We start from the raw sequence: 44,781 nt of genomic DNA, 5'->3' as shown, positions 1-44,781 counted from the left end.
ATCTCTCCCACGGGCTCATAGGCACTAGGGTTAGGGGGAGCTCACCGGCTATCTCCCGATGATCAGTCGGGGATCTTCTCCGCTAAGGCGGAGAAGATCAAGACATAAGGGTTAGGGTGAGGGGCCAACACCGAGTCACCTGTTATTCACTCTGCTTTTAATATCGCCACCATAACGTTACCCCCTTCATCATTAGCCAATAAAAAAACCATACCCTCGGCCAATGAAATAGATCACCACATAGGCAGAGAGCATGGTTTTTTATCAATCGGAGTTACTGTCAGTAACCGATATTCTATTGGATATTATTTATTAACCAGTTTCGCCGGAACGCTATAGGTCAGAATAGCCCCCAGTATCATCATGCTGGATAGCACACACATCGCGACCAGATTACTCTCTGTGGTATTTTTAAAATAACCAATAATATAGGGGGAGATAAAGCCACCTATATTGGCAATCGAGTTAATTAGCGCTATCCCAGCGGCAGCGCAGGTACCGGTAAAGATAGCATTTGGCAAACTCCAGAACAGAGGCGAAGGCACTAGGCTGGAGGCGACTGCAATACATAATGCCATCATTACGATGACTTTATTATCTGGGAACAGGCCGATAAAAATCAGCGAAACCGCGGCAATACAGAAAGGAACAATAATATGCCAACGCCTTTCTCGATGTTTGTCAGAGCTGCGCGCAGCCATCAGCATAGCGACAACGGCCAGCATATACGGCAGCATGGTCAGCAAGCCAATATCCATTACCGAGCTGACCCCCGTATCACGGATCATGGTCGGCACCCAGAAGGCCAATCCCCCTTGCCCCATCACCGTACAGAAACAGATCAGCCACATTTTAGTGAAGGCGGAAGACTTCAGCATAGTCTTCATTGTCCACTCCTGCGCAGTACCATCCGCACCCACTTTTTTCGATGCTCCCTGCGCCATATCTTGGGTGATCATCTCTTTTTCTTGTGGACTGAGCCATTTAGCACTCTGATAGGTATTATCCAGGAAGAAGAAAATGACGACCGCAATCAATACCGCACGCGGGCCACTGATAAAGAATAGCCATTGCCAGCCGGACAGCTCAAACATGCCATTCATGTTTTCAATAATCCAACCGCAAAGTGGCCCACCAATGATGTTACTTACCGGTATCCCGCAAACAAACAACGCCGTCATTTTTGCCCGCTGGCTGGAAGGGAACCACAGTGTCAGATAGAGGATCACCCCCGGATAAAAGCCGGCTTCGGCTAACCCCAGCAGGAATCGCGCCAGATAAAACTGTGTGGAATTGGTAATGAAAATACTCAGCATTGAAATTGTACCCCATACCAACATCAACAGGGCAATGACCTTTCGCGCACCATACTTACTCAGTAAGATATTACTTGGCACACCGGCTATAATATAACCAATAAAGAATACACCGGCGCCGAGGCCATAAACCGCCTCCGCCATTGACACATTACCTTGCAGAATATCCGGCATCATCTGGAATTTTGAAAATGATATCCCAACACGATCAAGATAACCGACGATATAGCTAATCAGTAATATCGGCATTATTCGCCAGGCTATTTTACGGTAGAGTTTAGCCTTGTCGGGACTAGCCAGAATAGCTTGATCAATCGCAGCATTATTGGTCGCCATATCGGATCTCCTTGGTTGGCATCCTGCTATTTCAGATTTTATTTCAGTGTAATTGGATTAACTCGCCCTGATTATCAAAGACAGGGCGGTGGGAATTTAAACAATATTGATTAATTGCTGAATTATAAATGCTAGCGTGGTTTCACCTTATCCCACGGAATACTATTCTCAACCAACACCGCCAGCAGCACGCCAATCAACAGGCCATTGCTAAATAGCGGCCTGATGGTGATCGGCACCCCCTGCCAAAAGGAGGACGGCATACTCATCAGGAACACGCCCAAAAACAGCGGTAGCGCCAGCCGATAAATGTTGCGGCTATTCAGTTCGATCTTGTTGATAAACAGCACCGAGGAGAACAGCAGAGGCAGATAAGAGGCCAGCATGACGGCACTGCTGACCGTGAGCGGAATACTGCAGAAAAATTGCGCTAGCGGCGTCAACATCCCCACCAGCAGGAATACCACGCTGCCAATAATAAACGAGCGCTGGCTGCTGTCTTGTGTCTGAGTCAGCAGGCCAATGGAAGAGACAAAAGGCGAGAAAGGCACCACGCCCAGTGGAGCAGCCAGACAGGTCAGCCCGCCCGAGACCATAAAGCTACGCCGGAACAGGCTTCTGCCCGCCGGGCCATCCGCATAAAAAATATCGGTGCCACGAATGGCGGCAAAATTATTCGACACATTGACCAAACCGGTCAGTATGGCGCTAATCACAATCCCCCAATGCAATTCCTGCGGCCACCCAAGTGGGAACAGCACCCAATCGCTACCCGCAATCGGCGCACCGGTGGGTGCAAACCACCAGTTGTAAACGCCCCAGCCAACCAGAGTGCCGATTAACAGCGCATATTTGCCGATCGCCCGCGGTAAAAAGGCAATAATGGCGATAATCAGCAGCAACACCGTCAACGCCCAGTAAAAGGCCGGGTAGTTAATGGTCACGACGCCGGTATAAACGCCAAAAGGTAACCCCAGCATCCCTTTCATGAAGATGCTGATTAACTGCGCCCCCAGCAAAAACATAAACGTGGCCATTACCGCAGGACGGAACAGCCGTGCCAGGTGGAACCCCAAGCCGCTAACCCCAATCAGGATGGTCAAAATGCCAGAGATCAGGATCCCCACCGCAAGGCTGCCACCAATTTCTGGCAGCGGCGTGCCGTTGGCCGCTTCCGCCAGGGTCAAGGTTAAGATGGTCACCCACCACAGGCCCGTTGGCCCTTCCATAATGGCTCGCCGATGGCCTAAAAACACTTGTGCCAGGCAGGCCAGCGCCGTGGAGATAAAGGTGTATTGGGTGATACAGAAGGTCACACCAGGAGAGAGGTTAAATGCCGATTGCAGGGTCGGCGGGATCACCACCGTATTGCAGAAAATGAAAAAGAACCACTGCAGGCCCGATAACCAACTGCTACGACTGGCACTTAACCCGTTCATGGGGGCTTCCTTCATATCCAATATCTCATCATCCATGCGCCCGCGCGGTGACGGGCGCTGATTAACTGACGTTATTGCTGATGTTTAAGCACAAATTTACCTATCGGACGAACGCCAAAACCCGCCTTGAGATCGTAAATCACTTCGCCACGCAGGATGGTTTTGGCCACCCGCGCGTTGATTTTCCGCCCCACATAAGGGCTGACCTTATGGCGATACTCGAGATCGCCGGTTGCCAGTACGTAGCTGCTGTTGGGCTGAATGAACACCAGGTCAGCATCTTTCCCCACAGCAATGCGCCCCTTGTGCTTCAAACCAAAAATATCGGCGGCGTTGGTCGCCATCAATTTGGCAAACACCGGCAGTGACATGCCCCTTTTCTGCACCGCTTCATCGAACATGATATCGACGCAGTTTTGTATCCCGGCGATCCCGCCCCAGGCCTGCATGATATTGCCCGCTTTCATATCCGGTGGGCATGGCGAGTGGTCGGACACCAGGCAGTCGATCTCACCGTTAAACAGCTTATCCCACAGCCCTTTTTGGTTTTGCGCATCGCGGATCGGCGGTGAACACTTGGCCAGGGTGCCAATTTCCTCAAACTGGTCGGTATCCAGTACGAAGTAGTGCGGACAGGACTCACAGGTGACCTGTTGCCCTTCCAGACGAGCGCGAGTCACTTCCGCCACCCCTTCCGGGCTACTGACGTGGCATATGTGCAAGCGGCAACCCGCGACCTTGGCCAGATACAGCACCCGGCGGATCGCTTCAACCTCGGTAAATACCGGGCGAGAGGCGACATAATCGTGCGCCGTTACGCGCCCTTCCGCCTTGGCCTCCTCCCCTAACGCATCGCAAATCAGGGCGTTTTCCGCATGTACCGCCACCAACTGATCCAGCTTGGCCAAGGTCTGCAAGCCTTTGAAGTATTCGAAGTCGTTCACGTCGCGGAAGTCATTGCTGACGCTGCGATCGCCACAGGTCGCGACGAAGCATTTATAGGCCACCACGCCAATCTCATCGAGCTCATGCAGCCGATCCAGGTTGTAGGAAACCAGGCCACCAAACTGGGCCGCATCGATGGTGAGCTTGCCTTCTGCCGCTGAGAACTTCATTTCTATCGAGGCTCTGTCCACCGTGGCTGGCAGCTGGTTCAGCGGCATTTCGACCATGGTGGTGATACCGCCCTTGGCCGCAGCACGCGTACCGGTTTCATACCCTTCCCAATGGGTACGGCCCGGCTCGGACATATGCGCATGGGCATCGATCATGCCCGGTGCCACCACCATTCCGCTGGCATCAATCTCCGTTTTAGCGCCGGTAAGACCATTGCCGATGGCGGCAATCTTGCCCTCTTTAACCGCAATATCGGTAATGATGGCATCATGTTCTAAAACAACCTTACCATTCTTGATAATTAAATCGTATGACATGGTCATGCTCCTTCGTGAAATTAAAGTATCATATTATTACGCTTAGGGTTATTTACTTCTTTATCATATTCACTTCAGGTATATTCTTGCCGATTAACTACTGTTCTACTTTTGATTAGCGCATATAAACAGAATGCGCTGATAACGCCAACAAACCAGGAAACCCGCGATAACGGTTCGAGTATCTCAATGAACTTACCGCCCAACGACAGCAACACGGCAAACAGCGTTACAATAAACGCTACGCTGTTAAAGCCGTTATCGTAGTATTTATAATTACCGGGTTCGATATATAAGGTGTCTAGGTCGATCTCGCTGCGCATCACGATGAAATAATGCGCCATCATCACGCCGATCACCGGTCCTAAAATTCCGCCGATCACATCCAGGAACAGGTAGATGCTTTCCTGATTCTCCATCAGTTTCCACGGGCAGATAATCAGGCTGATGATGCTGGCAATCACTACGCCATTTTTATAGGTGAGTTTTTTCGGTGCTATGGCAGCAATCTGGTAGCCCGCAGGGATGATGTTACCGGTCGCATTGGTGGAGATGGTAGTCATCAGGATCACCAGCACCGCAAACACCGAGGCGAAAATACTGTCCCATTTCTGCACGATATCCAGCACGTTCCAGGTATCTACGCCGTAATGTATACTGGCCCCGGCCAGAATACAGACGCTGGCGACGGCAAACAGCAGATAGCCAACCACCAATCCCAGCGTTTGCCCCCAGGCCTGCTGGCGGAAGCTGCTGGCATTCTGGGTAAAGTCCGAGGCGCTGACCGCCGGAGCGGCCCATACCGCCACCACCGCATTGATCACCACCAGGAACATAAAGCCGCCATTGTTAGTCGTTATAGCATTGGCGGGTACATAGGCAATGATGTTGTCCAGGCCCGCGATAGAGATAGCCCAAATGGCCATGCCGCCAAACACCACGTAGATGCAAGGGTTGAGGATCGCGGTAAACTTGTTGAGGATGCTGCCCCCTCCCAGGCCGATGGCCACGTTCACCGCCCAGAAGATCAGGAAGGCAATCAGCCCAGGCAGGCCGATCCCCAACAGGTTGAAATCCCCGCCCAAGGTCAGAAACTGTGGCCACAGTTTGCCAATCAGGATCAGGAAGGCCAGCGAGCCTGCGTAACACTGCAAGCCAAACCACATGATGGCGGCCACGCAGCCTCTAAGGATCCCTGGAAACAACGCGCCACGCACGCCATAGGAGGCACGTAGGATCATGGCAAAAGGAATACCGTATTTCGAACCGGCAGCGCCGTTCATCACCATCACAAAGGCAATAATAAAGGCACTGAGAATAATGGCGGCCATAATGCTTAAGGTGGAAAGCCCCAGAATAAAGAACCCCCCGACGGCGACATAGTTGGGAACGTTATGTACCGATCCCATCCACAAGGTAAAATAGTTAATTCCCTTCCAGGTTTTCTTATCTGCTTCTTTGGGTAATAGATCCTCATGATAGCCGCGCCGTTGGTAAATCTCTCTCTGTTTATTGCTAATAGATTCCATGACAGGTCCTTCTTATATTAAATAAGAAAATAGCGTAGAGTGTTTTTGCTTATTATCATTACAACAAACTGATGTGCTAATCTTTCTATTAGTCAAATACCAATACGGCCAAGACAGACAGGAATATAACCATTAAACAACTATACGATAACCAGAATTCAAGTTGCAGGCGGAAAGCACCTGCAACTTGTTAAGCCTTACTCTTTAGCCAGCCACTTTATGGTTAGCCATAATTTCCAACGCCTGTACCAACGCGGAATGGTCGAGATCTTTGGCCCCATTGGCGGCACAGAGGTTGAACAGCTCTTGGCAAGTAGCAGTATTAGGTAAACTAAGCGCCAACGACTTCGCCCCCTGCAGCGCCAGATTAAGATCCTTTTGATGCAGGGAGATACGGAATCCCGGCTCAAACGTCCGTTTGATCATCCGCTCGCCGTGCACTTCCAGAATGCGCGATGAGGCAAAACCCCCCATCAGCGCTTCACGGACCCGTGCCGGATCGGCACCCGCTTTGGAAGCAAATATCAGCGCTTCGGAAACCGCTTCAATCGTCAGGGCCACAATAATCTGGTTGGCAACCTTGCACGTCTGGCCGTCGCCATTGCCGCCGACCAGCGTAATGTTTTTCCCCATCAGGGACAGCAACGGTTTTACCCGCCCAAAGACGCCTTCGTCACCGCCGACCATAATGGTCAAGCTGCCCTGCTTGGCCCCCACTTCACCACCGGATACCGGCGCATCCAGATAATCGGCACCCAGTTGGTTGATGCGTTTGGCAAACTCCTTGGTCTCCAGCGGCGAAATTGAACTCATATCCACCAGGATCTTGTTTTTGAGCGGTGCTTCGGCACAGCCATTGGCCGCAAATAACACCTCTTCCACCTGAGGCGTATCAGGCACCATGATAAAAATAACGTCAGCCTGCTCGGCCACCTGCTTGGGAGTAGCACAGGCGATGGCCCCTTTTTCCACCAGCTCCGGCGGAACCTTATTCAAGGTGTTGGCATACAGTTGATGGCCGCCTGCGATCAGCTTTTCAGCCATTGGCGTGCCCATAATCCCTAAACCAATAAAGCCTACTTTCATGATATGTCCCTCAATGTTGATATTGCTTAATCCATGACAGGCCGGCAGCCGTCGTTGTCGCAGGTTTGTATTCACAGCCGATCCAACCGCGATAGCCCATCTTGTCCAGCGCGTGGAACAGATAGTCGTAATTGATTTCCCCGGTGCCTGGCTCATGGCGCCCCGGATTATCGGCAACCTGGATATGCGCGATTTTCTGCAACAGCGTTTCCATGGTTTGGGCCAGTTCGCCCTCCATGCGCTGCATGTGATAGATATCGTATTGAATAAACAGGTTAGGGCTCGCGACCCAATCCATCAGTTCCAACGCCTGACGAGTGGTTTGCAGATAGAAGGCGGGCATATCGTATTTATTGATCGGTTCAACCAACAGACGGATATTAGCCTTGGCCAACTCCCTTGCCGCATAGCTAAGGTTAGCGACCACGATCTCATCGGTCTTATGTTGGGCAACGGATTTATCCGGGTTACCGATCAGGCAGTTGATCTGCGCACAGCCCAGCGCACGGGCATATTCCACCGCCAGACCTACGCCATCACGAAACTCAGACTCGCGCCCAGGCAAGCAAGCGATGCCACGCTCACCCGCGGCCCAATCCCCGGCAGGCAGGTTTTGTAATACCTGCGTGAGTTGATTCTCTTCCAGAGCGCCCCTCAAGGCCTGCACGGAATAATCGTAGGGAAACATATATTCAATCGCCGTGAATCCCTGCTCTTTGGCACAGCGAAACCGCTGCATAAAATCGACTTCATTAAACAACATCGATAAGTTGGCTGAAAACTTCGGCATGAGCCTGCTCCTTACTGATAGTTGAAGTAGCTGACCGAGGTCGGCGCATCTTCTGGCGACTCGGCAACGGGTTCGAATTCAGTGACGTTATCCAACTCAGTCCCCATCGAGATATTGGTGACCCGCTCGAGGATAATCTCCACCACCACCGGAACCTGATGCAGACGCATCAACTCTTGTGCCTGTTGGAAGGCCGGAGCGATATCCTCAGGCTTGACTACACGGATCGCTTTACATCCCATCCCTTCGACCACCTTGACGTGATCGACACCGTATTCGCCCCCTTCCGGGTTGTTGATGTTTTCATAGGACAGTTGGACGCAGTAATCCATATCGAAACCGCGCTGCGACTGACGGATCAGCCCCAGGTAGGCGTTGTTGACCACCACGTGGATATACGGCAGCTTGAACTGCGCGCCAACGGCCAACTCTTCGATCATGAACTGGAAGTCGTAGTCACCCGACAGCGCGATCACTTTGCGCTGCGGATCGGCGGCACAGACCCCCAAGGCCGAAGGAAGAGTCCAACCTAACGGGCCCGCCTGCCCGGCATTAATCCAATGGCGCGGTTTGAACACGTGCAGCATCTGCGCCGCCGCGATCTGCGAAAGCCCGATAGTGGTGACGTAGCAAGCATCACGCCCGAACGCCCGGTTCATCTCTTCGTAAACGCGCTGAGGTTTGATTGGCACGTTATCGAAATGCGTTTTACGCAGCAGAGTTTGTTTGCGCTGGAGGCAGGTTTCCACCCACTGTGAGCGATCTGGCAGCGTCCCTTGATCCGCACGTTCACGAGCTCTTGCCACTAACATTTGCAGGGCGATTTTGGCATCGGAAACAATGCCCAGATCCGGGCAGATCACGCGGCCAAGCTGGGTTGGTTCGATATCGATGTGGATCACCTTACGCCCGGCGGTGTATTTATCTACCGAACCGGTGTGACGGTTAGCCCAGCGGTTGCCGATGCCAAACACCAGATCCGAATCCAGCAGGTTGGCGTTACCGTAACGGTGTGAGGTTTGTAACCCCGCCATCCCTGCCATCAACGGGTGATCGTCCGGGATACAGCCCCAGCCCATCAGCGTTGGGATCACCGGTACGTTGCAGGTCTCCGCCAGCTCTTGCAGCAGGTCGGCCGCGTCCGCGTTGAAGATCCCGCCACCGGCGATGAACAACGGTTTGCTTGCGGCACACAGCATGTCCAGGGCTTTGTCGATCTGCGCTTCAGTGGCCGCCGGTTTGTAAGCCCCCAGCGAGGAATAGGTGTCCGGATCAAACTCAATCTCGGCCATCTGCACGTCATAAGGCAAATCGATCAGCACCGGGCCAGGGCGGCCAGAGCGCATCAAGTGGAATGCCTGCTGCAACACGCGGGGCACCAGCGCCGGTTCCATGACCGTCACCGCCATTTTGGTAACCGGCTTGGCGATCGATTCAATATCTACCGCCTGAAAATCTTCCTTATGCAAACGCGCCCGAGGAGCCTGGCCGGTGATGCACAAAATGGGAATGGAATCGGCAGAGGCGGAGTAAAGCGCGGTGATCATGTCCGTTCCCGCAGGCCCCGAAGTCCCGAGACACACCCCGATATTGCCGGGTTTGGCTCTGGTGTAACCTTCCGCCATATGGGAAGCGCCTTCAACATGACGCGCCAGATAGTGTTTGATGCCGCCGTGTTGACGCATCGCGTTATAGAAAGGGTTGATCGCCGCGCCAGGCACGCCGAATGCGGTATTCACGCCTTCCTTTTCCAACACGTGCATTGCCGCATCTACTGCTCGCATAATTGCCATCTAAACGTTCTCCTAAATTTTGGAAAAATTTTCCAAACTTAAAATGAGTTCAAAAAAACCCGTTCAGGTAATAAACGGGGAGGTAACCTCATCCTGCAGCCGTGATCGCGGCTACAGGTTTTGCTTTAAACGTGCTATTTCTTGCTGCGCGACTCGCCTAGCGCGGTACTGATGTCGTTGGCTACGTCACGCACCAACTCCCCCAGTTCCTTGAAACGATCGCTGCTAACGCGCGAACTAGGCCCTGAAATAGAGATGGCCGCAATGACGTTGTTGCTACGGTCAAAGATCGCCGAAGCCAGGCAATTCAGGCCAAGAGCGTGCTCTTCAGCATCAACGGTATAGCCCTGTGCCTGCGATTGCGCTAAATCCTTACGTAATAGATTTACGCTGGTCAGGGTTTTCGGGGTAAACGAGTGCAGCCCCGAACGTACGAACAAATCCAGCATCTCCTCTTCCGCCAGCGGATACAGCAGCGCTTTCCCTGCCCCAGATGCGTGAAGTGGTAAGCGGCTGCCAAGTGGCGCGCACATCCGCACCATCGCCTGGCACTCACATTGACGGATCAGCACGGCGTCAAAGTTATTCCTGATGGCCAGATTGGCGGTTTCGCCTGATAGCAACATCAGCCGCCGCATATAAGGGCCCGCCACCGAGACCACGTCCCTGTCATTCATATAGGCCGCACCGACAGTAAACGACTGGATGCCGATATGCCACCAGCCAAGCTGCGGATCCTGAAAAACGAATTCCGATTTTTCTAATACTTTCAATAATCTGAAAGTCGTTGATAGCGGTAACTCCAACTTCTCGGATAGCACGGAAACGGACGAGCTTCCTCCGGCATTGGCCAGAAATTGCAGGATCTCCAACCCACGATCCAACGCCTGCGCGCCTTTCGTCGCCCCTGCTTCTGTCGTTGGTCTTCCCTTTCTGCGTACTTCGTTCATTCAGGCTTTCCTTATTTAGCTCAAGGTTTCTCCGCTATAATAAACAGCCTATGCGCTTGGGGACAGCGCTATCCAAGCACAACCCGGTAAGTCTCCGGCAATGTTTTGACGATACAGTTGTCGGCACCACCACGATCGACCGTGAAAAAGTCGGTGATCGCGCCATAAGCAAACAGTGGGTGGTGCCAAACATTGCGGTGGTAGTTCACCCCTTGCTTACCGTTGGTGATAAAGGCGCGCAAAGTATGTAACGGAATTTCGTCCCCTTCCCCGGGTTCAGCAACAATCACCACGAAGCGTTCCCCCTTCATTGGCATAAAAGCCTGCGAGGACAACGGATGTTTCTCCAACACGGAGAACTCCAACGGCAGATCGCAAGGCTCAGATCGGTTGATGCTGACCAGCACCCGATGATCATCGGCCACTTCTACATTGGCAAGATCATGATATCGTTCTGTTTTACCACCATTAATATGGAAAAAGGGCGCCCCCTCGATCTGCAATACATTCCCATAGGGTGCAAAGGCTTCAGGCGTTAACTCAACGGCAATCAGGTCCATCAGTTTCTCCAGGATCGTTTCAAAAAGGAACATTACCGAATGGGTTCACTCTAGACAGGTCGCCTGAAATTTAAAAGTTAATATTGGAAAAATTTTCCACAACACGATCTACTGCACATTTTTTGTGCCGAGTTGAAAATATTTAATTAATAATCAAGGCATTAAAAAACACACCACAGCGATACAGTTCGTTAACAGAGTTGTCACTTTCAGCAGTATTCTGCAGAGGAAGGGCAATAAAACGTGAGCGAGATCACGGGAAGCGGCTTTATGACTAACCCAAGGCAACTAAGGTAAGTAAATTCTTTTGCAACACTAGGAGAACGATGGCCGCACCGGTTAAGGAATCGATATGCTGGATCACGAAACAATTCGATCGTTTATCAAAGTCGCGGAATGCCAGAGCTTTTCCCGCGCCGCCGAATTACTGCACAAGACCACTGCTACCATCAGTTACCGCATCAAAACGTTGGAAGAAAGCATCGGCACCCAGCTGTTTATCCGCACCACCCGCAGCGTAAACCTGACCCCCGCGGGTGAATACCTGCTGGAACGTTGCCGCCAATGGCACAACTGGCTCGACTCCATGCCCGATGAGCTACGCCAGATCAACGACGGCGTGGAGCATCAAGTCAATATCGTGATCAACAACCTGCTGTACAACCCGCTAAGCGTCGCCCGGCTGTTGGCCTACCTGCAACAGCGTTATCCCTTCACGCAGTTTCATATCTCGCGTCAGGTGTATATGGGAGTATGGGATTCGTTGTTGCACGGGGATTTTCAGCTGGCCATTGGCACCACCGGCTCTGAATCACTGGCTAATGACGTCAGCGTCTTGAAATTGGGGGGGATCAGTTGGGCTTTTGTGGTCACGCCAGATCATCCGCTCGCGGCCTGCCAGGACACGGCACTGCATGAAGATCGGCTGCGCAGCTACCCGGCGATCAACGTGGAAGATACTTCGCGCAACCTGACCAAACGCGTTGCCTGGCTGCTGCCCGGCCAAAAAGAGATCAAGGTGCCAGACCTGCGCAGTAAACTCGAATGTCACCTGCAGGGGCTGGGCGTAGGGTTCTTGCCGAAAAATCTGTGCCAGCCCTATCTGGATAGCGGCCAGTTGATCACCCGTGACGTCGTCAATCAGCGGCAACCGTCACCGCTCTCCCTGGCCTGGCGTAACGACTGCGGTAAAGCCGTGGAAGAAATTGTCACGCTGTTCCAACGGCGCGATGAACGCATCACCGGCTTTCTGCAAAGTATTGATTTACCGGTTTAACACGCGATTTTATCGCTTCTGGGCCGCCACCTGGGCCCGGAGTTTCTTAATCGGCGGTGACGGCTCCCGCTTCAGGACGTGCAGGAATTCATACGCCTTGTCATTGGTCGCGTACTCTGCTGGCACGCCAAAGTCCTGGATCATCATCCAGCGCTGGAACAGCTGCGGATCGGACTCTTTGATAAACCACAGCATTTTGACCGCGGTCGTGGCGATGGCCGGAATTGCGGTTACCGTGCCATTCACCCATTTATTCAGGGTGCTGCGCTGCACCCCCAAGAGTATGCACAGTGCAGGCTGCTCAATGCCTAATCGTTCCAGATAGCTTTTAAACTCTGCTTGATTATCCACCCTGCGATTTCCTCTTACTCTCTACAGACATGCCGCAGTTTAGCACATAAATTCCGTCCCCCACAGCTACGCAAATTCCGACACAGAGTTAATTTAACTCAAATTAAGGAGCTAATAGCTACATGTAAATGGTTTTTGAGATCTGTTCTCAGTAGCTGACAAAAATTGACATTGGTCAACAGAATGGTTAAAACGTGATGCTTGTCTAAGAATATTCTGTAGCATCAGTTCGGTAAATCAACAAACCAGGCTAAACATCGCTTTATTTAGTAGCTAATAGCTTCTAAAAAAATGCATAAATAAACACAGGAACACTCCGGTGCCATCCTGACTAACTCGAAGAACTAAAAATGATAATTAGGACACTGTCTACCGTGGTGATTGCCATCTTGCTGGCTGGCTGCACTTCTACGGCGTCGCGCATGGCTGAATGTGAAGCACAGGGCGTTTCCAAAGATACCTGCTATCTGGCCGAACAAAACCGCCAGACCGCCATTTACGCTGCGGCAGAGAAGCAGGCGTTGGAAAATGCGGCAAAACAGTACGCGCAGTCGGCAAAGAGCAAGACACTGCAGGCACGCATTGCCGGGATAGACATCAAGATCTCGCCGGATATCAAGCAGGGCTACATTGAGCAAACGGCAGCCGCGTTGACCGAAGAAAACCAGTATGCGCAGGTTTATCAGAAAGGTGTTTACACCGCCATCTGGTACCGGCAGAAACACAAGATTGTGTTGCTGCGTGATGGCCAAATCGTCGGCAGCGCCAAAGGATAGCCCTCTTGAAAAAATCACAAACCGACAGATTCAAACATTTGCCCGAGATGCAGCAATTCGTTTGTCTTAAAGCGCTTCAGCACATCGAGCAGGCCGATCTGCAGTCCGGCGTGATCGGCATGGCGGTTAGCGTGTTGCTGACCGACGGCCACACGGTGACGCTGAGCAAATTCGATGCGGATCCTGAAGAAGTCTCTATTATCACTTCATGGCAGCGTTAAGCCAACTCTTGGCAAACCCGGTTAAAACGGCCCATTCGCGGTGAGATGCTGGCGTTTTCTGCAAAAAATGGCCTTATCCTGGTGATACATTAGGCATTCCCCCTGTCGCTGGCGTAATATCTAGCAATATGTCTGACAGGAGGTTGTGCCATGTTTACCATTATTCCGATCGTGATCGTTGTCGCGCTGATTATCGTCTTCTCGAGCATCAAAATTGTCCCGCAGGGCTTCCAATGGACGGTAGAGCGCTTCGGCCGTTATACCAAAACGCTGATGCCGGGTTTAAACCTGGTAGTGCCTTTTATGGATCGTATTGGCCGCAAGATCAATATGATGGAGCAGGTGCTGGATATCCCTTCCCAGGAAATTATCTCGCGCGATAACGCCAACGTGTCAATCGATGCCGTTTGCTTTATCCAGGTGGTCGATCCGGCTCGTGCCGCCTATGAGGTCAGTAACCTCGAGCAGGCGATCGTTAACCTGACCATGACCAACTTCCGTACCGTGCTCGGTTCCATGGAGCTCGACGAAATGCTGTCACAGCGCGATAGTATCAACAGCCGCCTGCTGCATATCGTCGATGAGGCCACCAACCCTTGGGGCGTCAAAATTACCCGTATCGAAATCCGTGACGTTCGTCCACCGGCCGAACTGATTGTGGCGATGAACGCCCAGATGAAGGCCGAACGAACCAAACGTGCCGACATTCTGGAAGCGGAAGGGGTACGCCAAGCCGCGATCTTGCGCGCCGAAGGGGATAAGCAATCACAGATCCTGAAAGCCGAAGGCGAGCGCCAGTCGGCGTTCTTGCAGGCAGAAGCGCGTGAACGTGCCGCCGAAGCAGAAGCACGGGCAACCCAACTGGTATCTGACGCCATCGCCACCGGTAATATCCAGGCGATTAACTACTTCGTAGCCCAGAAATACACCGACGCATTGCAGAAGATTGGCTCGGCCAATAACAGCAAAGTGATCATGATGCCGCTGGATGCCAGCAGCCTGCTGGGCTCTATCGGCGGTATTACTGAATTGCTGAAAGACAGCAAAGGTAAGTAATTATGCTGGAACAGATCGCAGCAAACCCTCAATGGTTCTGGGTCTCGCTAGGCGGGCTGCTGTTGGCCGCGGAAATGCTTGGTGCCAGCGGCTATCTGCTGTGGAGCGGTGTTTCTGCGGTGATTGTCGGGGTGATTATCTGGCTGCTGCCGGAGTTGAGCTGGGAGTGGCAGGGGGGCCTGTTTGCCGTGATGACCATTGCCGTGGCCTACCTTTGGTGGTACTGGCTGCGTAAGCGGCCAGCGGCAACCAGCGGTTCGCCGGTACTCAACCAGCGCAACCGTCAACTGATCGGCACCCGCGCCACGCTGACCGAAGCGATGCATAACGGCCATGGCCGCATCAATATCGCCGACAGCAGTTGGCGCGCGCAAGCCAACGAGGATCTGCCGATCGGCACCGAAGTTGAAGTGGTGGCGGTCGAAGGCACCACCTTGGTGATCCGCGCCATTACGCGCTAGCCTTTGTGGCAGCAGCCTGCCAGATTATTAATGATCGGGCAGTCTGCGCCTTCATCACCAGGGCATTGTTCCGCCAGCGCCAACAGGCGTTGGCGCATTTCCCCCAGTTCGCTGATGTGCTTTTCGATATCGGCGACTTTCTGCAACGTGCGAGCTTTGACATCCGCACTGTGCCGCGCCGGATCGTTGAACAACGCGACCAGTTCACGGCACTCATCGAGGTTGAAACCCACCTGACGAGCCTGGCGCAATAACGTCAGTTCTTCAATATGCCTGGCGCTGTAGCTGCGGTAGCCGTTGTCCGTACGGATCGGGGCGGTCACCAATCCTTTCTCTTCATAAAAACGGATGGCTTTGCTGGTCAAACCGGTTTTTTTGGCAACGTCGCTGATATTCACTTTATCCCCCTTGACCTTACCTTTGCTCACGGCCAGTCAGGTGACCGTGTGAAATCGATAAATCATAACCTCTTTATCCCACAATTACCGCTTTAGAGCTGCAACACAAAAATCATGCGAACGAGGACAAGAACAAAATAGTGGGTTCTATACCCATAAAACATTGACCACTCGATTAAAGATGGGCATTATACCCACAAAAGGAGAGACGCAGGGGAAAGGGATGGAAAGTGGAGAACTAATCAAACGATTGCAGGCTGACGGATGGATTATCAGGAAGTCGAGAGGCAAGAAGGCAACAGGAAGCCACGTAACAATGACAAAACCGGGGGTAGCAAAAATCATCACCATCCCCCACCCCAAAAAAGATTCTTCAAAGGGCATATTGAGGCAAGTACAACAGATATCCGGCCTCAAACTGATTTAACGCAAAACGCCTCAGCAGCTTTACTGGAGAAGTAACAATGATTTATCCAATATTCATCTTTAAGACGTCAGAAGGCTTTGATGGCTACTTTCCCGATGTAGAAGGCTGTTTTTTTGCCGGTGAGAAAATGTCAGATATCCCAAAAAATGCAGAAGAGGCCTTTGGGGTACATATGGAAGCACTCATCGAAGAGGGGTTCCCTGTTCCAGCCGCCCCCCAAGATCCACAATCCTATCTCAATGATAGTCGGCTGCGAGAAGACGGCGGCATTTTGGGATTTGTTGAGATAGATCCGGCCAAGTATGAGGATAAATCGATTAAGTTTAATCTGACGATGCCACGTAACTTACTAACGGCAATCGATAAGTACATCGAAACCACACGCGGCTACAAAAACCGCAGCCAGTTTCTAGCAGAATTAGCCCGCGAAAAAATATCCCATTAAAGGGTGCAGCATGTACGCATGCTGGCAGAGGAATGTCTGCAGTCTACAGCCAGCCTTCGGGCTGGTTTTTTTATAGCCAAAGAAAACCCTGCAAAATTCGGGCCTTATGTCGAAGCGTGGCTGCGTTGTGGACCGCGTTAATAAAAATCCTTTTCTATCAATGTAATATTCTATTGACCTTACCCTTGCTGGAAGGTTTAAGATCATTCTCAATAAAAAGAACCTAGGCGGTCAACCGCCATTATTTTGCGAGGAAAACCATCATGTCACAAACTACCGTGCTGGCGTTGCAGGGACTCTCCTGCATGAACTGCGCGCAAAAGGTGAAAAAAGCCTTGGAAAGTCGCGCGGATGTCGAACAGGCCAACGTCAACGTTCACTACGCTAAAATCACCGGTGCAGCCCCGGCGGCCGAGCTGATTGACAGCGTCGTTGCCGCAGGCTTCCAGGCAGAAATCGCCCATCAGGCAGACACCGAGTTACAACTTTCCGGCCTCTCCTGCATGCATTGCGTGGGCAGCACCCGCAAAGCGCTGGAAGCGGTGCCGGGCGTGATCGCCGCCGACGTTACCCTTGAGGGCGCCAAAGTCTATGGCGATGCCACTCCAGAGCAGCTCATCGCTGCGGTCGAGGATGCGGGCTATCACGCCAGCCAGGCGGGTGCCAATAGCCACCCAAAAACTGAGCCGCTGACTGAATCTGCCCCAACCTTGCCGGAAACCCTGGCAGCGGCCCCGTCTTCCCTTCCGGCAAACGAGACTGACGACAGCATCCAGCTGTTGCTCAACGGTATGACCTGCGCCAGCTGTGTCAATAAAGTCCAGACGGCGTTACAGAACGTCCCGGGCGTTGAGTTGGCGCGGGTAAACCTGGCGGAGCGCAGCGCACTGATCACCGGTAAGGCCACACCGGAGGCGTTGGTCGCTGCGGTAGAAAAAGCTGGTTATGGCGCCGAGATGATCCAGGACGAAACCAAGCGTCGTGAACGCCAACAGCAAACCGCACAGGCTAATATGAAACGCTTTCGCTGGCAGGCCGCATTAGGCTTGGCTGTGGGCGTGCCGTTGATGGCCTGGGGCGTGTTTGGCGGCAGTATGTCGCTGACGCCAGAAACCCAGCGGCCGTGGCTGATGGTTGGTATCATTACCCTGGCGGTGATGGTGTTTGCCGGTGGCCACTTCTACCGCAATGCCTGGCGATCGTTGATGAACGGCAGCGCCACTATGGATACGCTGGTCGCCTTGGGGACAGGTGCCGCCTGGTTGTACTCCATCAGCGTCAACCTGTGGCCAGACTTCTTCCCCATGGAGGCACGGCATCTGTATTACGAAGCCAGTGCGATGATCATCGGCCTGATCAACCTTGGCCATGCCATGGAGCAGCGCGCGCGGCAGCGTTCTTCCCAGGCGCTGGAACGGCTACTGGATCTCACTCCGCCAACCGCCAGGCTGGTCACAGAACAGGGGGAGCAAAGTATCCCGCTGTCAGACGTGCAATTGGGCATGACGTTACGTCTGACGACTGGCGATCGCATCCCGGTTGACGGTGAAATCGTGCAGGGCGAAGTGTGGATCGATGAAGCCATGCTGACCGGCGAAGCGTTGCCGCAGCAAAAAGGCGTCGGCGATACGGTGCATGCTGGTACGGTGGTAGACGACGGCAGCGTGCTGTTTCGCGCGGCCGCCATTGGCACCCAAACCACGCTGGCACGTATTATCAAGCTGGTGCGCCAGGCGCAAAGCAGCAAACCGGAAATCGGTAAGCTGGCAGACCGCATCTCGGCAGTATTTGTGCCCACCGTGGTCGCCATCGCCCTGTTCAGCGCCGCCATCTGGTATTTCTTTGGCCCACAACCGCAGTTGGTCTACACCCTGGTGATCGCCACCACGGTGCTAATCATCGCCTGCCCTTGCGCTTTGGGGCTGGCCACGCCGATGTCAATTATCTCTGGCGTTGGCCGGGCCGCGGAGTTTGGTGTGCTGGTGCGTGACGCCGATGCGCTGCAGCAGGCCAGTAATCTCGATACGCTGGTGTTCGATAAAACCGGTACGCTGACGGAAGGCCAGCCGCGCGTGGTGGAAATCATCACCTTTAACCAGGTGGATGAACAGCAGGCCTTACGTTGGGCCGCCGCGCTGGAACAAGGGGCTAACCACCCGCTGGCACGTGCCATCGTCGAACAGGCTAAAGGGCAGACACTGCCTACGGTAGAGCAATTCCGTACTTTGCGCGGCTCCGGCGTCAGCGGTGAAGTTGAAGGTGTTCAACTGTTGCTGGGTAATGCCAAGCTGTTGCAAGAGAATCAGATCGCGACTGATGAGCTCACACATCAGATACAGCAACAGGCTGAACGCGGTATCACACCGGTACTGTTGGCCGCCAACGGCAAACCTGCCGCGTTAATCGCCATCCGCGATCCGTTACGCAGTGACAGCGTGAGCGCACTACAGCGCCTGCATCAGCAAGGTTATCAACTGGTGATGTTAACGGGCGATAACCCGGTGACCGCTAACGCGATTGCCAAAGAGGCCGGTATCGACCGCGTGATTGCTGGCGTGTTACCCGACGGTAAGGCCGAAGCGATCAAGCAGTTGCAGGCTCAGGGCCACCGGGTAGCTATGGTCGGTGACGGCATCAATGACGCCCCTGCTCTGGCTCAGGCCGATGTCGGGATCGCCATGGGCGGCGGCAGTGATATCGCCATCGAAACTGCGGCGATCACCCTGATGCGTCACAGCCTGAACGGCGTGGCGGACGCGCTGGCCTTGTCGAAGGCGACGCTGCGTAATATGAAGCAGAACCTGCTCGGGGCATTTATCTACAACGCACTTGGCATTCCCATTGCTGCCGGTGTGCTGTACCCGCTGACGGGCACCCTGCTCAGCCCAGTGGTCGCTGGCGCGGCAATGGCTCTCTCCTCCATTACCGTGGTCAGCAACGCCAACCGATTACTGCGTTTTAAACCCAAACAGTAACCCTCAACCGGGGCGCAACCCATCGCGCTCCGGCCTTTTGAGATAATTCCCCTGCCCTCGGGCTTTATTGTCAGCCACTTAGCGTTTAGCATGGGGGAAAAACCAGCGGCCATCCTGCACGCTGGTGGAAAGGATCAGGAGCCAGCTGTATGGGTCAACTGTTACGCCGCATTGCTACCTTTCTCGGTATTATTTCCCCGCAGAGCTACACCTACCCGGCCCTGGACATCAGGCTAACGGGAAATCGCCAACTGCATTTGGTCGGCAGCATTCATATGGGCACCGTCGATATGTCACCCCTGCCTGCCCGGTTGGCCGCACGCCTGCGCCAGGCCGATGCGCTGATCGTTGAGGCCGATATCACCGGCTCCTCTTCGCCATTTGGCCACGCCGAGCCCCAACTCGAACTTGAACAGCGTCTTGGCAATGAAGAATTCCAACGGTTACGGGTGCTATGCCAGGAGCTGGGGGCGGATGTAGAGAGCTTCTCTGCCCTTCCCGGCTGGCAAGTAGCGCTGATGATGCAAGCACGGCAGGCACAGCGGCTGGGTTTACGCGCCGAATACGGGATTGATTACCAGCTATTGCAAGCCGCTAAAGTACAGCAGATGCCAGTGATCGAACTGGAAGGGGCCGAGGAACAGCTGAGCATGCTGGAACAACTGCCAGAAGGCGGTATGGCCCTGCTGCACGATACGTTAGAGCACTGGCACACCAACGCCCGTTTGCTGCAAACCATGGTGAGCTGGTGGCTGGACGCTAAGCCTAACACCACGTTGGAAACGCTGCCCTCCACCTTCAGTGCCGAGCTGTACGACGTCTTGATGCACCGCCGCAATCGCCACTGGCAGCAAAAGCTGGAAGCGTTACCTTCGGGAAACTATGTGGTGGCCGTCGGCGCTTTACATCTGTATGGCGAAGACAATTTACCGGCCATGCTGCAGGCACGATAAAAAAGTGGCCAATATCGCTATTGGCCAGTCAAAGAGGAATTTTTCATATTTTAGTTATACGCATTGTAACCGTGTTAACGATTACAATAGACAGGGTAGCAACCTGACGAACCTATTGGCAACTGCCTTTCATCTTCATGGGCACAGGTTGCTCATTCGGCTCTATTTTTATCGTTTCGTTGCCACCGATGACAACTTCCCTCTGTTTTGGATAAGAAATTATGACACCCGCAGTGGTTCTGCTTGAAAAACAAAAGGTGGCCTTCACCCTCCACGCGTATCACCACGATAGCGAAGAAACCAACTTTGGCGACGAGGTGGTAAAAAAGCTGGGGCTGAACGCCGAACAGGTCTACAAAACGCTGTTAGTGGCCCTCAATGGTGATGCAAAGAATCTGGCCGTCGCGGTAACGCCGGTGGCGACCCAGTTGGATTTGAAGAAGGTGGCGAAAGCGCTAGGGGCCAAGAAAGCCGAAATGGCCGATCCGACAGTCGCTCAACGTGTGACGGGTTATCTGGTTGGTGGGATCAGCCCGCTCGGGCAAAAGAAACGCTTGCCCACGGTGATCGATAGCCCAGCGCAACAGTTTGCCACCATTTTCGTTTCCGGCGGCAAGCGCGGGTTGGATATTGAATTGGCAGCCAGCGACCTCTGTCGTCTGCTGTCCGGCACCTTCGCCGAAATCGCCAAACGGGACTGAAAAAGTAGGCCGTTACCTTCCTCAGCAACGGCCTATGTCACCTTACTTGTAAACGATCTCGCCTTTAGGCTCGTACGCCGCCGCATCTAGCGGTGAGTGCTTCTCGATATACTGCTTGATTACGTGACTGAGAAGGTGATAACTGATTGTTTATACATTAGTTATCGCCTCTTTCAGCAGGCAAAATCATTAAAATTTATCAAGCAAAAACCATCGAAAAAACAACATATTAAAAATTGTTTTGCAGAAAGATTTTTCTTTGAATTATACTGTATGAATAAACAGTTAATGGTAAAGGGGTAATCATGTTTGTAGAACTGGTGTTTGATAAGCGTAATGTGTCAGAGATACCTGGTGCCGCCGAGATCATCAAAGCTGAACTGACAAAACGAGTACACCGAATCTTTCCTAACGCCGAGGTTCGCGTAAAACCAATGCAGGCTAATGGTATCAATACTGACGCCAGTAAAAATGAAAAAGAAAAGTTAAACCGAATGGTTGAAGAAATGTTCGAAGAATCTGATCAGTGGCTGGTTACCGATATCTGACTGTGGAGGGTAAAACCATGCTGCATGTTGAAGTGATCATCGATAAGAAAAAGAAACTGCCGGAGGGGGCCGCCTCAGCGCTGGCCGTTGAACTGAACAAGCGACTACAGCGTAAGTTTCCCGACGCAGTGGCAACCGTTCGGCTGGGTGGCATGGATGGTCTATCAGTAGGTAGGGCGACACCGGCTGACCGTGAAGCGATCGAGGAAATATTGCAGGAGACATGGGAAAGTGCTGAAGATTGGTTCCAGTCAGAATGAACCCGATCAGCAGCACCATCATTGAAGGGGTGCGGATTTACTACCCCACAGTAGCAGAGCCAATGCCAACACCGGATCCGAAACTACCATCCTTTACTGTTCGGCCTGCAGGTGATTGGTATTGGCTTTATGCTTACCGTGACGGGGGTTGGGAGCTGGCTTACGGCCAGCCGCTGCCGACTCCCTCCGCCGTCATCATTGCCGCTGTACGCTATCATTAAGGCGAATGAGTTTTTCGATTCCGTTGATTCACCGGAATTAAGTCCCATCAACGAGTTACGGCCAATTTGCACCCGCGAATTTCGTCGGCACAAAGATTGTTCAACTCTGTATGAGTTGTGCGCCGTTTGTGAGTGACCGAAAGTCACTTGCAAAGTTTGTGCAGGACAAAAAGAGACGCGCAAAAGCCCCGAAACCATCAGGCCTGTGTGCTGCACAAAATTGCTGTAGCCCTTGCGCGGCGCGGCTTCTTTTGGACATACCCCATAGTTGAGGGTCATCATCCAAATCTGGATAATATTGATTTTCCTAATGATTGGAAATCGTGCTATCCAAGGGGCATTATCATCGAGAGTGGCGTCGGGCGTTCGTGAAACCGTTCGCCACCTTTGAAGAAGTGTTCGAAGCCGTAAGAGACTACGGCTACGGGGAGCCGCCGAAGAAGTGAATGATGGGTCAAATGGTGCTGTAATAGCTTGCCATGTTCCCAATGATCCCCTGGTTAACTGCCCCCATATCACTTGGATAGATGACGATTTCAGCGATTTTACTATTAGGGTTTGAGCCCTCGGTAGTTGGGTTTATCCCCCTACGCGTAGCGCCAATCGTCGCCTGCTCCAGATGCATTGCGATGGCATTCATATCACCTGGAACACCCACTGCAGTTCCATCAATAGCATAGGCCGTTAATCCGGAGCGGATCACTCCGCCAGAACGACCCGCAATTTTCAATGCTGTTGGTGATACGACGGATTTTATCGCTGTTGATGTTCGAACAATACGCAAGAACATCCCCACCCCGCCATTCACTCCGGAATACTGGCCATTGCACTGGAACAGCAGCAGGTCGTTATCATTTGCTACTGTTGAATCCCTGGCGGCCATTGAGAGCACTGTAAACGATGCGGTCGTCTTTGTTTCTGCAACAAAGAACATCGATAGGTTTGCATTTGCTGCCGTGAACTGCTGGGGCAAAGCCTGGGGGACGGAAAGAAAATCATCGACACCGTCGAACATAATTGAAGGCTTACCGTTCAGAAGAACAGGAGTGCCTCCGGATATTACTTTAGGTTGGTATCCGGCTGTAGGTTGTGTTGCATGCAAACCGTTTCCGGTCTGGTCATAGAGAGTTACTACCGTCCCATCCCCGCTACCGACGAACAGTTTGACGTCATCGATACTAACGGCCTTGTTAACCGCGTAGAAGTCCATGGTTAAGTTGTCAGAAGATCGACGAATGGTGACGAGTGGCCCGGCATAAATACCACTACCCACCTGGCGCAAACTGTAAGCAGCGGCCGCACCAGGGTACATGCCGAGCAGGCGATCCGCACCGATAAAGTTTGTGAATACAGTTCCTGATGCAATTATTTTTGTCGCCATGTTAAACAGCCTTTGCGTTAGTAATTGAAACATTGACATACGGGAATGCGGAACTTTGAACGTAAAGGTTACCGCCCGCTTTCGCCTGTTGAATGAAATTGAATCTGGCGTTGATCAATGGGCCACTAATGGTCAGCGGATTTTGAGAGAAATTAGACTTAATGCCGTTCACTACAATATTCCGCATATCTGTCAAGAATGCAGGCCTGCCGTATGACGATGAAGTGGAAACCAATACTTGGCTACCCCCAGTTGCGGCAGTGTCTTCAATATTAGAAATGCTCACAGTATCAATCACCGATCCGCCAGTTGGCAAAATACGAACCTGATTATGCGCTGACTTACTTGATACGCCAGAGATAGAAATATTAGTAATGTTGTCACCCAGTGGACTAGGCTTATCGCCACCGACTTGCAGCGGATAAATATAGGTACCAAACGGATACGTATCGATAAAATTCAATAGCGCTGTCATTGCTATCGTATCGTCAGCAGTTACACCCGTTATTCTCTCAACCCTTCCGTTAGAACACCCTTTCCTGAAGTCTATGCCGTCTCCATTTTTAACGGTTGTGTTGAAGTCAAGATCATGCAAATACATCCCATCGCAGCCATGTTCTTGAGAAATGGCCCAGCAGGTTGTTTTTTGCATTTTAAAATTGAAAATTTCGTAATCTTTCGTGTTCGCGAGCAAGATGCCGAGTGTTCGCCAGCCATAAGCATCACCAACCCACGCAACGGGCGCTCCACCAGTTACTGGGTGCGGTGCTACGTATGGAACGTCAGGACCTTCTATGAACGCAGTTGTAATACCACTGCCTTTTATCTTTATTCCTCTATTCTCATTAAGCTTTAAGGCGTAGCTATATGGATTGGCTGGATCAACCACAATGCCTTTGTTACGGATGATATTATCAAACACACCATTCTGAAGCTTTAACTTGGCGTTATCGATGTACAACGTCGTATAGTCAGGCAGTAACAAGGACTCAGATATAAGCCAAGTATTCGTGTTTGGCACCGTAACAGTATCGATGCCCAGCGTCAGCGTCCCACCACCGTTAAATTCAATTAAATCCAGAGCAGCTTTTATTCGATCTGTTTGTGTTGCACCATCAAAACTGTTCGGCGTTATAAATAATGATTCGTTTCTGGCTACTGGTGTGTTTGCTTCAACTGGTGGGGTGTAAAATCCGACAGCCTCGCCGCGATCGTTGAACCCTGCCAGAATATTTCCGTTATCTCCTCTAACCGTCCAAACCCAACCGTCTGCGGATTTGGCTGATTTCACTTCCTCTTGGATTGTCAAAGGTAAAAGAAATCGCCCATCTCCGTAAATTATGGCGCATGAGCGCCCGAGAGAATCCTCAAACGAAAATGCAACGCTCTCTGAATCTTGGGTGTTAATCAATTTAGTGACTTCATTCAGCGACTCTGAGCTCGGATAGCTCACACCAGTTGGCGTGGCCACGCCTGCAACGTTTTGATACTGGTCTGCAAATCTCGGAGGTACAGCTCCCACAGGTACGGCAACGTTGAACATCGAATTTAGCGGGATAGTACCTGCTGTGATGGCGGCCTGGGCTGCGGCAACCGATGGGTAAATATTTGCCGCTATCGTCGCGTTCTGGGCTGCCTCGGCAGCTGCTGCAGCGGCGGCGGCCGCTTCACTCACTGCAGTCGCAGACTCTCCGGCAGCTCCTTGCGCAACGCGGCTGAATTTCCAAGCAGCATCTGCAGATGCCGCCGCACTATCAGCGTTCTGACTGCTGGATGCCGAATTTGCAGCATCCTGAACACTTCTCGCACCCAGATCCACGCTGGTGCCGACCACGTTGTTTACGGGTAATCCTTCTGAGGACATGATGATACCTCTCCGACTTTGATAGCCAGATACAAGATTTTTTAAATAGAGGGAAATAATTAAATTACGGGGGTGTCGCTTATGCGGGTAAATTCTGCATCATCGTAAAAAAGCCCATCAGCATCATTAAAATACATGCTGGGTTGGCAAAAGACATCAACCTCAATTTTTATTAACTTAAAACCGCTCACTGAGAATTTATCGTCTGCAACAATTGTATTTTCGACATAATTGGAGTCGATTTTCAACATCGCATAGTTATCTGTCTGCATCAGGAAAACTCCTCAATAATCACAATCCCCGCAGCGCCATTACCGCCGCGCCCCGATAACCCGCTGTATGCGGGGTCATAAGCACCACCACCGCCGGTCCCTGGTGCGCTACCGCTCACCCCGCCGCCGCCTGTTCCTGCACCAGCGCCAGATCGGCCACCACCGCCAAAGTAGGACGATCCCCCACTGCCAGTAAGGAATAATATTCCAGATTGGCCATCGTTCCCGTACCCACCAGCAATCCGAATATCCCCAGTCAGTGGAACGCCCCCGTTCCCGCCTGCCGTATTTGAGGCGCTGGACTTACCGGCGCCCCCGCCTCCGGTCGCCACAAGAGCACCGAACGTTGTCGCGCCACCGTCTGAACCATTTGCGGGTCCATTTCCGCCAGCACCACCAGCACCAATGATTACGGGATAGCTAACGGCTCCGGTAAGCAGGAACGTCGTTATGATAGTGCCACCGGCACCGCCGCCAGCCCCGGAAAAAGTTTCCGCGGAGCTTGCCGCCTGGCACCCGCCGCCGCCACCACCGCCGCCTGTCATTGTGATGCGGATTTTCTTGGTGCCCGCCGTTGGTATGTAGGTACCGGATGCCCGAAATGACTGCGTATTAAGCAGGCGGCCGGTGCCAGCAATCAGCATCGCACTATTTAGGTTTGCCTGGAGAGTTACCAGATCCCCGTCATCCAGTACGTCCTTACCGGTTTTATCAGCGATGAATTGAGCCAGCGCACTGGCAATTACCGACGATTGTCGCCAAGCACTGTTTAGTTCTTCCGATTTCGCCACGCCCGATGAAAATCCGGCGATTCGAGCAGGCAATGCCTGATAAGCGCTATTGCTCAAAACATTGGCGTTCGCCGCTGTGCCGAACGGCAGAAACTCATTCTTAGCCATTTGATGCCCCTAATGGTATGCCCCATGCGCCCGTATCAAGCCCCGATATAAATTCGTTTTGAATATCGAAGCCGAAGATCGGGCCGGAGGCAGTTGTGATGGTGTAATTTTTTATGCGGACTGTTGACGGTTTGATATCCAGATAGCCCATTTCGATGACAGCTTTCATCACCGGCGTAATGCTGTTCCCGGTGATATAGACGGACATCGTCATATCGAAGTTATCAACCGCGAAAATCTTGGTTTTCCCGTCGGGGAATATTTTTTGATAAATGTCGCTGAGGGTTTCGGTTGTGCCATCCCAGTGATTCGCCGCAATCTTGGCGCGGATTATGGTGCGGTAGGTTTCATCATCCAGCACAGTGAAGCCGCCCGCCTCGTACCGGCCACGCCAGAGCCCCGCATCAAAGCCCAGCGCGGTATCATCCAGGGAAAAGTAAACACCAGTGATCGGCGTCGCTATCGTTCGGCCGATACCTACCCACAAACCCACGGCATCGAGCTGCACGCCGATGGCGGCGTCCAGGTCAAAATCGGTTACCTGCTGGATTATCGCGTTTTGAATATCAACAAACGGCTGGGTGATAAGGGATATGTGGTCGTAAAACTGGGGCTTGTGCTTGTTGTACGACGGGATCAGACGCTGATATTTCGTCTCGGTCATGATGTCACCACCAGGACCACATTACCCGCACTGCAGGCCGCCGCCTCGTTAAACCCGACAATGATGTTTGCCGGTGCCAGTGAACCAGCAGAACGGCCAATCTGCAGATCGATCACGTCGTAGTTCGCGCTATCAGCAGAGCCGTTTAAATTGGCCGGCAAGAAAAGCCGCGTGATGAAAACCGGGTCACCAATGCGGATCGCATTGATGTAATCCGCGATGGCCACCCGGATTTCTTCGCCGATCGCCGAGGTATATCCCTGCAGCGCCTTGATCTGGATCTCGACAAAAATATTAACGGTGGTCGGGCGGAAAAAGCTGATCGGATGGACAATTCCGTATTTGTCCGCAATTGGGATCGTCGTCGTCCCGAACGTTCCGCCGCCTGGTGTTTTCTTCGTGGCGATGGTCTGCGCAATGGCCGCAGCGTCGCCGCCATCGACCACAATTGAAATCGAATGAGCGGGCAACCCGTTTGCATCTGTTACGTTGGTGTCGTTCTCATAAGGCCTGTAGCGCTCCACGCCTGGCAGTGTGGCCACCGCTCCCATGATGCCATCCAAGACGGTGCTGGAAGGCAGGGAAACGGACTGCGTTTGTCGTTGGCGCAACTCTGCATCTGATTCGACTGGTCGCCCTGGTGTAGCGGCCGCCGGGTTCGTGACGGTCTGCCAGCCCTGCGTAGGTGTGCCGATCACCGTGATGGTGCCTGCAGGTGCAACGATAGCGCCATCAATCTGGCAGGTAGCGGTCACGGTCACATGGCCACTGGTACCAATCACCACCACTGCGGGCAGCGACCACGATATCCCGTTCCCATCCCGCACAACGCCGTTTGTAATTTGCCTGCCCACCTGGCCAACAATTAGCACGTCGGCTGTTGACCGGCTGGCGGGGTTAACCGATATCCCGTTAATCTTGACGTTCGACGCCAACGCGCCATGTTGAGCGGTTGCCGGGCTAAATGAGTTATAGACGGCGATCGATGTGTTGTTCGCGTCGTGAATGGCCATCGCGTAGATCGCCAGCATCTGGCCATCTTTGCTGTCTGGATCCAAGTAAACATCATCACCGTAAATCTGCTGAAAAAAACCGGTCAACGTATTGAGTATTGTCTGGTAATCAGGCGCGGTGATGCCGCTCGCGGTCACAGTGGCCGCAAGCCCAAGCGTATCGAGATTTAGCATTATGCCTCGCTGGTTACAGTCGTTTCGCCGTAGAGAGTGTTGATACGAGCAGTAAACACAACTCTACGCGTGTCACCGTTGTATTCGGTGGTGAACTCAAGGATTTCGGTAACGCCCTGGGTACCAAGGATTCGCTCGCGTACGGCCATGTTATAGGCCGAGGATTTGTGTTTGCCGAGGATAGACTCTTTGTAAGGGGTGCCCTCGGTCACATCGAGGAACCATTCACCGGTCCACAGTTCAAACCGGGTTTTAACTGCCTGGGCGACCGCCTCCGGGGTGTTCGTCAGAAACGTGTTATCACCCTGGCCAAACGTGTAATCGCCGTTTTCGTCCTCTTTTCTGTAGCGCATTAGCTTACCTCGTCGGTTTGGCCGCCGCCGCGTTCTACGCCGCCGTGCTTGTGCGTCTCATCGATACGTTTGCCATTGCCAAACACTTGGCCGACAAATTTCACGACACCTGTAATCGTGGCCGCAGTGCCGCTGATAGCACTGCCGACCATGCCCCCCATGAAAGAGAGCAGCCCGTTTACCGTCACGGCCATCGAGAACTCAGCCAGCGGGGTGATCACCTCGAGCCCCCCAGGGGCAACGATTTTCATTTTCTTGCTGGTTGGGTCGATTTCAAGGTACGTGGAACCATCATCGCTACGAAACTGCGCGGCACTGGTGCTGATGCCGCTGATTTTCTGCGCCTGCGATTGCGGCCCAACGATGGCGAAGCCGTCGGCAAGGTGGTGCTGCCGTTCTGATACCGGCTCTTGTACCCCGCCACTCTGCCACCAGAAATCGATACAGCGGTCCGCAAACACGACGAGGCATTCATCACCAGCCTTGACCGGGAACGTCAGCGTAACGCCGCCCCCGCGCGGGAAAATGACAGGTACATCCACCAGCAGCGGCAAATCAAGTGGGGCACGCTTACCATTGCTATCCGCTTCATACCCCTTAACGGCGGGTAGAACGACGCACGTCACAGCATCATGATCGAAGGACTGGATCACACCAGGAATGGCTACGCGGATATCTGAGGAAATGGATTCGGCTAATGCTTGATCGGCCTGCTGCTTACCGCCAATCTGGGATTGAAGTGATACAGGCATGAATTTTCCCCATAAAAAAACCCGCCGAAGCGGGTAGCTGATCTTTTATCAGGGTTTTTTCCCTGAAAATTTATGTATATTCGATAAATCTTTCACAAGGAAAACAATATGAACCGCAACCAAGATCCCCGAATAGCCTTGATGGATTTTTTACGGGCCATTCCAATTAATCTTAGAATTGATGAATACCTGTTCATCATCATCATGTGTGTTGGCTCAGATGCTCCTGACGATTTGGAGGACTTTGAACCTATGGTGCAGAAGTATCTATCGAGATCCGGGTATGCAGGATTAGGTGCTGTTATCTGCACAAAAGCAGTTTTAGAGTATCGATTAAAAGATATTTTACTGAAACTTGAAAGCGCAGAGAAAAATATCAGAGCTATCATGGATATGAACCCAGAATTTACTCAGCATCCGCTCTTGAGCATGCCGTTGAAAAAGAAGCAATATGCTCAAGTTCTCGATCGTTGGAGGACTCTTTTAAATGGCCCGCTATCTGACGGTAATATTGCTTATTTTGAAGGAAATCCGCAAGACTTACCGCCGGTGACAACTTAATAAAGCAGCTAATGTCTTCTTCGCTCATTTATCCCATCCTTAACCCGCCTAAAAACGGGTTACTTCACTTTGACACAATCGTAAGTAGCGAACTCCCGCGGCGCGTCCATGCTGGCCTGCAGCAGTTGCACATTCAGGAAACGCTTATTCCCATTACGCTTAATATACTCCATCCCCAGCCATTTCCCCGGCTGATTAGTAGCTACGCGCCATTCATACTTGACGTTGTTGTAATCTTCTTTTTGTCCTAAAAACGTAAATTTTTGGGTTTCCGGCCTCACGCCATTGATGTGCATAAAACCATCGTTACTTGAAGTAAGTGTAAAGTCACCACAACGTACATCAGCATACCCGTTTGAAGCGTATAGCGAACTTAGTAAGAAAAGCGCGACGTATTTTTTCATTAGCTGATTCTACTGTCCTTTATTCAAAGTTGCAGTCGTTTGCAGATCCGCTGAACCACGCGCAAAGCACATCATATCCATGTACCAAGCCTGACCCCTTGTGTCGCCAGTATAGTCGATCGCTTTCACGATATACACGCCATCAGTGGCCACGCTGGCCGGTTGCTGCAGGGAGCCTACAACCACTCGGTTTCCATTCTGGTCGGTTTCACTTAATCGCCCTTGCGACTGTGCAACCTCGCTATCTGATAGCGATGTTCGGAACACAGAGGCCTGATCAAGCTGAATCAGGCCATTGATCCGTATGTTGGGATTGATGAGGCACCGCACGTTGACGCCTGCCCCCATGGTCTGCTGTGGGCGCCCAATCAGCCCCGAGTAAGCATTCAACACGATGGCCTCATGAATATACTTATTTTCCGGGACCATCTGCACAGTGCCGTCCACCAGTTGCCATGTAGCTCTGCACATACCGGCAACGTCATCCATCACATCGCGCGTGGATTTGTACAGCGGCAATCCTCGCGGGAAAACGGTTGTCGGCATGTCGCCGGTGATCCCTGTTGTTACCCCGAAAGGATTGAAACTCTTCATGGCGACGTTGTGAATGTCCGCTACGGTATAACCTGCGGCCAAAGTGGTGTTAACGCTGGCATAGAGGAACGCTTCGTGATCGCCTACCGCCTGGATCAGCAGCCAGGAATCTACTGCGTTGTCCTTTCCTGTGACGGTGAAACGAATATCCCCCTCGAAGATGAGCCCAAAGTTTTGGCCATCACGCTGCCCACTCTGGGCCGGATCGACATTGCGCGCTTTGCCGAGTTGGTCCTCGGTCACGCTCGGCGCGATACCGTCATAACCCGCAATAATACGGACCTTCGAAAACTCGTTGGCCATAATGCGGTTATTGGTATCTGCTGACAGGTTGTAAATCTTGACGTTCGCCACTCGAGGCCAGCGAGTGTCCGCCCATTCGATGGTAAACGTTACCTTAAAATCGGATAGGCTTATACCATCACCGCCTTGGTTGAGTATCTGCAGCTCAAAATGGCGCATCCAGTTCTGGCTCATTGTTACTCCTGCACAAAATACAAATGGCTGGCGATCCCGAGGTTGGTTTTCGTCGGGTATTCTTCTGCTGCAGTATCCGTAACCACAATCAACGAGCCGTTAATGCCAAGGTATTTATACTGTCCGAGCAAATCGGACCCCGTCACTAATGGTATGCCGGACACCAGCGCAGCCCCGGAACCGTCCATTAAATCCAGCATCCACCCGGCAGCATCACGCCACGTTATGCGCATATTGAACGCCTGACCACCGAGCGTGATCCCGAACCGCTGATTGTTTGGCGTGAGTGGGATTTCTTGTATTTTCATCATGCTGCTCCAAAACCAAGGATCTGTTTAATCCCTTCCACGCTTTTCGATAGCACGCTTTCGTTTACCGGTACCGGGGATTTAGTGCCGCTGTTCTGCTCTGCGGAAGTGCTCACACCGTCGGCCATATTTGCCTTATCCGCTACGCTGACGCTTTGTGTGCGTGAAATGATGACCTCTTTCAACGTCAGAACGCACATCAGCACATTTTCGCTGGTTCGGTCAGTGGTGACGTCGATAGCCCGGATCAGCATGTTTTTGTACTGCCGCTTACCGGTGGTGACGTCCATCGGCAATCTGTCCGCCTGCAGGTCAAGGAGCTGCTGATAAACCTCTGCTGGTCCCGTCCCCAACGATAACCCCGTATCCGCATTAAAAATGGCGGTGGTATCGATGTCGTCCAGCAGCGAACCGCCCGAGGCAAAGCCCAGTTCCATGGTTACCTCGGCGGCGCGCTTGTAGGCATTGTCATTAATGGCCGCGCCAGCAATCACCTCGACGGGGTGCTCGGTGATCTCCAGCGTGTCATTGTGCTTTTCAGAAATGGCAACGCTGGGAACAATGGTGCCAATCCTTCGCCGCTGCTGGGAAAACAAAACAGAAAGAATATCCATTATTTTGGCCCCGTCTGAATTTGCTGAGTAAGCCGAGCATTAACACCAGACTGACGATCGACAACTTCCATCCCGGCCCGAACGGGGTCGCTCACGCCACTGATATTGATCACCGTCTGCTGATTAAGGCTGTTACCGCCAACGCCCGGCATATTGCTGCGTACGCGTGGAATGTAGTTGCGGGTTTCCTCAGGCATCAGCGCCATTCCCCGCTTCTGGACGTTGCCGATCCCCCAGTTATATGACGCCAGGGTTTTATCCAGATCCCCCCCGTTCATGCGCATCAGCTGTGCCAGGTATTTGGCGGCCGCCACAGCTGATTTCTCAGGATCGAACACGTCATTACCATGCAATCCCATATCCTTTGCGGTGCCAGGCATGAACTGGAAAAGTCCTTTTGCACCGGCACCAGACACAGCAAACTGGTTACCACTGGATTCGGTCAGTGCCACGCTACGCAATAAGCCCTCAGGCAGTTGATATAACGCTTCCAGCTGTGCCAGTTTGGGTTGCAGCCAACCCAGCAGCGCGGCTCCCGATTGTGTTGCACGCTGGCGCTTAACCGATTGGGCATGCTGTGCCACCTCTGGGTAGGGAACTCCTGGGTTATTGATTGCCCAGTTTTCTCTTTTCAGGCGCTCCAGCTCATTCATTTCCTCGGTTTGCGTGGGGATCTGGTCGTATTTTTCGCCATTGATTAATGCGCGGGTACGTTGATACGCCTCATCGATTGCAGCCACGACAGCGTATAACCCTGCAGCGCTTAAGGCAGTTTTAAACAGGCCAGGAAATGCCAACAATGCTTTAGTGACTTTACCGATTGGGGACAGCATAGCGACAAGCCACGCTCCACCCAGATAAATCGCAAGGCCTTGGAACACGTTTTGCCACCCGCCCACGGCATCTTTGATAGCGAGCAATTTGTCGCGCAGCCAGATGATCGCCTCTTTGGCTTTTTTGATACCTGGTTCCCATTTAGACCAGTCGATCAGGCTCTTTCCTCCCTCCTTCCACGTCATGTAATCGTCATGCAGTAACGCTAACGCAAGGACGAGAGCGGTGATAAAACCTATGGGCGACATCAGGAACGCGCTGTTCAGCATGCGCCAGCCCACCAATAAGGCACCAAAAAAACCAAGCAGCTTTTTGGATTCGCTGCCAAGGTTTTTCCACCAGTCGATCACCAAACCAACAGCTTGCATCAAACGCCACGCCATTCGCCCGAACACCTCCCCCAACCAGAGAATGCCCTTAACGATCCTGGTGATGAACTCCTCTATCTTGGGGAAGTTGTCCATAATGCGCTGGCGTAGAGTTTCCAACGAGCCGCTAAGGCCTGCGGCAAGGTCTGAGCCTATCTTGTCCCTTGCCAAGCCCAGCAGCGTAGTGAGCCCGCGCATTGAGGTCATGAATTTATTGGATTGCTCTGCTGCCTTTTCTGAATCCAACCCCGTCGCTTTCAGCATGCCCTGGTAATCAGCCGTAAAGCCGGTGATCCCATGGCGCAATGACAGCAACGTATTTTCATCCATGCCGAAGATCTGCGCGTATTGAGTGGCGCGGTAGGTCGGCATTTTTGAAAGCTTTTCACCCAGGCTGGTAAAAATGGCAGAGGTATCCCGCATCTGGCCTTGGGCACCACGCGTCTGCACACCCAGGCGATTTAAGAAGCCTTCCGCACCCGGGCTATTACGCATAAACCGAGCAAGGTTTTCGAGTGAGCCCTGTGCAGCAGCTGCATCGGTTCCTGTCTGCGAGGCGGCGTATCCTATCGCCCGGATCCCCGCAACCGTCGCCCCTGTTCGCTGCGATGCGAAATAGACTTTATCCAGGCCATTGGCGATCTGGGTGGTAAAGCCGACCACGGCCAGCGCGGCCCCTTCCACCACCGCGCCCAATTTAAGAACGTTGGCGGTAACACCGGCGACAACAGCGGAAAATTTCCGCTCACCGGCCGAGTCAATATCGAACCCCAACGAGATCAGGAAATCTTTGATGGTTTCTGCGTTACTCATTATCGCGGCTCCATTTCTCGATCCGGCGCTCGTTCTCTGCTTTTACGTCGAGATAATCATTCATCAAGGCGATATCGAAGAGATCGACACAGCCGCTCTTGAGCTCTGCCATCGAGCACATGCCTGCATCGACCGGGCGCAGAATGTAGTCCTCTCCACCCGGTAGAGATTCCAGCGTCAGGCCTACGGCTGAGTTTCCTGAATCCCTTTCTCTTGGAGTTCGCCCAAAAAATTTCCCAACGAATCCCCCACCACTAGAGATGCGATGTGCAGCATGCCCATGAGATCGATATCATCAAACATCAGTTGGCCATTGGCGAAAATGGCAACGTATCCGGTCCCCTGTTGGCGCAGTACCACCGCCAGACAAGGGTGGAGGATTGCGTTGCAGTCTTCTTCGCTCATGTCTGATAGTGTTTGCGCCACCACCGGCAATGCGGTTTTAAGCGCATCATCAATCGTGATTTGCCCCGTTTTTAACTGCTTCAGAATCTTCATCTCCCCAAGCAAGCCAGATAACACAGGCAACAACTTGCGGGATACTTTCAACTGGTCGAACACGCCCAGTTTATTGGAGCGATATTTATGCCCCTTAATTTCGAATTCCATGCATTACTCCTTAAAACGTGCCAAGCAGTTGATCGACCTTACCAGCGTCAAATACCCATGCCACAGTTCCGCCGTCTTTGGCGTTCTGCCAGTCGGGTACCTTCTGGAAGGCAACCGAACGCGCGGAGCACAAATCGTTGCTGGCACTGTTGCGCACAACGATCACGTTGTTGCCCCATGTGGCAGACGAAAGCGACTGCGCTGCATAAAGGGCACTCAGTTTCGCGTTAGTCGGGCTGGTCTTAAGCAGAGTCACCGTAATCGTCCCGCCTTTACCGGCATGCAGGCTGTGCATCACCTCACCGTCAGCACCGATGGTCATGGTGTTTTTTGCCTCCACCATGGCGACCGTGATCCCCTCTTCGGCGTTACCAGAGCCATAGCCCAAATCAAACGCACCACCCGGCCCGACGATCGAGGCCGAAACATCTAAAAAGCTGTAAGTAGACATTTTTGCCCCTTATCGATTTACGTTAATAATCACGTCGCCGTAGTGAACCGCTCCGGCCAGTTTGATGGCGCACTGGATCACCGGCGCTTTACGGGCCTCACGGTCAGCCTGCGCTTGCGTTGCAACAGGTGGGGCATAGGCGTAATAACCCGCAGTCAATGTGTCGCCGGTGGCCAGGCTTCCGACCGGGTCACCGCCCCAAACGCCTGGTGCAATCAACCCGTTCGTCTTGCCTTGCTCGAGCGAACCGTTGACGCTAGTCAGCAGGCGCGTAATCCCCGGATCGGTTTGCGGCACCTTGGTGGTGCTGGTATAGAGCACGTTATAGAGGTTGTTCTGTACGTAGTTCTGCAACCAGTCCAGGCCATGGCGCTCATCGAAGAAATCGCCGTTGCACATCAGGCCTTCTTGGATAATCGCCGTGTCGTTGTCGTAGTTGACGAACACGTTGCAGTTTTTCGCGGTCAGGGTATTCGCCTGCGTCTGAGTCAGCGTTTCGGCGGCGATCCCCGGCTGCTGCTTAAATTTCAGGGTGATCGTGGTGTTGTTGCCCAGGAAGTTGACGGTGAAAGCCCGGCCAAAAATGGAGGCGGTAGCGTACGGGCTGGCGCTGGAATACTGCGTGAACGTCCGTCCATACTTCGCGGCTTTCAGCTTGCTGCAGATGTCGTCCGTTATATCCAAATCCATCGCGGCGGTGTTCTGCGTCGTGTATCCGAAGATGCGGGAAATATCATCCGACTGGATAAACGCCGCAATACTCACGACATCATCATCGACAAGCGACGTATCAGCGATTTGCAGTCCATACCAGCCCGTAGACATGTCCGCCAGCTTATAGACGCAGGACTGAATATTTTCAGCAGCTGCGCGCGGGATGGCCAAGGCACCGGCATTCTGCCCCGCTTTCATCATCGCGGAAATGTCGGTTCCGGTGGTGTTCGCCGAACCATAGCCGACGGCTGACGACGTGCCGGTAGATTTTGACGTGATAATGAATCGGCTGTTTGCCGCATCCCACGTCACCACGGCGGTGGTCAGCTTGTCAGAAATCCGCGCGGCCACGCCGTTCAAGTTGGTTTCTGCTGAGAAATCCACGGCGGTGATCGTCTTGGCTGTGCCATCAATGGTGATTTTCATTGAGCCATCGGTGACGGTCGCCCAGGTGCTGATCGCCATCTGCGCCGGTGTCAAAATTCCGCAGCGCAGCAATGCCGCCTGGTCAGTCTTGATCCACCGGCCAATGAACAATGCCCGCGGTTGCGGCACCTGCTGGTAGTACAGCTTCGCGGCCTCATACTCCGGCGCATCCATCCCGAAATCATCGCCCACCTGGGTAATGCTGGTATAGGTACGCATGCGCTGGCTGCCGTCGATCACCGGGGTACCGCCAACAATCAGGAGCGCCCCGAAGTTTCGGCCCTGCGCTGCGCGCAAGGCCATATTCACCGTCACGCTGACGATGTTAGATACAGGTAAACCCTGTGACATGGTTATTCTCCGAAGAATTGAACCGGTGCTTCCACCAGCGATTTGATGCCGTACTCGCGGATAATTTTGCGGCGCAGGCGGACGGTGATGTCGTACCGTCGTACCCACTGGTTATTAATGAGTTCAGGAAGGTTAAATATCCGCCCGCTGTCCAAGAGGGTCAGGCTGTTTTTTTTCAGTTCGTCGTTGTTTTGCGAAACGAATAACCCATCACGAAAACGGGTTACCATCGACATTCCCTGCGGGCCGTAGAAGCAGCACAGAATATCGATGGTTTCGTGTGACCACTGTTCGGCACTCTCATCACCTTGGATGTAAGCCGGGTTGGCGTCTTCCTGCACCCCAGCAATACCGAATGCGCACCATGTTGTGCCATTTTTGGGTATTTGGATCTGCGGGTCAGTCCATCGACGGTAGACAACGTTTTTTTCCAGGCCAGTTAGCCCACGGATCCATCGGCTAATGAGTCGCTCAAGCCCTTCATCATACTCAGGGGACAGGCCAATGGGGGTTAGGTAGCCTGATGTGGTGCTGTCGTTGCTCACTTAGCTACCTCCCATCTCCACCAGTTCGCAATGCGCCTGCACGAACCCAGCGCCATAGCGGGTATACGGGTCAACAAACGTTACCCTGTACACTCCCCCGTCATAAGTGACCAGATCAGCATCCAGATAGGGGCCTCCATCACTGCTCTTCATGCCCTGGGTCAGCCGGAATTGCGTCACGATGAGGATTGCGCCGTTGATATTCTGTCCCGCCGCCATTCGCTTGGCTTCAAGTGAACGATCAACAGTAACCACCCCACTAAAAGGAATGTTCTGGGAGGTATTCACGGGGAAGTTATCTTCATCAACACTCTGATTTTGCCGACGACAAACCAAAGAGGTGTCTACAAAGTCAGGATCCAGCAGCACCTCTGTAACGTCGAGAAATGGCATTATTTACTCCTTACTACATAGGTGATGGAGCGAAGCAGATAACCATGAGCCCATAATGGCTTATCACCAGGCAGACCTTGCGCACGGCGGTTGGCCTTCGTCATATCGGAGATGGGATGCAGCCTATCACCGTCGCCGATCACCTTCTTGGAAGCATCACGCGCAACCTGCCCGGCCTTCTCCAGCTCATTCAGTGCCGCCGACGAATTACCCTCCAGCACCAGCTCGGCGGCAGCTTTCAGGTGGCCGGTGGTGGTGTCGCGTGAATCTTCGATCCCCATATCCAGAAAGGGGCGCGGCGGTAGCGTGACTGTCTGACCACCAATGCTTACGGTGGCACCGGTTGACTGCAGATAGCCAATCTCGGCGTTATTCAGGGCTTCCCCATCTTCTCGCGCCGCGTTGGCCTCTGGTATGCCCACCAGCACATCCATTTTTGAGAGTGAACGCAGGGCCGATAACACTGATTCCGCGTTGTCCCTTCTGATCTTGAGTCCGCTTTTCATAGCAACTGCCTTCCGCCCGCACCGAACATTTCCCACCACCAGAAAAACTCCCGACCGTACTCGGTGTTATTCCAGAAACCCGCATCCGGATCGATGATGCCCGACACGTCATAGCTGACGCTGACCTTATCGACCGATTTGGATGTGGCCACGCCTCCGCCGGAAGTATTCAACGCCCCGCGAGCTGCCGATGCGGTGCGCTTGGCTCGCAATTCGACGTAGTGCGCCGTCATCAACTCGGCCAGGTAGACGAACTTATCGCCAAACCTGTCCTGATTGAGCAGGTCGTCAGCCATCGAGAGGTAGAAATTTACTGAGGCGTCAGGGAAACGGGTTTTATCTTCGAACTCTGGGAAGTCAGTGCGAAACTGATCACTTGTTGGTAGTAGGCTGTTTTTTGGCATTGGCTGAATCCTTCGCGTTATCTGCGGGTGCCTCGCCGTGATCAGCCTTATCACCGGCCTTGTCGGCCAGTTGCGCCTTGAGGTTGGTGATTTCGTTGTCCTTGTCGGCCAGTTGCGCCTTGAGGTTGGTGATTTCACTCTCCAGTACGCCAACACGCACGGTCAGATCGCTGTGTTGTTGCTCTTTTTCAAAATCCTTCTCATCAAGGAGTTTGGCGTAAGAGCTGAATGCCCAGTGATTTTTGACCTCATCAGGGAAGCCATCGTGGATGCCTGGTACCAACTCAAACTTGGTACCATCGGCAAAGCTGAGTGATGCCGCTCCAGATACGATATATTTCATTTTGATACTCCATGAGGGGCGGGTTTCCCCGCCATCACTTGTCAGACCGAGGGGATGTCCAGGTAAGAGATCGTATTGGAATACGGAGTTTCAACCTGACCCAACTTGCCGTAGTACACGGTGAGTTGCTGCATGCCGCGATACTCAAGTGGTGTGCTCAGAAGCGGCACCATCGGGAAGCGAACGTATTTTTCGTCCTGGGTATAAGCAACGATACGATGCGCACCACCAGCACCACGCTTGGATGCCCACTTCATGGAGACGATCTCCAGTGGTTCCCCGTTCTCCTGGAAAGCGATCGTGTTGATTTTCACGTATTCCAGCACGGAGATGTTGCCCGCAGAAGAAACCTTTTTGCTCGCCAGCAGGCCAAACAATTCAGGGGCCATCCCGATCTTGCCTGGGCATACGGCATAGCCAGAACGCAACCAGCCATCGGAAAGCACCAGGTTGATATCCTGCACGATCACGTCAGGGTCGGTGGTGGCGGTCCATTTGGCCGCGGCAGCCAATGGAATGACAGAAGGCAGGTTAAGCAGCCCGGACACGCCCAGCTCGGTATCACCGATATAGACCTGCTCGTCGGTATCCATATTCCACTTGAGCTTCATGCCTTCGTACTTTTGCGTATCGATCGGACGGCCAACCTGTTGAGCAGACGCCAATTCCAGCACTGTCCAGCCAACCTCTTGCGCCCACGGGGTCAGGTTATTACGCGTTGGCGTGATATCCAGTTCCATACCAGGGACCGCAGTGCCCTTCTTGCCCATCCAGTTCTTGCCATTTGGATTAGGGCCGCCGACGCTGGCAAAGTCAGTGTTAGTAAAGGATGACACTTCGTCAGCGATAGAAATGTCGCTACGCAATGGCATGTCGCGCGTCCATTTGATGGACGTTAGCGGCATGTTCAGCGTTTGATCCATGCGCTCCAGTTCGCCGACAAGGAATGTGCCGGAGGAGTCGATGGTAGCTCGGTCAATTGTAAACATTCAATTTTCCTTAGATGTTATAGGCGATTTCAACGCGGCCGTCGGCTTCGCCTGGCCCCATCACCTCTGCACTCGGCAACTGAGGTGTATTAGTTGCAGTGGCATCCTGCGTCAGAACAAAACTCCCTACCGGGCTTGCCTGGGTGCCACCAGCGACACGGACGTAAACAGGATCGCCCTTCTTGGCTGTCGCCGCACTACCGGCGGTTGCCTTCACGCAGATGTAACCGCGCTTGAGGTTGTCGCCGACTTGGTTAGCACTGACGCCAAGATGTGCCAGATCTGCGAGCGAGGTGATTGGATATGGTCGAACCAAAATACCCTTCACTTTTGCGATAGTGTCTCCATCGACCAGCGGCACAAATTTGTCACTGACATACTTGCCAACCAGCCCGTAAGAGGTGAAAGGCTTCTGAGTATCCAGCGTCACCGGCTCAATGGTGAGATCGCGGGGACGAGTCACAGCACCGGTAATGCCCATGGGCATCCGGGTTAAATAAGCAGTTCCTGCCATGTTGATTACCTTATTTCTGTTTGGCCCAGTGAGCGGCATACAGCTTGTTCAGCTCTGCCGGTGTGAGGTATTTTGAATTGGTAGCGCCGTCGATGGTGCGCAGCGCCTGTGGGTTGATCTGGTTCTTCTGCTTATTCATTGCCACGGCGGCAGTGAAAACAGCATCAACAGTAGCCTTTGGTGCCTTGCTAAAGTCACCCACACCGAAGGCCTTCAAGCTGTCGCCGGTGCGCATGGCGTGATCCAGTACCTGACGTTTCAGCCCCTTGTCGGTCGCCGGGGTGAAGCCTGGACAGATGATTTCAGCATCAGCAATGATGTTGCGGCGGTAAGCGGCATCAGCAGTGACCTTTGCGTCCTCTTCCAAATCCTCATCACCGGTTTTATTTTCCAGTTCGAGGGTCGAGCTATCCGTGGTTTTGCCCTCCAGCGCATCAATGCGGGCAATCAATGCCTGCGCCCAAGCGGGGACCTCCTCATCACCGGTTTTATTTTCCGGGGCCGGGAGATTGTCCGTGGTTGTGCGATCCTCCAGGGGTAACGCCGTTGCCTGAGATGGCACGTTAATGTTGATAGTATGGCCGGGGATCGAACTCATCCCATCCGACGGCACCTCATCGATGAGCTGTTGTAATGCCGCCTCATCTTTTGTCTTGATGGCCGTAGCCAGTTTTTTAAGCCATGACATTACAGGCCTCTCCTTTTTGATGGTTGGGGCTGAATCCCCGAGAGCACAACGAGACCCCGCCCGGCCTTTTTTAACTAGCGCCGCGTGGTTTCCTGTGATTTGGTATTGCTTGCCCTTGCCGGGGGCCAGTTGCTTGTATTGCGCGTCATAACCGAGGCTCACATCCGTAATGCCGCGATTAACTGCGTCGATCGCCTCGCGTCGTTTGATGAGCATGTCGCATAGCAACAGGTCTGATTTATCACCTGTACCGCGGCGAACGTTCTGGATGTGTCCTTGGGCCAACTTGGCGAAATTGTCTGGCGACACAAACTCAACATCACCGTTCTCGTCTTCCGGGTGGTCGAGCGTTATGGCTACGCCCTCAAAGCTGGCCATAGTCTCCGGGGAGAAAACTTCGTCTTCGGTTCGCCATACCGTAACCGTGCCACTCGCATCTGGCTCCAGGTCGATTTCTTCAGGTAGGTACACCTGCGTACCGGTACGGGCGACGGGAACGTCTTTACACAAAAGTGAACCGTCGGCCAGTTGGTAGCGCGTTTCGCCCAGGCGGGTCGTAAAGAAATATTTCATGAGTTACCTGCGGGCATTAAAAAGGCCGCCAAGGCGACCAATCGATAGAAGGATAATTGCATTCATTTCTGGGCTTTTTAACATAATGACCCTTTTGCGCACCGCCGGATCAGCACTCACGCCGTAAACATACCGAAAGGGTTAAAAGTCGATATCAAATGCCGGGAATTCCCGGTTTTCTCAATACAACATTTTGATAACAAATCGCGGGTATTGGGTTTGGGGTAAAATCGATGCTCTACGCTGTGTTTTTTACTTTCTCGGCCCCGGTATCTGAACTTCCGGCCAGCATTGACAATTGGGTAAGCATCCGGCGTGCCCGGTCATTCCGTCCAATGTTGGCGGATTAGCCCAGAGCACAAATTTATCCCGCATCTTTTTATGTGACGGTCTGGTGCCTGCGCCTTCAATGCGCCACCAGTAGCCCTCAGAACCCACTGATAAGGCGCGAGCCTGTGTTAGCGCACCGGTTGCCCTTCCGATTTCAGTACGGGCTATAAGCCGCGCTCGACTCGCTGCAACGTCACCAGACTGCATAATCATTTCGTAGAGCTGATCTGGACGCTCTCCATTAATAACTGCCTGAATTGCGCGATCCTGAATGTCTTTTACGCGGTCAGCGGCTTCCAGCGGTAGCGATTTCATCAGTTGGATTTGGCGATAGACAATGTCCTGCGTCACCTGCCCAACGTGGGTATTCCCTACCACATCGCGCAAGCCCTCAGATATCTGCTGAGATACCGACCGCCACTGGTGCCATTCTTCACGCTCAACCTGCAGGAACATTTTTCGCGCCACCATCGCAGCCCAGTCATCAATAACCTGTGAGTAATCGATGAGGTGGCCAGCAATGGTGTTAGCGCTTGCCTGGGAACCATCGTAGGAACCAGTGACTATCTGATTTATTTGGCTGACTATCCCCAGTAGGCTTTTGCTGTAGATCAGTTCCGAACGGCGGCGGAGGGCTGGTTTCAGATTCATGCTCCGCCCACTCTTTCTGCGCATTCTCGATATCCTCATCCGTTATTGAACCACCGATGCCGATCACGTCTGAAATATTGCGCAGGTCGCTCATGGCTGAGTGGACGGGAATGATCTGGCGGTCAACAAGAGCGCCCAGGGCGCTGGCAATGTTATTGGCCATTGTTGCGCGATCGGTGTCTGACATTTCCCACAGTTTGTTAAACTCGAATGAGAAATCATCAGGTAAGGCCTCGCCGAACTCTGACCGCCAGGTAATGTCCAGCAGCCAGCGAATGTGTCGCCTTAGACGACGCTCCTGCAGCGAGTTAACCCGGCTGTAATAGTTCTCCAGGTCACCGTCACCCGTACTGAACCCGGCGGGAGATTGACCGAACAGGCGAACCAGTGGAATACCTGTTGCACCGGAAACCTGCTCGGCAAAGCGTAGGATGACGTCAGCAATACCCGCGAACGAGTAGCTGTGCGTCTGGAACTCATCGCTCTTATCCATCAAGGTCATGCCCTCAATGGTCTGAAACTCTCTAATCAAGTCCAGGTGCTTCTTGAGTCCCTCCTCCAGATCCCCGCCTGCGGCCAGGATTTTACGTAACCCATCAATGCTGTATGTGCGCAGGTGCGCTTTGTGGATCAACTGCGTGGTGCCGACCGTTGCGGTATCGAATGCTTGAACGCGTTCGAATATTCGCTCTACTACCGACATCCCCCAACCATTCTCCGTTAGCGCCTGTTGATACGGCAGCGAGTCCCCCTCCATTCGGATGAGGCGGCTATGGTGGATATTCCACGGAGGGATACCAGCGGCGGCCGTCACTACCTTGTAAAACTTCGGCTTACCAAATGAGGGCCCGTAGTCGCTAACCAGGTCATCGTAACTGGGTGCCACCATCCATCGGTCAAGGCATATCACACCCTGAAACTGGCCCTCTTTGATGAAATCTAGCCTCAGAGGCGTAGACATGTCCTGACCTTCGATCATCACAACCAGCAGAGCACCGCCATAGAGGCGTGACCATTTAAGCGTATCGTTCAGCCCATCCCAGATAGCCGCGTGATCCCAAAAGGTTTCGACCTTCCCTTTCTGCCCAGGCTTTAGCTTTGAACTAATGTTAATCCCCTTGCGGGTCATATCATCAGCCATGGCGTCCACACCGGCACCGATCAGGAAGGACGAGCGGTAGGCAAATTCGAGCTGAACGCGGTTGCGGGTGATGTATCCTGGAACGTAGGTACCTGCAGACTGAATATTCTGTGTTTGAGCGCCCAGTTTCGCGGGGAAGTTGTTGAACCCGTCAGCAGTCCTAACGGGCTTGTTCGCGCCGTTTCGGCGATTCTTACGGGCCATATTTCCTCACTAAAAATTAGCGATGTTTATTTCTTCCTACCCAGCGCGGCCCAGACATCCAAGGAGTTGTCCATTGGGGCGTAGTTAATCATCACTGAGTCGGCCAGGTTCGGCGACTTGGTGCCGTCAGGCTGTTTATCCACATCGATTTTTCCCACCCCATTAATGGAATAAGTGTAAGCGTCGCTGGAACCCCACCTGTTATTGCGTTCGCGATGTTGCCATGATCTTGTTCCCGATCATCAACACGGAGCAAACCCATGAGGAACATCCGCACGCCCGAAGAATGGCACGCCCTTTTTG

At 52.9% G+C, this 44,781-nt stretch carries 52 protein-coding genes and 1 pseudogene; 13 read left to right on the top strand and 40 right to left on the bottom strand.

The genetic code is table 11. The features are described 5' to 3' along the window. Positions 1 to 305: 305 nt before the first annotated feature. The 9 genes from ACMV5I_RS23555 to ACMV5I_RS23515 all read right to left on the bottom strand — a co-directional run bounded on the left by ACMV5I_RS23555 (position 306) and on the right by ACMV5I_RS23515 (position 11,232). On the bottom strand, positions 306 to 1,652 hold the full coding sequence (locus ACMV5I_RS23555) for an MFS transporter (RefSeq protein ID WP_414825395.1): 1,347 nt from the start codon (positions 1,650 to 1,652) through the stop codon (positions 306 to 308). Positions 1,653 to 1,783: 131 nt separating this feature from the next. After that, on the bottom strand, positions 1,784 to 3,091 hold the full coding sequence (locus tag ACMV5I_RS23550; protein WP_414825394.1) for a uracil/xanthine transporter: 1,308 nt from the start codon (positions 3,089 to 3,091) through the stop codon (positions 1,784 to 1,786). A 71-nt stretch (positions 3,092 to 3,162) separates the two neighbouring features. Then, a complete protein-coding gene (allB, locus tag ACMV5I_RS23545) occupies positions 3,163 to 4,524 on the bottom strand; it encodes an allantoinase AllB (RefSeq protein ID WP_024484433.1) in 1,362 nt (453 codons plus the stop codon). A 74-nt stretch (positions 4,525 to 4,598) separates the two neighbouring features. Continuing rightward, entirely contained in the window at positions 4,599 to 6,053 is a 1,455-nt protein-coding gene (locus ACMV5I_RS23540; RefSeq protein WP_414825393.1) for an allantoin transporter, read from the bottom strand. A 204-nt stretch (positions 6,054 to 6,257) separates the two neighbouring features. Continuing rightward, a complete protein-coding gene (glxR, locus tag ACMV5I_RS23535) occupies positions 6,258 to 7,139 on the bottom strand; it encodes a 2-hydroxy-3-oxopropionate reductase (RefSeq protein ID WP_202670994.1) in 882 nt (293 codons plus the stop codon). Between the two features lie 10 nt (positions 7,140 to 7,149). Next, complete coding sequence (gene hyi, locus ACMV5I_RS23530; RefSeq protein WP_261143457.1) at positions 7,150 to 7,929, bottom strand: hydroxypyruvate isomerase; 780 nt, start codon at positions 7,927 to 7,929, stop codon at positions 7,150 to 7,152. Positions 7,930 to 7,940: 11 nt separating this feature from the next. Beyond that, on the bottom strand, positions 7,941 to 9,722 hold the full coding sequence (gene gcl / locus ACMV5I_RS23525; protein WP_414825392.1) for a glyoxylate carboligase: 1,782 nt from the start codon (positions 9,720 to 9,722) through the stop codon (positions 7,941 to 7,943). 134 nt (positions 9,723 to 9,856) lie between these two features. Next, positions 9,857 to 10,672, bottom strand: a complete 816-nt coding sequence (gene allR / locus ACMV5I_RS23520; protein ID WP_121606079.1) for an HTH-type transcriptional repressor AllR — start codon at positions 10,670 to 10,672, stop codon at positions 9,857 to 9,859. Positions 10,673 to 10,740: 68 nt separating this feature from the next. After that, complete coding sequence (locus ACMV5I_RS23515; protein ID WP_024484428.1) at positions 10,741 to 11,232, bottom strand: ureidoglycolate lyase; 492 nt, start codon at positions 11,230 to 11,232, stop codon at positions 10,741 to 10,743. A gap of 352 nt (positions 11,233 to 11,584) precedes the next feature. Between ACMV5I_RS23515 and allS the strand changes: the two genes are divergently transcribed. Further along, entirely contained in the window at positions 11,585 to 12,508 is a 924-nt protein-coding gene (allS, locus tag ACMV5I_RS23510; RefSeq protein ID WP_021180095.1) for an HTH-type transcriptional activator AllS, read from the top strand. Positions 12,509 to 12,517: 9 nt separating this feature from the next. Here the strand turns inward: allS and ACMV5I_RS23505 are convergent, their stop codons facing one another. Next, on the bottom strand, positions 12,518 to 12,859 hold the full coding sequence (locus tag ACMV5I_RS23505) for a hypothetical protein (RefSeq protein ID WP_141131453.1): 342 nt from the start codon (positions 12,857 to 12,859) through the stop codon (positions 12,518 to 12,520). A gap of 350 nt (positions 12,860 to 13,209) precedes the next feature. Between ACMV5I_RS23505 and ACMV5I_RS23500 the strand changes: the two genes are divergently transcribed. The 4 genes from ACMV5I_RS23500 (at position 13,210) to ACMV5I_RS23485 (ending at position 15,373) form a co-directional block, all read left to right on the top strand. After that, entirely contained in the window at positions 13,210 to 13,635 is a 426-nt protein-coding gene (locus tag ACMV5I_RS23500; RefSeq protein ID WP_071682990.1) for a hypothetical protein, read from the top strand. 5 nt (positions 13,636 to 13,640) lie between these two features. Beyond that, on the top strand, positions 13,641 to 13,856 hold the full coding sequence (locus ACMV5I_RS23495; protein WP_121606075.1) for a hypothetical protein: 216 nt from the start codon (positions 13,641 to 13,643) through the stop codon (positions 13,854 to 13,856). A gap of 150 nt (positions 13,857 to 14,006) precedes the next feature. Next, positions 14,007 to 14,912 (top strand): SPFH domain-containing protein, encoded by a 906-nt coding sequence (locus ACMV5I_RS23490; RefSeq protein ID WP_021180096.1) that lies wholly within the window; start codon positions 14,007 to 14,009, stop codon positions 14,910 to 14,912. Positions 14,913 to 14,914: 2 nt separating this feature from the next. Then, on the top strand, positions 14,915 to 15,373 hold the full coding sequence (locus ACMV5I_RS23485) for an NfeD family protein (RefSeq protein WP_202670996.1): 459 nt from the start codon (positions 14,915 to 14,917) through the stop codon (positions 15,371 to 15,373). Here the strand turns inward: ACMV5I_RS23485 and cueR are convergent. Continuing rightward, positions 15,370 to 15,771, bottom strand: a complete 402-nt coding sequence (cueR, locus tag ACMV5I_RS23480; protein WP_121606074.1) for a Cu(I)-responsive transcriptional regulator — start codon at positions 15,769 to 15,771, stop codon at positions 15,370 to 15,372. The two genes, ACMV5I_RS23485 and cueR, sit on opposite strands and share 4 nt — an antisense overlap. A 223-nt stretch (positions 15,772 to 15,994) precedes the next feature. On the opposite strand from cueR, the gene ACMV5I_RS23475 reads away from it, so the two are divergent. From ACMV5I_RS23475 to ybaK, 5 genes are all read left to right on the top strand, one after another. Then, positions 15,995 to 16,198, top strand: coding sequence for a type II toxin-antitoxin system HicA family toxin (locus ACMV5I_RS23475; RefSeq protein ID WP_039995750.1), 204 nt, complete (start codon positions 15,995 to 15,997; stop codon positions 16,196 to 16,198). 37 nt (positions 16,199 to 16,235) lie between these two features. Further along, positions 16,236 to 16,643, top strand: coding sequence for a type II toxin-antitoxin system HicB family antitoxin (locus tag ACMV5I_RS23470; protein WP_021180099.1), 408 nt, complete (start codon positions 16,236 to 16,238; stop codon positions 16,641 to 16,643). Between the two features lie 263 nt (positions 16,644 to 16,906). Beyond that, positions 16,907 to 19,618 carry a copper-exporting P-type ATPase CopA gene (gene copA / locus ACMV5I_RS23465; RefSeq protein WP_414825391.1) on the top strand — a complete coding sequence of 904 codons (2,712 nt, stop codon included), beginning with the start codon at positions 16,907 to 16,909 and terminating at the stop codon, positions 19,616 to 19,618. A gap of 149 nt (positions 19,619 to 19,767) precedes the next feature. Continuing rightward, positions 19,768 to 20,571 (top strand): TraB/GumN family protein, encoded by an 804-nt coding sequence (locus ACMV5I_RS23460; protein WP_414825390.1) that lies wholly within the window; start codon positions 19,768 to 19,770, stop codon positions 20,569 to 20,571. 221 nt (positions 20,572 to 20,792) lie between these two features. Beyond that, positions 20,793 to 21,272, top strand: a complete 480-nt coding sequence (gene ybaK, locus ACMV5I_RS23455) for a Cys-tRNA(Pro)/Cys-tRNA(Cys) deacylase YbaK (protein WP_021805445.1) — start codon at positions 20,793 to 20,795, stop codon at positions 21,270 to 21,272. A 42-nt stretch (positions 21,273 to 21,314) separates the two neighbouring features. Here ybaK and ACMV5I_RS23450 read toward each other — a convergent pair. Further along, positions 21,315 to 21,401, bottom strand: a pseudogene (locus tag ACMV5I_RS23450) (bifunctional metallophosphatase/5'-nucleotidase); the annotation flags it as partial. Positions 21,402 to 21,577: 176 nt separating this feature from the next. Between ACMV5I_RS23450 and ACMV5I_RS23445 the strand changes: the two are divergent. Together ACMV5I_RS23445 and ACMV5I_RS23440 are read left to right on the top strand one after the other, a co-directional pair. Next, the gene (locus ACMV5I_RS23445) at positions 21,578 to 21,820 is read left to right on the top strand and encodes a DinI family protein (RefSeq protein WP_414825389.1); all 243 of its coding nucleotides are present in this window, start codon (positions 21,578 to 21,580) and stop codon (positions 21,818 to 21,820) included. A gap of 20 nt (positions 21,821 to 21,840) precedes the next feature. Beyond that, entirely contained in the window at positions 21,841 to 22,080 is a 240-nt protein-coding gene (locus tag ACMV5I_RS23440; RefSeq protein ID WP_414825398.1) for a DinI-like family protein, read from the top strand. Between the two features lie 675 nt (positions 22,081 to 22,755). Here ACMV5I_RS23440 and ACMV5I_RS23435 read toward each other — a convergent pair. The 8 genes from ACMV5I_RS23435 to ACMV5I_RS23400 are packed head-to-tail and all read right to left on the bottom strand — an operon-like array spanning position 22,756 to position 29,673. Further along, the gene (locus ACMV5I_RS23435; RefSeq protein ID WP_414825388.1) at positions 22,756 to 23,682 is read right to left on the bottom strand and encodes a hypothetical protein; all 927 of its coding nucleotides are present in this window, start codon (positions 23,680 to 23,682) and stop codon (positions 22,756 to 22,758) included. A 1-nt stretch (position 23,683) separates the two neighbouring features. After that, on the bottom strand, positions 23,684 to 25,546 hold the full coding sequence (locus ACMV5I_RS23430; RefSeq protein WP_414825387.1) for a hypothetical protein: 1,863 nt from the start codon (positions 25,544 to 25,546) through the stop codon (positions 23,684 to 23,686). A gap of 59 nt (positions 25,547 to 25,605) precedes the next feature. Beyond that, positions 25,606 to 25,818 (bottom strand): hypothetical protein, encoded by a 213-nt coding sequence (locus ACMV5I_RS23425; protein ID WP_414825386.1) that lies wholly within the window; start codon positions 25,816 to 25,818, stop codon positions 25,606 to 25,608. Next, on the bottom strand, positions 25,818 to 26,717 hold the full coding sequence (locus ACMV5I_RS23420) for a glycine-rich domain-containing protein (RefSeq protein WP_414825385.1): 900 nt from the start codon (positions 26,715 to 26,717) through the stop codon (positions 25,818 to 25,820). Before ACMV5I_RS23420 ends, ACMV5I_RS23425 begins: the two co-directional genes overlap by 1 nt. Next, positions 26,710 to 27,381 carry a DUF2612 domain-containing protein gene (locus ACMV5I_RS23415; RefSeq protein ID WP_414825384.1) on the bottom strand — a complete coding sequence of 224 codons (672 nt, stop codon included), beginning with the start codon at positions 27,379 to 27,381 and terminating at the stop codon, positions 26,710 to 26,712. The genes ACMV5I_RS23420 and ACMV5I_RS23415 overlap by 8 nt, the downstream gene beginning before the upstream one ends. Then, positions 27,378 to 28,568 carry a baseplate J/gp47 family protein gene (locus tag ACMV5I_RS23410; protein ID WP_414825383.1) on the bottom strand — a complete coding sequence of 397 codons (1,191 nt, stop codon included), beginning with the start codon at positions 28,566 to 28,568 and terminating at the stop codon, positions 27,378 to 27,380. The genes ACMV5I_RS23415 and ACMV5I_RS23410 overlap by 4 nt, the downstream gene beginning before the upstream one ends. After that, entirely contained in the window at positions 28,568 to 28,921 is a 354-nt protein-coding gene (locus ACMV5I_RS23405; RefSeq protein ID WP_368463862.1) for a hypothetical protein, read from the bottom strand. The genes ACMV5I_RS23410 and ACMV5I_RS23405 overlap by 1 nt, the downstream gene beginning before the upstream one ends. Beyond that, positions 28,921 to 29,673, bottom strand: coding sequence for a Gp138 family membrane-puncturing spike protein (locus tag ACMV5I_RS23400; protein WP_414825382.1), 753 nt, complete (start codon positions 29,671 to 29,673; stop codon positions 28,921 to 28,923). The genes ACMV5I_RS23405 and ACMV5I_RS23400 overlap by 1 nt, the downstream gene beginning before the upstream one ends. A gap of 108 nt (positions 29,674 to 29,781) precedes the next feature. Here ACMV5I_RS23400 and ACMV5I_RS23395 point away from each other — a divergent pair, with 108 nt between their 5' ends. Next, positions 29,782 to 30,234: a hypothetical protein gene (locus ACMV5I_RS23395; RefSeq protein WP_414825381.1), complete on the top strand. Its 453-nt coding sequence runs from the start codon at positions 29,782 to 29,784 to the stop codon at positions 30,232 to 30,234. Positions 30,235 to 30,293: 59 nt separating this feature from the next. Here ACMV5I_RS23395 and ACMV5I_RS23390 read toward each other — a convergent pair whose 3' ends face one another. The 20 genes from ACMV5I_RS23390 to ACMV5I_RS23295 all read right to left on the bottom strand — a co-directional run. Beyond that, positions 30,294 to 30,638: a hypothetical protein gene (locus tag ACMV5I_RS23390; RefSeq protein WP_414825380.1), complete on the bottom strand. Its 345-nt coding sequence runs from the start codon at positions 30,636 to 30,638 to the stop codon at positions 30,294 to 30,296. Positions 30,639 to 30,647: 9 nt separating this feature from the next. Further along, positions 30,648 to 31,709 carry a hypothetical protein gene (locus ACMV5I_RS23385; protein WP_414825379.1) on the bottom strand — a complete coding sequence of 354 codons (1,062 nt, stop codon included), beginning with the start codon at positions 31,707 to 31,709 and terminating at the stop codon, positions 30,648 to 30,650. Between the two features lie 2 nt (positions 31,710 to 31,711). Continuing rightward, on the bottom strand, positions 31,712 to 32,017 hold the full coding sequence (locus ACMV5I_RS23380; protein ID WP_414825397.1) for a phage baseplate plug protein: 306 nt from the start codon (positions 32,015 to 32,017) through the stop codon (positions 31,712 to 31,714). Continuing rightward, a complete protein-coding gene (locus ACMV5I_RS23375) occupies positions 32,017 to 32,631 on the bottom strand; it encodes a phage baseplate protein (RefSeq protein ID WP_414825378.1) in 615 nt (204 codons plus the stop codon). The genes ACMV5I_RS23380 and ACMV5I_RS23375 overlap by 1 nt, the downstream gene beginning before the upstream one ends. After that, positions 32,631 to 34,646, bottom strand: a complete 2,016-nt coding sequence (locus ACMV5I_RS23370; RefSeq protein WP_414825377.1) for a transglycosylase SLT domain-containing protein — start codon at positions 34,644 to 34,646, stop codon at positions 32,631 to 32,633. The genes ACMV5I_RS23375 and ACMV5I_RS23370 overlap by 1 nt, the downstream gene beginning before the upstream one ends. Then, a complete protein-coding gene (locus ACMV5I_RS23365; protein WP_369795081.1) occupies positions 34,639 to 34,758 on the bottom strand; it encodes a DUF6889 family protein in 120 nt (39 codons plus the stop codon). Before ACMV5I_RS23365 ends, ACMV5I_RS23370 begins: the two co-directional genes overlap by 8 nt. A 71-nt stretch (positions 34,759 to 34,829) precedes the next feature. Beyond that, positions 34,830 to 35,255: a phage tail assembly chaperone gene (locus tag ACMV5I_RS23360; RefSeq protein WP_414825376.1), complete on the bottom strand. Its 426-nt coding sequence runs from the start codon at positions 35,253 to 35,255 to the stop codon at positions 34,830 to 34,832. 10 nt (positions 35,256 to 35,265) lie between these two features. Further along, on the bottom strand, positions 35,266 to 35,706 hold the full coding sequence (locus tag ACMV5I_RS23355) for a DUF3277 family protein (RefSeq protein ID WP_414825375.1): 441 nt from the start codon (positions 35,704 to 35,706) through the stop codon (positions 35,266 to 35,268). Between the two features lie 9 nt (positions 35,707 to 35,715). After that, positions 35,716 to 37,197, bottom strand: a complete 1,482-nt coding sequence (locus ACMV5I_RS23350) for a DUF3383 domain-containing protein (protein WP_414825374.1) — start codon at positions 37,195 to 37,197, stop codon at positions 35,716 to 35,718. A gap of 2 nt (positions 37,198 to 37,199) precedes the next feature. Continuing rightward, complete coding sequence (locus ACMV5I_RS23345) at positions 37,200 to 37,742, bottom strand: LIC_12616 family protein (protein WP_414825373.1); 543 nt, start codon at positions 37,740 to 37,742, stop codon at positions 37,200 to 37,202. Continuing rightward, positions 37,743 to 38,135, bottom strand: coding sequence for a head-tail adaptor (locus ACMV5I_RS23340; protein ID WP_115158666.1), 393 nt, complete (start codon positions 38,133 to 38,135; stop codon positions 37,743 to 37,745). After that, entirely contained in the window at positions 38,135 to 38,641 is a 507-nt protein-coding gene (locus ACMV5I_RS23335; protein WP_115158665.1) for a hypothetical protein, read from the bottom strand. The genes ACMV5I_RS23340 and ACMV5I_RS23335 overlap by 1 nt, the downstream gene beginning before the upstream one ends. Further along, entirely contained in the window at positions 38,638 to 39,045 is a 408-nt protein-coding gene (locus tag ACMV5I_RS23330) for a DUF4054 domain-containing protein (RefSeq protein ID WP_414825372.1), read from the bottom strand. Before ACMV5I_RS23330 ends, ACMV5I_RS23335 begins: the two co-directional genes overlap by 4 nt. Further along, positions 39,014 to 39,388, bottom strand: coding sequence for an STY1053 family phage-associated protein (locus ACMV5I_RS23325; RefSeq protein WP_414825371.1), 375 nt, complete (start codon positions 39,386 to 39,388; stop codon positions 39,014 to 39,016). The genes ACMV5I_RS23330 and ACMV5I_RS23325 overlap by 32 nt, the downstream gene beginning before the upstream one ends. Positions 39,389 to 39,429: 41 nt before the next feature. Beyond that, the gene (locus ACMV5I_RS23320) at positions 39,430 to 40,377 is read right to left on the bottom strand and encodes a DUF2184 domain-containing protein (protein WP_414825370.1); all 948 of its coding nucleotides are present in this window, start codon (positions 40,375 to 40,377) and stop codon (positions 39,430 to 39,432) included. 10 nt (positions 40,378 to 40,387) lie between these two features. Continuing rightward, on the bottom strand, positions 40,388 to 40,891 hold the full coding sequence (locus ACMV5I_RS23315; protein ID WP_414825369.1) for a hypothetical protein: 504 nt from the start codon (positions 40,889 to 40,891) through the stop codon (positions 40,388 to 40,390). Between the two features lie 10 nt (positions 40,892 to 40,901). Next, positions 40,902 to 42,152, bottom strand: a complete 1,251-nt coding sequence (locus tag ACMV5I_RS23310) for a DUF2213 domain-containing protein (protein WP_414825368.1) — start codon at positions 42,150 to 42,152, stop codon at positions 40,902 to 40,904. A 252-nt stretch (positions 42,153 to 42,404) separates the two neighbouring features. Beyond that, positions 42,405 to 42,953 (bottom strand): phage minor head protein, encoded by a 549-nt coding sequence (locus ACMV5I_RS23305; RefSeq protein ID WP_414825396.1) that lies wholly within the window; start codon positions 42,951 to 42,953, stop codon positions 42,405 to 42,407. Between the two features lie 55 nt (positions 42,954 to 43,008). Beyond that, positions 43,009 to 44,478: a DUF1073 domain-containing protein gene (locus ACMV5I_RS23300; RefSeq protein ID WP_414825367.1), complete on the bottom strand. Its 1,470-nt coding sequence runs from the start codon at positions 44,476 to 44,478 to the stop codon at positions 43,009 to 43,011. A gap of 91 nt (positions 44,479 to 44,569) precedes the next feature. Continuing rightward, positions 44,570 to 44,781 (bottom strand): hypothetical protein (locus ACMV5I_RS23295; RefSeq protein WP_414825366.1); only part of this gene is annotated, 212 nt, incomplete at its 5' end.

Origin of the sequence: Serratia sp. T13T92 (assembly GCF_047530105.1) — a bacterium.
GTDB classification, from domain to species: Bacteria; Pseudomonadota; Gammaproteobacteria; order Enterobacterales; family Enterobacteriaceae; genus Chania; species Chania fonticola.
The sequence above is the reverse complement of the archived record's forward strand: the minus strand, read 5'-3'. Positions and strand labels throughout refer to the sequence as shown.

What these genes read in the sequence shown, in the direction of transcription:
- ACMV5I_RS23320 (WP_414825370.1), bottom strand. Translation starts at nt 40,377, where the DNA reads ATGTTTACAATTGACCGAGCTACCATCGACTCCTCCGGCACATTCCTT.
- ACMV5I_RS23300 (WP_414825367.1), bottom strand. Translation starts at nt 44,478, where the DNA reads ATGGCCCGTAAGAATCGCCGAAACGGCGCGAACAAGCCCGTTAGGACT.
- ACMV5I_RS23460 (WP_414825390.1), top strand. Translation starts at nt 19,768, where the DNA reads ATGGGTCAACTGTTACGCCGCATTGCTACCTTTCTCGGTATTATTTCC.
- ACMV5I_RS23365 (WP_369795081.1), bottom strand. Translation starts at nt 34,758, where the DNA reads ATGGCAGAGCTCAAGAGCGGCTGTGTCGATCTCTTCGATATCGCCTTG.
- ACMV5I_RS23315 (WP_414825369.1), bottom strand. Translation starts at nt 40,891, where the DNA reads ATGGCAGGAACTGCTTATTTAACCCGGATGCCCATGGGCATTACCGGT.
- ACMV5I_RS23360 (WP_414825376.1), bottom strand. Translation starts at nt 35,255, where the DNA reads ATGGAATTCGAAATTAAGGGGCATAAATATCGCTCCAATAAACTGGGC.
- ACMV5I_RS23305 (WP_414825396.1), bottom strand. Translation starts at nt 42,953, where the DNA reads ATGGTGGCGCGAAAAATGTTCCTGCAGGTTGAGCGTGAAGAATGGCAC.
- ACMV5I_RS23330 (WP_414825372.1), bottom strand. Translation starts at nt 39,045, where the DNA reads ATGCCAAAAAACAGCCTACTACCAACAAGTGATCAGTTTCGCACTGAC.
- allR (WP_121606079.1), bottom strand. Translation starts at nt 10,672, where the DNA reads ATGAACGAAGTACGCAGAAAGGGAAGACCAACGACAGAAGCAGGGGCG.
- ACMV5I_RS23410 (WP_414825383.1), bottom strand. Translation starts at nt 28,568, where the DNA reads ATGCTAAATCTCGATACGCTTGGGCTTGCGGCCACTGTGACCGCGAGC.
- ACMV5I_RS23445 (WP_414825389.1), top strand. Translation starts at nt 21,578, where the DNA reads ATGTTTGTAGAACTGGTGTTTGATAAGCGTAATGTGTCAGAGATACCT.
- ACMV5I_RS23485 (WP_202670996.1), top strand. Translation starts at nt 14,915, where the DNA reads ATGCTGGAACAGATCGCAGCAAACCCTCAATGGTTCTGGGTCTCGCTA.
- ACMV5I_RS23385 (WP_414825379.1), bottom strand. Translation starts at nt 31,709, where the DNA reads ATGAGCCAGAACTGGATGCGCCATTTTGAGCTGCAGATACTCAACCAA.
- allB (WP_024484433.1), bottom strand. Translation starts at nt 4,524, where the DNA reads ATGTCATACGATTTAATTATCAAGAATGGTAAGGTTGTTTTAGAACAT.
- ACMV5I_RS23350 (WP_414825374.1), bottom strand. Translation starts at nt 37,197, where the DNA reads ATGTCACAGGGTTTACCTGTATCTAACATCGTCAGCGTGACGGTGAAT.
- ACMV5I_RS23390 (WP_414825380.1), bottom strand. Translation starts at nt 30,638, where the DNA reads ATGAAAAAATACGTCGCGCTTTTCTTACTAAGTTCGCTATACGCTTCA.
- copA (WP_414825391.1), top strand. Translation starts at nt 16,907, where the DNA reads ATGTCACAAACTACCGTGCTGGCGTTGCAGGGACTCTCCTGCATGAAC.
- ACMV5I_RS23430 (WP_414825387.1), bottom strand. Translation starts at nt 25,546, where the DNA reads ATGTCCTCAGAAGGATTACCCGTAAACAACGTGGTCGGCACCAGCGTG.
- ACMV5I_RS23550 (WP_414825394.1), bottom strand. Translation starts at nt 3,091, where the DNA reads ATGAACGGGTTAAGTGCCAGTCGTAGCAGTTGGTTATCGGGCCTGCAG.
- allS (WP_021180095.1), top strand. Translation starts at nt 11,585, where the DNA reads ATGCTGGATCACGAAACAATTCGATCGTTTATCAAAGTCGCGGAATGC.
- ACMV5I_RS23355 (WP_414825375.1), bottom strand. Translation starts at nt 35,706, where the DNA reads ATGTCTACTTACAGCTTTTTAGATGTTTCGGCCTCGATCGTCGGGCCG.
- ybaK (WP_021805445.1), top strand. Translation starts at nt 20,793, where the DNA reads ATGACACCCGCAGTGGTTCTGCTTGAAAAACAAAAGGTGGCCTTCACC.
- ACMV5I_RS23370 (WP_414825377.1), bottom strand. Translation starts at nt 34,646, where the DNA reads ATGAGTAACGCAGAAACCATCAAAGATTTCCTGATCTCGTTGGGGTTC.
- glxR (WP_202670994.1), bottom strand. Translation starts at nt 7,139, where the DNA reads ATGAAAGTAGGCTTTATTGGTTTAGGGATTATGGGCACGCCAATGGCT.
- ACMV5I_RS23490 (WP_021180096.1), top strand. Translation starts at nt 14,007, where the DNA reads ATGTTTACCATTATTCCGATCGTGATCGTTGTCGCGCTGATTATCGTC.
- ACMV5I_RS23555 (WP_414825395.1), bottom strand. Translation starts at nt 1,652, where the DNA reads ATGGCGACCAATAATGCTGCGATTGATCAAGCTATTCTGGCTAGTCCC.
- ACMV5I_RS23395 (WP_414825381.1), top strand. Translation starts at nt 29,782, where the DNA reads ATGAACCGCAACCAAGATCCCCGAATAGCCTTGATGGATTTTTTACGG.
- hyi (WP_261143457.1), bottom strand. Translation starts at nt 7,929, where the DNA reads ATGCCGAAGTTTTCAGCCAACTTATCGATGTTGTTTAATGAAGTCGAT.
- ACMV5I_RS23405 (WP_368463862.1), bottom strand. Translation starts at nt 28,921, where the DNA reads ATGCGCTACAGAAAAGAGGACGAAAACGGCGATTACACGTTTGGCCAG.
- ACMV5I_RS23470 (WP_021180099.1), top strand. Translation starts at nt 16,236, where the DNA reads ATGATTTATCCAATATTCATCTTTAAGACGTCAGAAGGCTTTGATGGC.
- ACMV5I_RS23475 (WP_039995750.1), top strand. Translation starts at nt 15,995, where the DNA reads ATGGAAAGTGGAGAACTAATCAAACGATTGCAGGCTGACGGATGGATT.
- ACMV5I_RS23380 (WP_414825397.1), bottom strand. Translation starts at nt 32,017, where the DNA reads ATGAAAATACAAGAAATCCCACTCACGCCAAACAATCAGCGGTTCGGG.
- ACMV5I_RS23540 (WP_414825393.1), bottom strand. Translation starts at nt 6,053, where the DNA reads ATGGAATCTATTAGCAATAAACAGAGAGAGATTTACCAACGGCGCGGC.
- ACMV5I_RS23425 (WP_414825386.1), bottom strand. Translation starts at nt 25,818, where the DNA reads ATGCAGACAGATAACTATGCGATGTTGAAAATCGACTCCAATTATGTC.
- ACMV5I_RS23400 (WP_414825382.1), bottom strand. Translation starts at nt 29,673, where the DNA reads ATGCCTGTATCACTTCAATCCCAGATTGGCGGTAAGCAGCAGGCCGAT.
- ACMV5I_RS23375 (WP_414825378.1), bottom strand. Translation starts at nt 32,631, where the DNA reads ATGGATATTCTTTCTGTTTTGTTTTCCCAGCAGCGGCGAAGGATTGGC.
- ACMV5I_RS23415 (WP_414825384.1), bottom strand. Translation starts at nt 27,381, where the DNA reads ATGACCGAGACGAAATATCAGCGTCTGATCCCGTCGTACAACAAGCAC.
- ACMV5I_RS23420 (WP_414825385.1), bottom strand. Translation starts at nt 26,717, where the DNA reads ATGGCTAAGAATGAGTTTCTGCCGTTCGGCACAGCGGCGAACGCCAAT.
- gcl (WP_414825392.1), bottom strand. Translation starts at nt 9,722, where the DNA reads ATGGCAATTATGCGAGCAGTAGATGCGGCAATGCACGTGTTGGAAAAG.
- ACMV5I_RS23340 (WP_115158666.1), bottom strand. Translation starts at nt 38,135, where the DNA reads ATGCCATTTCTCGACGTTACAGAGGTGCTGCTGGATCCTGACTTTGTA.
- ACMV5I_RS23325 (WP_414825371.1), bottom strand. Translation starts at nt 39,388, where the DNA reads ATGAAATATATCGTATCTGGAGCGGCATCACTCAGCTTTGCCGATGGT.
- ACMV5I_RS23310 (WP_414825368.1), bottom strand. Translation starts at nt 42,152, where the DNA reads ATGAAATATTTCTTTACGACCCGCCTGGGCGAAACGCGCTACCAACTG.
- ACMV5I_RS23435 (WP_414825388.1), bottom strand. Translation starts at nt 23,682, where the DNA reads ATGGCGACAAAAATAATTGCATCAGGAACTGTATTCACAAACTTTATC.
- ACMV5I_RS23500 (WP_071682990.1), top strand. Translation starts at nt 13,210, where the DNA reads ATGATAATTAGGACACTGTCTACCGTGGTGATTGCCATCTTGCTGGCT.
- ACMV5I_RS23335 (WP_115158665.1), bottom strand. Translation starts at nt 38,641, where the DNA reads ATGAAAAGCGGACTCAAGATCAGAAGGGACAACGCGGAATCAGTGTTA.
- ACMV5I_RS23515 (WP_024484428.1), bottom strand. Translation starts at nt 11,232, where the DNA reads ATGGACCTGATTGCCGTTGAGTTAACGCCTGAAGCCTTTGCACCCTAT.